Below are 52,414 nucleotides of genomic sequence, written 5' to 3'. Positions count from 1 at the left end.
TGTACCTTTGCAACTTCTGTTTAGGCAGGCTTGAGCGCGGTGCCAACCGCGTATCAAGCCTGTAAAAGGTGTAAACGATGTCCCCGGTCTAATGTGTAAAGGATGTACCGGTCTCTACAGTGAGGGCAGCAATCGCAAGCCGAACCCAAATCCCGAATCCCCCGCTGAAAAAGCTTTTTGACAGCATCACATTTCAACAGGTTAGAATCGCTGGCACGCAGACTGCATGGTCAGTTTGTGCCCGTCTTTCCGCTTCTGGAGTACTGCCTTTGAATGCGACGACCATCAACAGCCTGTTCTTGATCGGCGCGTTGCTGGTAGGCGCAAGCATTCTTGTCAGCTCCCTGTCTTCCCGTCTCGGCATCCCGATTCTGGTGATCATCCTCGCGGTCGGCATGACTGCCGGGGTCGATGGCGGCGGCATCATTTTCGATAACTACCCGACGGCCTATCTGGTCGGCAACCTCGCGCTGGCGGTGATCCTGCTCGACGGCGGCTTGCGCACCCGGGTGTCCAGTTTCCGCGTGGCCCTATGGCCGGCTTTGTCGCTGGCGACGGTCGGGGTACTCATCACCACCGGCCTCACCGGCATGGCCGCCGCGTGGTTGTTCGATCTCAACCTTATTCAAGGCCTGCTGATCGGCGCAATCGTCGGTTCCACGGATGCCGCGGCGGTGTTCTCGCTGCTTGGCGGCAAGGGCCTGAACGAACGGGTGACCGCCAGCCTGGAAATCGAATCCGGCAGTAACGACCCGATGGCAGTGTTCCTCACCGTGACCCTGATCGACATGCTCGCCAGCGGCCAGACCGGCCTGCACTGGAGCCTGCTGACCCACCTGATCCGCGAGTTCGGCATTGGCGGTGTGATCGGTCTGGGCGGTGGCTGGCTGATGCTGCAACTGGTCAACCGGATCAATCTGGCGGCCGGTCTGTATCCGATTCTGGTGATCGCCGGCGGTCTGGTGGTGTTCGCCCTGACCAACGCCCTGCACGGCAGCGGCTTCCTCGCCGTGTACCTGTGCGGTCTGGTGATCGGCAACCGGCCGGTGCGCAGCCGTCACGGCATTCTGCACATGCTCGACGGCATGGCGTGGCTGGCGCAGATCGGCATGTTCCTGGTGCTGGGGCTGCTGGTCACTCCGCATGATCTGCTGCCGATCGCCTTGCCGGCGCTGGGTCTGGCGCTGTGGATGATTCTGTTCGCGCGGCCGCTGTCGGTGCTGGTCGGGCTGCTGCCGTTCAAGGCCTTCCATGGCCGCGAAAAGGCGTTCATTTCCTGGGTCGGTCTGCGCGGCGCGGTACCGATCATTCTGGCGGTATTCCCGCTGATGGCCGGGCTGCCAAATGCGCAGCTGTACTTCAACCTCGCGTTCTTTATCGTGCTGGTGTCGCTGCTGGTGCAGGGCACGAGCCTGCCGTGGGTGGCCAAGCTGCTCAAGGTGACGGTACCGCCGGAGCCGGCGCCGATTTCGCGGGCAGCGCTCGAAGTCCACGTCACCAGCGAGTGGGAGCTATTCGTCTACAAGCTCGGCGCGGAAAAATGGTGCATCGGTTCACCGCTGCGTGAGCTGAAAATGCCCGAAGGCACGCGTATCGCCGCCCTGTTTCGTGGTCAGCAACTGCTCCATCCGTCGGGTAGTACGGTGCTGGAAGTCGATGATTTACTGTGTGTTATCGGCCATGAACACAACCTTCCGGCCCTCGGAAAACTGTTCAGCCAGGCACCGCAACGCGGCCTCGATCTGCGCTTCTTCGGCGACTTCGTACTCGAAGGAGACGCCCAGCTCAAAGCGGTTGCCGCCCTGTACGGCCTGCCCGCCGAAGGCATCGATCCGGACATGACCCTGGGCCACTTCATTGCCCAGAAAGTCGGCGGTGCACCGATCGTTGGCGACCAGGTGGAATGGAACAACACCCACTGGACGGTTGCGGTCATGGACGGGAACAAGATCGCCAAAGTGGGCGTCAGATTCCCCGAAGGAAGTCGCCCGGGCCCCGGGCTCTTCCTCTAAACTGCGTTCACTCTCACTTGCTTGACCGGTCTCTATGCCTACCCTGCGCTCCTTTTTCCTCGCGGCCCTGCTGGGCCTGAGTCTTACTGTCGGCCCGCTGCAGGCCGCAGAACCGCCGTCCAGCGACGCCGTGCAGGCCAGCCTGGACAAGCTCACCGACAGCAAACTGCCCGAGGCCGACAAGAAGGCCCTGCAAACGGTCCTGCAAAACACGCTGAATCAGCTCAACAACCGGCGTGACTATGAACAGAAGCTGATTGACCTCAAGCAGCAACTGGCCACTGCGCCGAAGCAGACCATCGAGAATTCGCGCGAACTGACCCGCCTCAAGGCCAGCGCCGTGGTGCCGGTGGCGCAGCGCTTCCCGAAGGAAAACATCCAGCAGCTGGAGCAGATGCTCACCGAGCGCTCGACCCAGCAAAGCGATCTGCAAAAGGCCCTGGCCGACGCCAACAGCCTGATCATCACCGCCCAGACCCGCCCCGAGCGTGCCCAGGCCGAGATTTCCAGCAGCCAGACGCGCATCCAGCAGATCAATAACATCCTCAAGACCGGCAAGGACGCCGGCAAAACCGTCAGCGCCGAGCAGCGCGACCTGCTCAACGCCGAGCTGGCCGCCCTGAACGCGCTGATCCCGCTGCGCCGTCAGGAACTGGCCGGCAACAACCAATTGCAGGATCTGGGCAACAGCCAGCATGACCTGCTTTCGGAAAAGTCCGACCGTCTGGACCGCGAGATCCAGGAACTGCAAACCCTGATCAACCAGAAACGTCTGACCCTGTCGCAGGAAACCGTGACGCAGCAGTCGATCGAGGCCCAGAAGTCCGGCAGCAGCGCCCTGCTCGCCACGGAAAGCGCGGCCAACCTCAAGCTCTCCGACTACCTGCTCAAAAGCACCGACCGCCTCAACGAACTGACCCAACAGAACCTGCAGACCAAGCAGCAGCTGGACAGCGTGACCCAGAGCGATTCGGCCCTCGACGAGCAGATCAACGTGCTCAAGGGCAGCCTTCTGCTGTCGAAGATTCTCTATAAACAGAAACAGGCGCTGCCGCGCCTCAAGGTCGACCGCGACCTGGCGGACCAGATCGCCGACATTCGCCTGTACCAGTTCGAAATCAACCAGCAGCGCGAACAGCTGAGCAATCCGGCGACCTACGTCGACAACCTGCTGTCCACCCAGCCGCCGGAGCAAGTCACGCCGCAACTGCGCAAAAGTCTGCTGGAGCTGGCCAACACTCGCGTCGATCTGCTGGAACGGCTGAGTCGCGAGTTGAGCGCGATGCTCAACGAATCGATCACCCTGCAACTGAACCAGAAACAATTGCTGAGCACTGCGCAAAGCCTGCGCGCGACCCTCGACGAGCAGATGTTCTGGATTCCGAGCAACAAGCCGCTGGACACCGAATGGATGCGCGGCGTGCCGGAGCGCCTGAAGCGTCAGATCGACACGTTGCCGCTGGCCTCGAGCTTCAGCGAACTGACCGACGGCCTGACCCAGCGACCGCTGTTGTTCCTGCCGCTGGCACTGCTGATCGGCGCGCTGCTGTGGCGCCGCAAGCAACTGTATTCGCGCCTGAACAAGGTTCACCAGGATATCGGCCACTTCAAGCGTGACAGCCAGTGGCATACGCCACAGGCGATCCTGATCAATATTCTGCTGGCGATGCCAGTCGCGCTGGGCTTGGCCCTGTGCGGGCTGGCGTTGCAGATCGACGCCCGTGGGCAGAACGCCAACATGGGCGCGGCGCTGCTGCAAATGGCCCAGGCGTGGCTGGTGTTCTACACCGCTTACCGGATCCTCGCGCCGGGTGGCGTGGCCGAATTGCACTTCCGCTGGGAAAAGCCGCAGGTCGAATTCCTGCAAGGCTGGGTCCGTCGCCTCGGACTGGTGGTCATGGCATTGGTGGCCGTGGTGGCGGTTGCCGAACTGCAACCGGCGGCGCTGGCCGACGATGTACTGGGCATGCCGGTGGTGCTGACCTGCTACGCCCTGATGGCGTGGCTGCTCAGCCGTCTGCTGATCAGCAGCCCGACCCACGAAAACGCCTCGCTGTTCCGCAAGGCCGTGGGCGTGATGTTCACCCTGCTGCCTATCGCGCTGTTCGTCGCCGTGTGCTTCGGCTACTACTACACCGCGCTGAAGCTCAGCGACCGCTTGATCAACACGTTGTACCTGCTGATGTTCTGGCTGGTGATCGAAGCCACGTTCGTCCGTGGCCTCGCGGTTGCGGCACGCCGTCTGGCCTACCAGCGCGCCCTGGCCAAACGTCAGGCCGCGAAAGAAGCCGGCGACGGCGAAGCAGTGATCGAAGAGCCGACCCTGGACATCGAAAAGGTCAACGAACAGTCTCTGCGCCTGATCCGTCTGGCACTGCTCGGCGGCTTCATCGCCGCGCTGTACTGGGTCTGGGCCGACCTGATCACGGTGTTTTCGTACCTCGACAACATCACCCTCTACGAATACACCAGCGGCACCGGCGCCAATATGAGCATGGTGCCGATCAGCATCGGCGACATGCTCGGCGCGCTGATCATCATCGGCATCACCTTTGCCCTCGCCCGCAACTTGCCGGGCCTGCTTGAAGTGTTCGTACTGTCGAAACTCAATCTGGCCCAGGGCAGTGCGTACGCGACCACGACGCTGTTGTCCTACGTGATCGCCGGGGTCGGTTTCGTCTCGACCCTGTCGACCCTCGGCGTGAGCTGGGACAAGTTGCAATGGCTGGTGGCGGCGCTGTCGGTCGGCCTCGGTTTCGGCATGCAGGAGATTTTCGCGAACTTCATCTCCGGCATCATGATCCTGTTCGAGCGCCCGGTGCGGATCGGCGACACCATCACCATCGGCAACCTGTCGGGCACGGTGAGCAAGATCCGCATCCGCGCCACGACCATCACCGACTTCGACCGCAAGGACATCATTGTCCCGAACAAGACGTTCATTACCGGGCAACTGATCAACTGGTCGCTGACCGACACCATCACCCGGGTGACCCTGAAACTGGGCGTCGATTACGGTTCGGATCTGGATCTGGTCAAGGAACTGCTGCTCAAGGCCGCCCGGGAAAACCCGCGCGTGCTCAAGGAACCCGAGCCGCATGTGTACTTCCTCAATTTCGGCGAAAGCACCCTCGACCACGAACTGCGCATGCATGTGCGCGATCTCGGCGACCGCAACCCGGTACTCGATGAGGTCAACCGCTTCATCAACCGCGAGTTCAAGAAGCAGCACATCAACATTTCGTTCCGCCAGATGGAGGTTTACCTGAAGAACCTCCACGGTCAGGAATACAAGATGGTGCCGATCGAGCCGGAAACCAAAACCATCGTGCCTGTCAGCGACGACCAGAAACCGTTGCAGGAACCGCCGCCGGCCAAACTCGACTAACCCGGCCATTCCCAGCAGAATGCTCGGACATTCTGCTGGAGCCGGCCCTTGAAAGCCCTCGACGAACTGACCTTCGACAACCGCTTCGCCCGCCTGGGCGATGCGTTCTCGGCCCACGTGCTGCCCGAACCGATCGACAATCCGCGACTGGTCGTGGCCAGCCCTGCGGCCCTGGCGCTGCTGGATCTGGACCCGGCAGTGGCCGACACCCAGGAATTTGCCGAACTGTTCGGCGGCCACAAGCTGTGGGCCGACGCCGAGCCGCGGGCGATGGTCTATTCCGGACATCAGTTCGGCGGCTACACCCCGCAATTGGGCGATGGGCGCGGATTGTTGCTGGGCGAGGTCTACAACGCCGCCGGTGAGCACTGGGACCTGCATCTGAAGGGCGCCGGGCAGACGCCGTTCTCGCGCATGGGCGACGGCCGCGCGGTGCTGCGCTCGTCGATCCGCGAGTTTCTCGCTTCCGAAGCGCTGCACGCGCTGAACATCCCGTCTTCACGCGCCGCCTGCGTGATCGGCTCCGACACCCCGGTCTGGCGTGAGAAACAGGAACGCGCCGCGATGGTGCTGCGCCTGGCGCCGAGCCACATCCGTTTCGGCCATTTCGAATATTTCTATTACACCAAACGTCCCGAGCAGCAGAAGCTGCTCGGCGAACACGTGTTGGCGATGCACTACCCCGAATGCCTGGAACAGCCGGAGCCGTATCTGGCGATGTTCCGCGAGATCGTCGAGCGCAACGCCGAACTGATCGCCAAATGGCAGGCCTACGGTTTCTGCCACGGCGTGATGAACACCGACAACATGTCGATCCTCGGCATCACCTTCGACTTCGGCCCGTTCGCCTTCCTCGACGATTTCGATGCGAACTTCATCTGCAACCACTCCGACGACCAGGGCCGCTACTCCTTCAGCAATCAGGTGCCGGTCGGCCAGTGGAATCTCAGCGCCCTGGCCCAGGCCCTGACGCCGTTCATCAGCGTTGAAGCCCTGCGCGAAACCCTCGGTTTGTACCTGCCGCTGTTCCAGGCGCACTACCTCGACCTGATGCGCCGCCGCTTCGGCTTCACCACCGCCGAGGACGACGACCAGCAACTGCTGGAACAACTGCTGCAACTGATGCAGAACAGCGGCGTCGATTACACGCTGTTCTTCCGCCGCCTGGGCGAAGAGTCAGCCGAACAGGCCGTCGCTCGCCTGCGCGATGACTTCGTCGATATCAAGGGTTTCGATGCCTGGGGCGAGCGCTATGTCGCCCGCGTCGCACGCGATGGCGCGACCGATCAGGAACAGCGCCGTGCGCGCATGCATGCGGTGAATCCGCTGTACATCCTGCGCAACTATCTGGCGCAGAAGGCGATTGATGCTGCCGAGCAGGGTGACTATTCCGAAGTGCGCCGATTGCACGCGGTGTTGAGCAATCCATTCGAGGAACAACCTGGAATGGAGAGTTACGCGGAACGGCCGCCGGAGTGGGGCAAGCATTTGGAGATCAGTTGTTCCTCATGAAGCGCACGGTCTCCTGTCTTGGAGCCGTGCACCCTCCCGTCAGGCAACCTGCTAGATGACAGCGCCGGCTGAAAAAGCCGCGCGACATGCTCAGAGTGCAAAGGCCACGACTCTGAACACACTGGTTTCCTTTCAGATAAACACGTCCACAGGTAGCTTGAAGTGCTCGGCCAGCCAGCGGACCTGCCGCAGATTCAACTGGCGCTTTCCACTGAGGATTTCCGAAACAACAGACTGAGTGCCCACACCCGGCAAATCGCTCTGGGTCAAACCATGCTCACGCATCAAATATCCCAAAACTTCAAAACCGGGCGGTTTAGGCGTCGGGTGATGCACGCGATCCCATTCTTCAATCCAGTCACCGATGATATCCACCAGACTCATTAAAGGATGAGACTCATCATCACCCGTCATTTCGAGCAGCTCGTCAAGGGCTTGAACGAGCCTGTCGTAGTCGTCTTCGCTTTTCGGCTTGCGCAACAAGGGCGAAACGAACTCCCAGTGCTCAGCGGCTTTTTTGATCAGAACACTCATGCCTTAGCCTCCTTCCATTTACCGCGGTCATATTCGCGATGATCCAACACATGTCTGATGTACAACTTTTGAGGTCGAAATCTGACATAGGCGATCAACCTGAGCTTGTTACCGCCAATATCGAAAACATGAAAATCACCCACTTTGTCGACAGCTGGAAACAAGGCCTTCAGCGCCGCAAAATCTGGCGATTTGCTCCCTTTCGCCACTTCCAGCCAGTGGTCCAGTGCTGTAGCTGCGTTAGGCCATTTGGCCTTCGCTTCTCGTATTCGTTTTCCGGTGATGACATGCATGCAACATCCTTATCGCATTCTGCTATGGGGAGTTAATCACAGATCAAAATTATCGCAAGTTGCGATACAGCCGAGCAGACCAACGGACTCAGCCGGTTCATCTCAGCCTAGGCTCACAGCCAAACACTGCACGATTGAAAATATGAGCAAACGTCTCCAACTAGGAGTTATCAGCTCTCCACCGGATTCCGATCATGACCGACCCACTCCTCATCCCCTGCCCCTCCTGCAACGGCCTCAACCGCATCCCCGCCGAGCGCCTCAACGATCACCCGAAGTGCGGGCGCTGCAAGTCCGAGGTGCTGTTGAACAAGCCGTTCGAGCTCAAGCAAGGCGATTACGCCAGTCAGATCAAGGGGGATCTGCCGTTGCTGGTGGACGTGTGGGCGGACTGGTGCGGGCCGTGCAAGTCGTTTGCGCCGGTGTTCGAGCAGGCGGCTGCGCAGTTGGCGGGCAAGTGCCGGCTGGCCAAGCTGGACAGCGAGGCCAATCAGCAGTTGTCGGCGCAGCTGGGGATTCGTTCGATTCCGAGCCTGATTCTGTTCCGCAACGGCCGGGAAGTCGCCCGTCAGAGTGGGGCCTTCCCGTTGTCGCAGTTGATGGCCTGGCTGCGCAGCCAGGGCATCTGACAAGGCTTCAGGCGTCTTCGAGCAGGTTATGCAGTTCGACGAACTGTTGCGTCAGCTTGTGCCGTGGGTCGAGGTGGATCAGCGGCGTGTTGGCTTGATGCGATTCGCGCATGCGCACTGAACTGGCGAGGTAGACCGGCAGCACCGGCAGGCCCTCGGCGATCAGTTCGTCGAGGATCTGCTGCGGCAGGCTGGCCCGGGCCTGGAACTGGTTGACCACAATGCCTTCGACTTCCAGGCCTTCGTTGTGGTCTTCCTTCAACTCGTCGATCTCGGCGATCAGACCGTACAGGGCCTGACGCGAGAAGCTGTCGCAGTCAAAGGGAATCAAAACCCGATCGGCGGCAATCAGTGCCGAGACCGCGTAGAAATTCAGCGCCGGTGGCGTATCCAGATAGATCCGGTCGTAATCTTCCGACAACTCGTCGAGCAGCTTTCGCAGCTTGTTGATCTTGTGCTTGGCCTCAAGCTTGGGCTGCAGGTCAGCCAGTTCGGCAGTGGCGGTGATGATGTGCAGGTTGTCGAAGGGCGTTTCGTAGATATCCGCCTGATTCTTTTTCGAGAACGGCCCGGAAGACAGGGTCTGCTTGAAGAAATCGGCAATGCCCATCGGAATGTCATCACCCGTGAGCCCGGTCAGATACTGAGTGGAATTGGCCTGGGCATCGAGGTCGACCAACAGCGTGCGATAACCCTCGCTGGCGCTTACCGCCGCCAGATTGCAGGCAATGCTGGATTTGCCCACGCCACCTTTCTGATTGAACACCACGCGCCGCATGACAAAACCTCCGTGTATCAAAGAATGACCGAGTGTAGTGGTGCCCGGTGCCGGTTCGCTACCTCGATGGGCACGGACTACAGAGTCGGGCGCCAATATCCCAATGAATACGGCGCAAAAACACCCGATGATCGCCGATTCGCCTGACAGACAGACACCCGACAATCTGGATAATGGCCAAGTGATAGCTCTTGCCGCGTACCATTCGGTTCATTTCGTCGTTCAAAATGTAACCAGCATTTGCTACACACTCGTCGCACCGGGATAATGCGCGCCACCCGGCGCCACGCGCCATGCCATTTCAGGCTAAATCAGCTCAGCGGCGACGTTGGCGAAACCGCGTCAACTCAGCCCGCAGGGGCGGGATAAATGTCCGTGATCAACTTCAACATCGCCCAATGGCGCGCCTGGGCTCCCGGGCTCGACAGTGTGGAAGCCTGGCAAGCCTGGAGCCGACAACCGGTCGTGCTCGAAAGCAGCGATGCCGCACCCGATGTTTCGTTTCTGCCGGCCATGCAGCGCCGTCGTCTCAGCCGTCTGGCGCGGATGGCGTTCAGTGTCGGCTGGCCGCTGGCCGACGGTCGGGAAAACCTGCCGCTGGTGTTCGTCTCCCGGCACGGCGAAACCCCGCGCACCTTTGAAATCCTCAGCGATCTGGCCAACGAACAGCCGCTGTCGCCGACCCAGTTCAGCCTGTCGGTGCACAACGCGATCATCGGCCTGTGGTCGATCATGCGCGACGAGACCAGCGAAATGACCGCGCTCGCTGCGGCTGGCGACGGCCTCGAACACGGCATGCTCGAAGCGGCCACGTTGCTGAACGAAGGCGCCCCGGCGGTGCTGCTGGTGATCACCGAGGAACAGCCGCCCGAAGCCTATTCGACGTGGATCGACGACGTACCGTTTCCCTACGCGGTCGGGCTGTTGCTCACCCCCGGTACCGACTGGCGGCTGACCCTGAACAGCGCCCCCGAAGCACGGTCAAAAACGCAGTGGCCCCACGCACTGAATCTGCTGCGAACCCTGCTCGGTCAGCAACCCCATTGCCAACATGCCTGGAAGACTCGTCTATGGACCTGGCAACGCAACCCGTGATCGGAAAAAACCGCGACGCCTATTACTGGCGTCTGCTGGCCACTGCCACCAGCTTCGCCCTGTTCGGGCTCGGTGGTCTGTGCCTGCGCCTGCTGGTATTTCCATTGCTCGGTTGTCTGCCAGGCGATGCCATTACGCATCGCGAACGGGCACGCCAGACCGTCAGCCGGCTGTTCTGGTTTTTTGTCCGGTTCATGGCCCGTACCGGCGTGCTGACCTATGACATTCAGGGCGCCGAACGCCTCGGCCGTCCGGGGCAGATGATTATCGCCAACCACCCTTCACTGATCGACGTAGTGTTTCTCATCGGTCTGGTGCGCGGTGCCAACTGCGTGGTGAAGAAAAGCCTGTGGGAAAACCCCTTCACTCGCGGCCCGCTGCGCAGCACCGAATACATCAGCAACGACGGCAGCATGGACATGCTCGACGCCGCCGCCGGTGCCTTGCAGAGCGGGCAGACCCTGATCATTTTTCCCGAAGGCACCCGCACCCAGCCAGGTCAGGCGCCAGCCTTTCATCGGGGCGCGGCGGCCATCGCGCTGCGCGGTGCGAAAATCCTCACCCCGGTGGTCATCAAGGTCAGTCCGACCACCCTGACCAAGGCCGAGCCCTGGTATCGCATTCCGAGTCGCCGCGTGCACTTCAGTTTTCACGTCGGGGCCGATATAGACCCACAGACTTTCGCCGCGCAGGGGCCAGCGCCCCAGGCTTCGCGCAAGCTCAACGACTATTTGCACCAATTCTTTATCAAGGAGCTCGCCGAAGATGAGCGATCTAAACCGTGACATCAAAGAGCTGATCATCGACGCCCTGGGCCTCGAAGACATCAGCGCAGAGGACATCGGCGACGACCAGACGCTGTTCGGCGAAGGCCTGGGCCTGGATTCCGTCGACGCCCTGGAGCTCGGCCTGGCGATCCAGAAAAAGTACGGCATCAAGATCGACGCCGACGCCAAGGACACCCGTAACCATTTCTCCAACGTGGCGAGCCTTGCGGCGTTCGTCACGGCAAAACAGGCAGCTTGAGACCGGACCATGCAAACTCGTGACGACATCTTCAACACCCTGCGCGATGCCCTGGTCGAGCTGTTCGAACTGGACCCGGCTCGCGTGAGCCTGGAATCCAACCTGTATCAGGATCTGGAAATCGACAGCATCGACGCCGTCGACCTGATCGATCACATCAAACGCCAGACCGGCAAGAAAATCGCCGCCGAGGAATTCAAGTCGGTGCGCACCGTCAGCGACGTGGTCGAGGCGGTCTACCGTCTGGTTCAACCGGCCGCATGAGCCGACTGATCGGCCTCGGCCTGCTGCTGGCAGGCCTGCTGTATCCCTTTGCGGTGTATTTCGGCATGGAGCATTTCGCGCCATGGCAGTTCGGCCTGCTGCTGGGCGGCCTGTGGCTGGCCCGGGCGCTGACCGGCGAACGCAAGCCCGGCAGTTTGTGGATGGCCGGCGTGGCGATCGTGTTCTGCCTGCTGCTGGCGGTGTTCGACAGCCCTTTGCTGTTGCGCTGGTACCCGGTGCTGATCAGCGGCTTCATGCTGGTGCTGTTCAGCCTGAGCCTGAAATACGGCCCGCCGATGGTCGAGCGTCTGGCTCGCCTGCGTGAACCGCAACTGCCGCCCAAGGCGATTCGTTACACCCGCCAGGTCACCGTGGCCTGGAGCGTGTTTTTCTTTTGCAACGGTTTGTGCGCCGCCCTGCTGACACTGTGGGCGCCGCTGAACTGGTGGATGTTGTACACCGGCCTGATCTCCTACGGATTGATCGGCCTGATGTTTGCCATTGAATGGCTGATACGACAACGGGTAAGAGGTCGCCCATGAACTGGATAAAACTTGAGCAGCTGTTGCTCAAGGCCCTGCCGGCGCGCACGGTAACGAGCGCACCGGCATTCGATCATGCACAGCTGTGCGAACAGGCCCTGAGCCTGGCGGCAGGTCTGCAAGCGCGCGGCGTGCAACGTCTGGCGGTACATCTGGAAGATGCCGCCGACCTGGCCGTCGCCCTGCTCGGCGCCTGGCGTGCCGGCGTCAGCGTGTTGCTGCCGTCTGATCTGCAAGCGCAGACCCGCCAGCGCTGGTCGAACGACGTCGATCTGTGGCTGACCGATCAGGCCTATGACGCTCGTCTGAGCGATTTGCTGCAACCTCCCCTGCCCGCTGCCGAACTGGATCTCGACCAGTGCCGCCTGAGCCTGTGCACCTCCGGCTCCAGCGGCGAGCCCAAGCGCATCGACAAATCCCTGCGCCAACTGGCCAACGAAGTCGAAGCCCTTGAGCAACTATGGGGCGCGGACCTGGGTGAAGCCTGCATCCTCGGCAGCGTCGCCACCCAGCACATCTACGGCTTGCTGTTTCGTGTGCTGTGGCCGCTGTGCGCCGGGCGTCCATTCCTGCGCAAGCAACTGGCCTTCCCGGAAGACCTGCAACGCGCCAGCCGCGAGCACCCGGCCTTCGTCTGGGTCGCCAGTCCGGCGCTGCTCAAACGCATGGGCGACAACCTCGATTGGCCAGCCCTGAGCGTCGTTCGCCGGGTGTTTTCGTCCGGTGGCGCACTGCCGGCTGACGCCGCACAAAGCCTGCATCAACGCTTGGGACAGTGGCCGACGGAAATCCTCGGCAGCTCGGAAACCGGCGGCATCGCCTGGCGACAGGGTGAATCGTTGTGGCAGCCATTTGCCGGCGTCGAGTTGAGCCAGGACAGCGACGGCGCCCTGCTGATCGCTTCGCCCTACCTGCCCGCCGGGCATGTCGAACACACCGCCGATGCGGCGCGTATCGCTGACGACGGCCGCTTTGAATTGCTCGGGCGGCTCGACCGGATCGTCAAACTCGAAGAAAAACGTATTTCCCTGCCGATGCTTGAACAGGCGCTGATGGCCCATGACTGGGTCGCCGAAGCGCGTCTGGGCGTGGTGCAGGAAAACCGCGCGTCCCTCGGCGCCCTGCTGGTGCTCAGCGAATCCGGCCTGTTTGCCTTGCGCGAACATGGTCGACGCAGCCTGACCGAAACCTTGCGCCGTCATCTCGGCGACCATTGCGAAGCCCTGGCCCTGCCCCGCCGCTGGCGTCTGCTACGACAACTGCCGCTGACCTCACAGGGCAAATTGCCTCAAGCCGACGTCGAAGCCTTGCTGTTGGCGCCACGGCCAAAAGCACCGGAAATCCTGGAGCAGGCCGAAACCGAGGGCGAATGGAACCTGCAATTGAGCGTTCCGCCGGATCTGGCCTACTTCAGCGGCCACTTCCCCAAGGCCCCGGTACTGCCGGGCGTGGTGCAGGTCGAATGGGCGCTGAACCTGGGTCGGCAACTGCTGAACCTGCCCGGCGCGTTCGCCGGCATGGAAGTGCTGAAATTCCAGCAACTGGTGCGCCCCGGCGATGAAATCCAGTTGCACCTGCGCTTCGACCCGGAGCGCGGCAAGTTGTATTTCGCCTATCGCAACGACACCGCCACCTGCTCCAGCGGGCGGATTCTGCTGGGGACTGGCGATGCATAATCCTTGCGCAGTGATCCCGGTCTACAACCACGAAACCGCCATCGGCACGGTGGTCGACGCCCTGCTCGCCGAGGATCTGCCGTGCATTCTGGTGGACGACGCCAGCAGCAAATCCTGCGCGGCGGTGCTGGACGCGCTGGCCGAGCGCGAGCGGGTTCATCTGGTGCGCCTCACTGCCAATCAGGGCAAGGGCGGCGCGGTGATGACCGGTCTGCGTGAAGCCGCGCGGCTCGGCTTCAGCCATGCCTTGCAGGTCGACGCCGACGGTCAGCATGACTTGCAGGATGTCGCGCGTTTCATCGAAGAATCCCGCGCTCACCCCAAGTCGCTGATCTGCGGTTATCCGCTGTACGACGCCAGCGTGCCCAAGGGCCGTTTGTATGCGCGCTACCTGACCCACGTGATGGTGTGGATCAACACCCTGTCGCTGCAGATTCGCGACTCGATGTGCGGCTTCCGCGTATATCCGCTGGAACCGACGCTGGGCGTGATCGACTCGGCGCGGATCGGCAAGCGCATGGATTTCGACTCGGACATTCTGGTGCGCCTGGCATGGCGCAATCAGCCGATGCGCTGGTTGCAGACCAGCGTGCATTACCCGCTGGACGGCGTGTCGCACTTTCGCCTGTTCCACGACAACGTGCTGATCTCGAGCATGCACACGCGCCTGTTCTTCGGCATGTTGCTGCGCTTGCCTGTGATCCTCTGGCGACGGTGGCGCGCATGACGGTCGAGACCGACAAGAAGCACTGGGCCGACCGCGAAGAGCGCGGCAGTTTCCTGCTGATGAAATTCACCGCGTTCGCCGCCAAGGTCCTTGGCCGACGCCTGCTGAGCCCGTTGCTGTACGGCATCGTCCTGTACTTTTTCCTGTTCGGCCGCACTGCGCGGCGCAGTGCCTGGCAGTATCAGCAGCGCCTCGCCGACTGGAGCGGTCGCCACGAACTGCGCCCGACCCGATGGCGGGTGTTCCGCCAGTTCATGGCATTCGCCGATTCGCTGCTCGACAAGCTCGACGTGTGGAACGGCAAGCTGAAGATCGAGCAGATCGAAATCATCGACCCGGCGCTGTTGCGCAATCAGTTGCGCGGCAGTCGCGGGCAACTGCTGGTGGGCGCGCATCTGGGCAACCTCGAAGTGTGCCGGGCGCTGGCGGAACTGGGCGAGAAAGTCACGATGAACGTGCTGGTACACACCAAGCACGCCGAGCAATTCAATCGCCTGCTGGGCGAGGCTGGGGCGACCAACTTGCGGCTGATCCAGGTCAGCGAGCTGGACCCGGTGATCATGCTGCAACTGCACGAACGGCTGGAGCGCGGCGAGTGGCTGGCGATTGCCGGCGACCGCGTGCCGCTGCACGGCGGGCGCAGCGTGACTGTGGACTTTCTCGGCCATCCCGCGCCGTTCCCGCAAGGGCCGTGGCTGCTGGCCGGCCTGCTGAAATGTCCGGTCAACCTGCTGATGTGCCTGAAACAGCCCGACGGCCACTATCGCCTGACTCTCGAGCCGTTCGCCGACGCCGTGGTGTGGTCACGCCGCGAGCGCGAACAGGTCATTCATCAGTGGGCCACCCGCTATGCGCAACGCCTGAGTCACTATTGCCTCGAAGCACCGTGCCAATGGTTCAACTTTTACCCATTCTGGAAAACCGATGACAACGCCAACTCCTGAGCCGGTCACCTTCGGCGAACGCCCTTTGCGCATCGAAGACGTGCTGGCCCTGGCCAACCGTCAGGCGCCCGTGCAGTTGCAGAGCGACGCGCCTTATCGCGAACGCATCGCCAAGGGCGCGCGGTTCCTCGATTCGCTGCTGGACAAGGAAGGCGTGATCTACGGAGTGACCACCGGTTACGGCGACTCCTGCGTGGTTGCGGTGCCGTTGCATCACGTCGAGGCGCTGCCGCGTCATCTCTACACGTTCCATGGTTGCGGGCTGGGCAAACTGCTCGACGCCCAGGCCACCCGCGCGGTGCTGGCGGCGCGTCTGCAGTCGCTGTGCCACGGCGTGTCCGGGGTGCGCATCGAGTTGCTGGAGCGCCTGCATGCGTTTCTTGAACACGACATTTTGCCGCTGATTCCTGAAGAGGGTTCGGTGGGCGCCAGCGGCGACCTGACGCCGCTGTCCTACGTCGCCGCAACCCTGTCCGGCGAGCGTGAAGTGATGTTCCGTGGCGAACGCCGCCAGGCTGCCGATGTGCATCGCGAACTGGGCTGGACACCATTGGTGCTGCGTCCGAAAGAAGCGCTGGCGCTGATGAACGGCACCGCCGTGATGACCGGTCTGGCGTGCCTGGCTTACGCCCGCGCCGATTACCTGCTGCAACTGGCCACCCGCATCACCGCGCTGAACGTGGTGGCGCTGCAAGGCAATCCTGAACACTTCGACGAGCGCCTGTTCGCCGCCAAGCCGCATCCGGGTCAGATGCAGGTGGCCGCGTGGCTGCGCAAGGATCTGGCGATCGACGCACCGACCGCGCCGCTGCACCGCTTGCAGGATCGCTACTCGCTGCGCTGCGCACCACACGTGCTTGGCGTGCTGGCCGACAGCCTGAACTGGCTGCGTTCGTTCATCGAAACCGAACTCAACAGCGCCAACGACAACCCGATCATCGACGCCGAAGCCGAGCGCGTGCTACACGGCGGGCACTTCTACGGCGGACATATCGCATTCGCCATGGACAGCCTGAAAAACCTCGTGGCCAACGTCGCCGACCTGCTCGACCGACAACTCGCGCTACTGGTGGACGAGCGTTACAACCACGGTTTGCCGAGCAACCTGTCGGGCGCCAGCGCCGACCGCGCGATGCTCAACCACGGCTTCAAGGCCGTGCAGATCGGCGCCAGTGCCTGGACCGCCGAAGCGTTGAAAAACACCATGCCGGCCAGCGTGTTCTCGCGCTCCACCGAGTGCCACAACCAGGACAAGGTGAGCATGGGCACCATCGCCGCCCGCGACGCCATTCGTGTGCTGGAGCTGACCGAACAGGTCGCCGCCGCCACGTTGCTGGCGGCCAATCAAGGCGTATGGCTGCGCGGTCGCGATGCAGACGCGCGTCCGCTGCCGCCATCGCTGGCCGCCATGCACGAGCAACTGGCCCGGGACTTCCCGCCGGTGACCGAAGACCGTGCCCTGGAAGGTGAATTGCGCCTGTGCCTGCAACGCATCGCCGAGCAACACTGGAGGCTGCATGCGTAGTGCCGGAGTGCTTCACGCCGATACGGAAATCCTCGTGCCGTTCTTTGACGTCGACACCATGCACGTCGTCTGGCACGGCCATTACGTGAAATACCTGGAAGTGGCGCGCTGTGCACTGCTCGACAAGATCGGCCACAACTACAACCAGATGGTCGACTCGGGCTATGCCTGGCCGGTGATCGACCTGCAACTGCGCTACGTGCGCGGCGCGGTGTTCGGTCAGCGGCTGAACGTGCGCGCCAGTCTGGTGGAGTGGGAAAACCGCCTGAAGATTCACTACCTGATCACCGATGCCGAGACCGGTGAACGCCTGACCCGCGCCAGCTCGGTGCAGGTGGCGGTCGAGATGAGCAGCCGCGAGATGCAACTGGCCTCGCCGAAAGTCTTCACCGATGCCGTGGAAAGGATGCTGCGATGAATGTGTTGTTGAAATCCCTGGGGGCCCTGGCGCTGCTGACGCTGTCGTCGCTGGCCAACGCCTTCGACCTGCAACAGTTGAGCGAGCAACTGGCGAAGCCGGACGTGATCCACGGCCAGTTCACTCAGGAAAAGCACCTGCGCGCCCTGCCCCAGCCGCTGATCAGCAGGGGCAGCTTCGTGCTGGCGAAAAACCATGGTTTGCTGTGGCTGCTGAAAACCCCGCTGCAGCAGGATTACCGGATCAGCGCCAAGGGCATTGCACGGCGTGATGCCACCGGCTGGCAACTGCTGCCGAACAAGAGCGCCGGGGCCGAACAGAACCGTTTGTTCCTCGCGGTGCTGCAAGGCGACAGCAGCGGTCTGCAAAGGGATTTCGAACTGGCCCTGAGCGGCGATGCGCAGAAATGGCAACTGACCCTGACCCCGCGTTCGGTGCTGCTCAAGCAGGTGTTCAATCAGATCAATATCAGCGGCGGCGCGTTGGTGAACACCATCGAACTGCTGGAAACCCAGGGCGACAGCACCGTGCTGCGCATGCAGGACAGCACCGCCGGCCAACCTCTGAGCGACGCGGAGCAACATGACTTTGCCGAGTGAACGCAGGCTGCCCTGGCTGTTCCTGATCCTGCTGCTGGCGGTTGTCGCACTGGGCGCCTGGCAGTGGCGCGACGGTGCGCCGCTGTCGGCCAACCTGATGGAACTGGTGCCCGGCACCCACCCGGACGCCCTCGAACTGCGCGCCGAACAACGCATGCAGGAGCCGCTCAACCGCGACATGCTGGTGCTGGTCGGTCACGCCGATCGCCAGCAAGCGGTCGCCATGGCCCAGACCCTGGGCGAGCAATGGCAGGCCAGCGGGCTGTTCGAAAAGGTCCAGTGGAACCTGCAAGCCGACCTGCCGGCCCTGCGCACGCAGTTGCTGCAAGGTCGGCTGGCGATGCTCTCGGCGGATGACCGGCAACTTTTGACCGAACATCCCGACGCCTTCATCCAGCAACGGGTGCAGGCGCTGTTCGACCCGTTCACCGGGTTCAGCCTGGTGCCGAGCCAGGACGACTGGCTGGGCCTGACCGGGCGCATCCAGAACAGCCAGCCGCAACATGGCGCGGTGCAACTGGACATCGGCAGCGGCGCGTTGATCGCCGACGCCGACGGCAAAAGCTGGGTGCTGCTGCGCGCACGCACCACCGGCAGCGCCTTCGACATGAATCAACCGCTGCAAGTCGCCGCACTGCTGCAACACAGCCGTGAACAAGCGGCGAGTGCCAACGTGCAATTGCTGGCCGCCAGCGGCCTGCTGTACGCCGCCAACGGTCAGCAGCAGGCGACCCGGGAAATGACCTGGGTCGGCGGCGGCGCCACCATCGGCATTCTGCTGCTGTTGCTGCTCGCCTTCCGCCGCTGGCGGGTGCTGCTGGCGTTCATTCCGGTGCTGGTCGGCATGCTGTTCGGTGCGGTGGCCTGCGTGGCGCTGTTCGGGCACATGCACGTGATGACGCTGGTGCTCGGTTCCAGTCTGATCGGCGTGGCGGTGGATTACCCGCTGCACTACCTGTCCAAGAGCTGGAGTCTCAAACCTTGGCACAGCTGGCCGGCGTTGCGCCTGACCCTGTCCGGGCTGACGTTGAGCCTGATCACCAGCGCCATCGGTTACCTGGCGCTGGCCTGGACACCTTTCCCGGCCCTGACCCAGATCGCGGTGTTCTCCGCCGCCGGTTTGCTCGGCGCCTACCTGTCGGCGGTGTGCCTGCTGCCGGCGCTGCTGAAAAACGTCGAACTGCGCCCGGCGCAATGGCCGCTGCAACTGGCCGAGCGTCTGGTGCGACTGCGGGAAACCCTGCTCGATCACGTCAGGACGCCGGTGTTGCTGGCCCTGCTGATCGCCTTCTGCGTCGGCGGCCTGCTGCAACTGGAGAGCAGGAACGACATTCGCCAGTGGGTCGGCGCGCCGCAACGTCTGACTGATGAGGCGCAGACTATTGCGCGGATTACCGGCTACCAGCCGACCAGCCAGTTCTTCCTGGTGCGCGCCGCCGATCAGCAGCAATTGCTGGAACGGCAAGCGGCCCTGAGCGAGCGGCTGGATCAACTGGTCAACCTCGACAAGTTGCAGGGTTATCTGGCGCTCAATCAACTGGTCAGCCCGCCGGCTCAGCAACAACAAGTGCGTGAAGCGCTGAGCAAGTTGCCGCAGTTCTGGCAGCCGTTGCTGGAAGTCGGCGTGCCGCTGGCGGCGCTGCAAACTGAACTGCAACAGTTGCAGGCCCTGCCCGCCGAGGACATCGATGCAGCACTGGCCGGCCCCCTCGGCGAGCCGTACCGCACGCTGTGGCTGGGGCCGACCGAGGACGGCGTGGCAGCGATGGTCAGCCTGCAAGGCCTGAACAATCCGTCGCTGCTGCGGGTGCAGGCGCTGGACCTGCCCGGCGTGATGCTGGTGGACCGGCTCGGCGATCTGAACAAGGTGTTCGCCCAGACCCAGATCAGCGCCGCTGAGCTGAAACTCGCGTCCTGCGTGTTGATCGTGCTGGTGCTGATGCTGCCGTTCGGTCTTGGTGGCGCCCTGCGAATCGTCGCCCTGCCGCTGCTCGCTGCGCTGTGCAGCCTCGCCAGCCTGGGCTGGCTCGGTCAGCCGCTGACCCTGTTCAGCCTGTTCGGCCTGTTGCTGGTGACGGCGATCAGCGTCGACTACGCGATCCTCATGCGCGAGCAGGTCGGCGGCGCGGCCGTCAGCCTGCTCGGCACCTTGCTGGCGGCCGCCACCACCTGGCTGTCGTTCGGCCTGCTGGCGGTGTCGAGCACCCCGGCGGTGAGCAACTTCGGCCTGTCGGTGAGCCTCGGTCTGGCGTTCAGCTTCATGCTCGCGCCGTGGGCCGGGCGTCAGGCCCACGCGGTTTCCGTCACGGAGCCTTCAGCATGATGGTGGTGATTTTCTGGCTGATGGCCCTGGCGCTGTTTTTCGTCGCCACCCGGGTCGGCCGGCATTTCGGGCTGATCCCGATCGTCAGTCAATTGCTGCTGGCCAGCTTCGGCCTGCCGCTGCTGATGTACTTCTGGATCGAACCGGGCTGGCAACTCAACGGCGCCGAACTGATCGCGCCGGGCTGGCTGAAAAACCTCTACAGCCTGAGCTTTGCCCTGTTGCTGGGGCACATCCTCAGCGACGTGATCGACCTGCGCCTGGACCGGCAGAGCGTGAAGATCGCCCTGCCGAGTTTCGCCGTGCCCTTCACCTGCGGCCTCGCGACGGCGTACTGGCTGTTGCCGACGCAGCCGTGGATCAACTCGTTGGCGATCGGTTTGGTGTTCGCCATCACCGCGATCCCGGTGTTGTACCTGTACCTGCGCCACATCGACTACCCGCCCGCCGCCACCCGACGTCTGGTGCAGACCGCGATCCTGATCGACCTGACCTGCTGGACCCTGTTCGGCCTCGCTCAGGGCAGCCTGCACCTGAGCAGTCTGTTGCTGCCGCTGGGGATGGCCTGCGTGCCGGTGCTGCTGCGGGTGTTCGGGATCCGCCGGCCATTGACCTACAGCCTCGGTTTTTTTGCGCTGCTGGTGCTGGCCGAACACTACAAACTCAACGCGCTGATTTTCGGCATCGGCTATCTGCTATGCATGGCCGCGCTCAAGGTGCCACTGGTGTTGCCGCTGCCGGCGCACTGGATGAACCGTTTGCAGACCTGGGTCGCGATTCCGCTGATCCTCACTTTCGGCATCGTCCAGATCGACGTGCACAGCGCCCTCGCCAGCCTCGGCGCCGTGCAATGGGCGGCGCTGCTGCTGTTGCCGATCGCCAGCAAAATCCTGGGCAACTGGCTCGGTCTCGGCTGGGCCGGCGCGTCGTTCGCAGGCGCCAGCCGCTGGCGCGAAAGCGTGCTGCTGAACATTCGCGGCTTGAGCGAAATCGTTTTTCTCAACTTGCTGTTGCAACAACAGCTCATCAGTCCGGCGCTGTACTTTGCGCTGATGCTGATGGGTCTGATCGCGACGCTGTTGCCGGCCTTCATCGGCCTGCACCGGGCGTCACTGAACCCTATTGCCGTACCCAGGAGCTCGCGTGCCAATCGTTGAAATGGAATCCCGTCAGGTCGTGATCATCGGCGCCGGCCCCTCCGGCGCCATCGCCGCCGCATTGCTCAAGCGCAAGGGGCACGACGTGCTGGTGATCGAGCGCCAGCATTTCCCGAGGTTCTCCATCGGTGAAAGCCTGCTCTGCCATTGCCTGGATTTCGTCGAAGAAGCCGGCATGCTCGAGGCGGTGAATGCCGCCGGGTTCCAGCGCAAGAACGGCGCGGCATTCGCCTGGGGCGAGCGCTACAGCGCCTTCGATTTTGCTGACACCTTCACTGCCGGCAAGCCCACGACCCTGCAGGTGCAACGCGCCGACTTCGACAAATTGCTGGCCGATCAGGCGGCGTTGCAGGGTGCGGAAATCCGATATGGCGATGCGATTGTCAGCGTCGATTTCGAACGCCCGCGACCGCAGCTGAATGTGCGCCGCGAAGACGGCAGCGAATACCGCGTCGAAGCCGACTTTGTCCTCGATGCCAGCGGTTACGGCCGCGTGTTGTCACGTTTGCTCGACCTGGAAGCACCATCGAATTTCCCGGTTCGACAGGCCGTCTTCACTCACGTTGAAGACCACATTGATCATCCCGGTTTCGACCGCGAGAAGATCCTTATCACCACCCACCCGCAGCACCGCGATATCTGGTTCTGGTCGATCCCGTTCAGCAACGGTCGCTGCTCGATGGGCGTGGTGGCTGCCGCTGAACATTTCGCAGGTCGCGACACCGACCTCGACGCCTGCCTGCGCGGGTTCATCGCCGAAACCCCGAGCCTGGCCAAGGTGCTGAACAACGCCGTGTGGGACACCCCGGCGCGCACCCTCGGCGGCTATGCGGCGAACGTCAAAACCCTGCACGGCCCGGGCTTCGCGCTGCTGGGCAACGCGGCGGAATTTCTCGACCCGGTGTTCTCCTCGGGCGTGACCATTGCCATGCGTTCGGCGAGCATGGCCGCCGCTGTGCTGCACCGACAGTTGCAGGGCGAAACGGTGGACTGGCAGCGGGAGTTCGCCGAGCCGCTGAAACGCGGGGTCGACACGTTCCGCTGCTACGTCGAAGGCTGGTACGCCGGCACCTTTCAGGACGTGATTTTCCACGAGCAAGGCTCCCCGGAAATCCGCCGCATGATCTGCTCGATCCTCGCCGGTTACGCCTGGGACGAACGCAACCCGTTCGTCAGTGAAGCGCGCCGTCGTTTGAAGACGATCTCCGAACTCTGTGCAAGGGACGACACATGAATTACCTGAGCGACAACTACGTCGAGGAAACCCGCTTCGGCTTCTGGTTCCTGCGCAGCCACACCTGGCAGCACCATGTGCTGCGCGTGGCGATCAACGATCTGCGCGGGCTGTTCAGCGAATCGTTGCCAGCCAGTCCGGTGCTGCTGGATGCCGGTTGCGGCCAGGGCAAATCGTTCGGCCACCTGCGCCAGACGTTCGCGCCACAGCGCCTGATCGGCGTCGATGCCGATCCGCACAGCCTGGAATTGAGCGCCGCCGAGGCCGCGCGTCAGGGCTTCGACGTTGAGCTGATCGGCAGCGACTGCGCGACGCTGAATGTGCCGGACGCCAGTGTCGACCTGCTGTTCTGTCACCAGACCTTCCATCACCTGGTGGAGCAGGAAAAAGCCCTGGCCGAGTTCTATCGGGTGCTCAAGCCGGGCGGTTATCTGCTGTTCGCCGAGTCCACCGAGGCTTACATTGATACGTGGGTGATTCGCTGGCTGTTCCGTCATCCGATGCATGTGCAAAAGAGCGCGGCGCAGTACCTGGAGATGATTCGCCAGCAGGGTTTCGAGTTCGGCGAACAGAACGTTTCGTACCCGTATCTGTGGTGGAGCCGGTCGAAGGATTTCGGTCTGCTCGAGCGTTTTGGATTGCACAAACCAAAACCATTCGGCCAGCGGGAAGAAACCCTGGTCAACGTGGTGGCCCGCAAACCCTTGAACGAGGCTGTCTGATGTTGCGTGTTCTGCTGCTCGCCTGCGTCTTGCTGCTCGGTGCCTGCGCCAGTCAGGCGCCGCTGCCGGCCGGCAACCCGAGCCTGCCGCTGCCGATGCAATTGCATATCGAACGTCACCTGGCCGGGCAACAGCAAGACTGGTTGCTGGTGATCCAGCGCGAAGGGCCCGGCATCCGCTGGTCGATGATGGATCCGCTGGGCATTCCCCAGGCCCGTCAGCAATTGATCGACGGACACTGGCAGGCCGACGGCCTGCTGCCGCCCAACCCGGAAGCCCGGGAGCTGTTCGCCGCGCTGCTGTTCGCCCTGACCCCGGCGAGCGAGCTGTCGCGCAACTACCCCGAGGCGCAACAACAGGGCGGCCAACGTTCCCTGCCGGCGCGCTGGGACATCCGTTACACCCAACCCTTGAGCTTCGAATTGAACCTGCCACAAGGCCCGCACTATCGCGTAACGCCACTCGGTGAACCGACGTCATGACCGCCTACCTCAATGCCCTCGGCGTGATCTGCGCCCTGGGGCGCGACAAGCAAGCCGTGGCACGCAACCTGTTTGCCGGCGACTGCTCGGGCATGCGCCGCGAGTCCGGCTGGGTGCCGGAGCGTGAACTGCCGGTGGCCGCCGTGCACGGCGATCTGGCGCCGATTCCCGAAGCGCTGGCCGACCAGCGCAGCCGCAACAATCAACTGTTGCTGGAAGCCGCGTTGCAGATTCGCGATGACATCGAGCACGCGATCCAGACTTACGGCCGCGAGCGCATCGGCGTGGTGCTCGGCACCAGCACTTCGGGCATCGACGAGGCCAGCCGAGGCCTCGCGCACTACATTCGCGACCAGCAGTTCCCGGCCGATTACGACTACCGGCAACAGGAGCTCGGCGCCCCGGCGAATTTCCTCGCCGACTGGCTGCAACTGAGCGGCCCGACCTATGTGATTTCCACCGCCTGCACTTCCAGCGCACGCGCGCTGATGAGCGCCCGACGCCTGCTCGATCTGGGCCTGTGCGACGCGGTGCTGTGCGGCGGTGTCGACAGCCTGTGCAAACTGACCCTCAACGGTTTCAGTGCGCTGGAAGCGGTGTCGGACCAGCGCTGCAATCCGTTTTCCGCCAACCGCAACGGCATCAACATCGGCGAAGCGGCGGTGCTGTTCGTGATGAGCAAAGAGCGCGGTGCAGGGCCGGGCATTGCCCTGCTCGGCGCGGGCGCCAGCTCCGACGCGCACCACATTTCCGCACCGGAGCCGACCGGCCGTGGCGCCCTGCAATCGATGCAGAAGGCGCTCGACCAAGCCCATCTGCAAGCCGGTGACATCAGCTACCTGAACCTGCACGGCACCGCGACCCAGCACAACGACGCGATGGAAAGTCTGGCCGTCGCCGCGCTGTTTCCCGAAGGCGTACCGTGTTCCTCGACCAAACCGATGACCGGCCACACCCTCGGCGCCGCCGGCGCACTGGAAGCGGCGTTCTGCTGGTTGAGCCTGAGTGCCGACAACCCCGACCACGCCTTGCCGCCGCACGTCTGGGATGGCCAGCCGGATCCGGACCTTCCACCACTCAAGTGGGTGACCGCAAGCGAACGCCTGGCGTCCATTGCACCCCGCTACCTGATGAGCAACTCGTTTGCCTTCGGTGGCAATAACGTCAGCCTGATTATCGGAGACGCCCCATGAGCCACTGGCCGCTCGCCGAACTGCTGCCCCACGCTGGCGACATGATCCTGATCGACCGGATCCTGAGCTTTGACGACGAACAGATCCACACCACCCTCACCGTCCGGCCCGGCGGCCTGTTCAGCCTGCCCGACGGCAGCCTGCCGGCGTGGGTCGGCGTCGAGCTGATGGCGCAAAGCGTCGCCGCGTTCGCCGGCTGCCATGCGCGGCAGAAAGGCAACCCGGTGGAGCTGGGCTTTCTGCTCGGCACACGCAAGTTCGAATGCAATGTCGCGGCCTTTCCGGTTGGCAGCGAACTGACCATCCATGGCCTGCGCTCGCTGGAAGACGACAACGGCATGGGCGTATTCGAATGCCATATCAACGCGCCCGGCATCGAGGCCAGCGCCCGGCTGAACGTGTTCCGCCCGCCCCAGGCAGCGGACTATCTAGAGCAATCCAAGGAGTCGAACGATGACTGAATCAATACTGGTCACCGGCTCCAGCCGTGGCATCGGCCGCGCCATTGCCCTGCGCCTGGCCAGTGCCGGCCACGATATCGTCCTGCATTGCCGCAGCGGCGTAGCGGAAGCGCAAGCAGTGAAAGCCGAAGTCGAAGCGCTCGGCCGCACCGCGCGCATCCTGCAATTCGACGTGGCGGATCGCGAAACCTGCAAAGCCATCCTCGAAGCCGACGTTGAAGCCCACGGCGCCTACTACGGCGTGGTGCTCAATGCCGGCCTGACCCGCGACGGCGCCTTTCCGGCACTGAGCGACGACGACTGGGACGTGGTGCTGCGCACCAACCTCGACGGTTTCTACAACGTCCTGCACCCGGTGATGATGCCGATGATCCGCCGCCGCGCCGCGGGTCGCATCGTTTGCATCACCTCAGTCTCGGGGCTGATCGGCAACCGTGGCCAGGTCAATTACAGCGCGTCGAAAGCGGGCGTGATCGGCGCCGCGAAAGCCTTGGCGATCGAACTGGCCAAGCGCAAGATCACGGTGAATTGCGTTGCGCCGGGCCTGATCGACACGGCGATGCTGGATGAAAACGTGCCGGTGGAAGAACTGATGAAAATGATCCCCGCACAACGCATGGGCACGCCTGAAGAGGTGGCCGGTGCGGTGAATTTCCTGATGTCGGCGGAAGCGTCGTACATCACCCGCCAGGTGCTGGCGGTCAACGGAGGCTTGTGCTGATGAAGCGCGTTGTCGTCACCGGCATGGCCGGCATTACCTCGCTGGGCAGCGACTGGGACACCATCGCCGGCAATTTCGCCGCCAACCGCAGCGGCATTCGCCGGATGGACGAGTGGGATCGCTTCAGCGAACTCAACACACGCCTGGCCGGGCCCATCGATGATTTCCAGGTGCCGGCGCACTGGACCCGCAAACAGCTGCGCAGCATGGGCCGTGTTTCGCGGCTGGCCGTCGGCGCGGCGGAAAAAGCGCTGGCCGATGCCGGCCTGCTCGGCGACGAGTCGATCAAGGACGGGCGCATGGGCGTGGCCTGCGGATCGTCCACCGGCAGCACCGACGAGATCAAGGCATTCGGCAACATGCTGCTCAACTCGGTGGCCGAGGGCCTCAACGCCAACTCCTACGTGCGGATGATGCCGCACACCACGGCAGCGAACATCAGCATCTTCTTCGGCCTCACTGGCCGCTTGATCCCGACCTCCAGCGCCTGCACCAGCGGCAGCCAGGGCATCGGTTATGCCTACGAGGCGATCAAGTTCGGACGCCTGCCGCTGATGCTCGCCGGTGGCGCCGAAGAACTGTGCCCGACCGAAGCCATGGTGTTCGACGCGCTGTACGCCACCAGCCTGAAAAACGATGCACCGCACACCTCGCCACGCCCGTACGACAAGGGCCGCGACGGTCTGGTGATCGGTGAGGGCGGCGGCATGCTGGTGCTTGAAGAACTGGAACACGCCTTGGCGCGCGGTGCGCACATTCACGCCGAAATCGTCGGTTTCGGCAGCAACGCCGACGGCCAGCACACCACCCGCCCCGAACAAGTCACCATGCGCCGGGCAATGGAGCTGGCGCTGGAAGATGCAGGCCTGGCGCCGGACGTCATCGGCTACGTCAACGGCCACGGCACCGCCACCGAACAGGGCGATGTCGCCGAAACTCTGGCCACCAGTGCGCTGTTCGGCGAACGCATGCCGATCAGTTCGCAAAAGAGCTTCCTGGGCCACACCCTCGGCGCCTGCGGTGCGCTGGAGTCGTGGTTCAGCATCGAGATGCTCAACCGCGACCTGTACGTGCACACGCTCAACCTCGACGAGGTCGATCCGCACTGCGGCAAGCTCGACTACCTGCGCGGCGAGTTCCGCCAGATGAGCCACGAATACGTGATGAACAACAATTTCGCTTTCGGCGGGGTCAACACCTCGCTGATTTTCCGTCGCTGGCCACAACCGAATTAATCCAGGTCAAGGAGACCTCCATGCACTTCAAGAAACTCGCTGCCACCCTGCTCATCTGCGCCATGCCGGCTGTCAGCCAGGCCCGTGACACGGCGGTGTACCTGCCGTTCGACAAAGCGGTCGCAGAGGCGACCCGCACCGGCAAGATCGACGGCAGCGTGAAGTTCTATCTGGCGGGCAACGCCCCGGCCGGCAAGGTCACTGTCGTCAGCCCCGGCGCCGTGACCAACAAGAAGACCAACGCCTTCAACAAGACCGACCAGGAAGCCTGCGAGTGGGTCGTGCAATCGGCGATCATCAGCCTGCACCAGGCCGCAAAAAACGCCGGCGCCAACGCCGTGACCAACATCGTCAGCTTCTACAAGAGCAACGAGCGCAAGGATGCGAAAACCTACGAATGCCACGCGGGCGCCATCATGGCGGGCGTAGCGTTGAAGGGCGATCTGGCGACGGTTCAGTAACGGCCGGAAACGACAAAGGGCGCCTTTCGGCGCCCTTTCACAAACAGGTTGGCTTGTCATCGCCTCTCACCTGTCTGGCTCTGCGATGGCTGGTTGCCCAGGATCCTCAGAGTCTCACAAGCCCCTTTCGGGAACGCCGGCAGTATTGCCTGAAACCTCATGCCGAGCAACGGCTGGCATTTGGCTTCGATGCGCCACTTCCGTTGCCATCACAGTCCCAACGCCCGTCTGACCGCAGTTTTAATGGCGTGAAACTCGTCTGTTGCAAGATGTGAGATCAGGTAAATGCGCTTGCCTTGCCGATCCCGGCTTTTGATCCGATCAAGCCGCGAGAGACTGACCGTGGCAATCATGTCGCACTTTGCCCAACAGGTCGGGCTGGCTCCCTGAAGGTGACTTGCAAGTTCGAGATGGTGCCCGAGCATGCAATCAGAGGCGGTAGTACTTAGCGGCACCACTGTTACCAACAGGCTGTTGGTTCGATGTTTACGTATCACAACAACAGGTCTGACTTTGACCATCTCGGGGATTTCATAACCCCTGAAATCGCAAATCAAAACGCTGCCCTCCTTAGGCTGATATCGAAGTGGCATCCGTGACGCTCGTTTGAAAAAGAACTGATTTTGCGCAACAACGGCCATATTCTCTACGACAGTTCCGTTACTCGAAATGTACGGAGTCGAGCCAACCAAACCTGTTCACCACAACTACACTCGCTCAAACAGGCCAATACACAGTGCCTGCCGGAACGGCGAGCCCGGTCGGTCAAGTACTCGCGGTTCTCTTTCACCGTCAAGGAGACGACCATGCAAGCGAAAGCCCTGATCACCGCCGCCCTTCTCGGCCTGCTCCCCAGTGCCAGCCACGCCACCAATCTGATGTACATGCCGTTCGAAACAGTCGTGTCGGATGCAATGCGCGCCGGGCGGCTGGATGGCAGTGTGAAGTTTTATCTGGTCGGCAACGGGCCTCAGGGCACTCAGCGGTTGTTGCGGCGCGGGGTGGTCAGCGATTTGAAGACCAACGGCTTCAACAAGAGCGATCACGACTCCTGCGAGTGGGTGTTGCAGTCGAATCTGATTGCGCTGCAGGCCGAGGCCAAGCGTGTCGGGGCGAATGCGGTGACCAACATCGTCAGCTACTACGACCAGCATGTGCGCAAGGATCTGAACACTTACGAATGTCGGGCCGGAGTGTTTGTGACGCGAGTGGCGTTGAAGGGTGATCTGGTGCGGCTGCCCTGATCAACCGGCTTCAAGCTTGCGCGTGAGCAGTTCGACAAACGCCTTGGCCATCGGTGATTTCTGGTCTTTGCGCTGCACGAGCCACACCGCCGTCACGGCTTCGGGATCGAGCAGCGGTCGGTAGACCACGCCGTCGATGCGCATCCGCTGATACGACGCCGGCATGACCGACACGCCCAGACCCGCTGCCACCAGGCCGATGATGGTCATGGCTTCACCGGCCTCCTGGGCGAAGTGCGGGCTGAACCCGGCATCGCGGGCCAGACTGATCAACTGCGAATACAGACCACTGCCGTAGCTGCGCGGGAAGAACACGAACGGCTCGAGGGCCAGCGCCGAGAGGAACAGCCCCTCTTCAGAGCCCTGCGCCAACGGATGTTTGGAGCTGAGCACGGCCACCAGCGGCTCGCGCATCAGTTCGACCACGCTGAGCGAATCCGGCAGGCCCAGCGGGCGCATGATGCCGACCTCGATCGATTCGTCCACCAACGCATCGGCCACCATGGTGCTGCTCATCTCGCGCAGGTTCAGGTGCACGGCCGGGAAACGCTGGCGGAAGGAAAAAATTGCCTGGGGAATGGTCGAGTTGAACGGCGCCGAAGAGGTGAAACCGATCTTCAACTCTCCCAGCTCGCCGAGCTGTGCACGGCGGGCCACGTCGGCCGCTTTATCGACTTGTGCGAGCACCAGCCGTGCTTCCTCCAGAAACAACCGCCCGGCCTCGCTGAGCTCGACCCGACGATTGGTACGCTCGAACAGTCGCGCGCCGACTTCCTGTTCCAGTGCCTGGATCTGCTGGCTCAGCGGTGGCTGGGAGATGCCCAGTACCTGCGCGGCGCGGCCGAAGTGCAGTTCTTCGGCGACGGCGATGAAGTAGCGCAGATGACGCAATTCCATGAACACCCCATTAGGTCGTGAAAGCTATCAAACAGGTCGAACAATATATTGGATAGAAACATTAGCCAGCTATATGATTTTTTCATTGCCTGCCTGCCCGCGCCCTCCGAGGTCTGATGTGAAAACCGCCGTCGCTCCACTGGCCCATGAAGTCCCGCCCGCTTCGGCGGACGATGTGCTGACCGAACTGCAAGAGATCTACATCGAGAAAGGCACGCCCGCGTTCATGCGCACGGTGCTTGCGCTGTTCAGTGGCGGCTTCGCCACCTTCGCCCTGCTGTACTGCGTGCAGCCGATGATGCCGCTGCTGTCCCACGAGTATTCGATCAACGCTGCGCAGAGCAGCCTGATCCTGTCGGTGGCCACCGGCATGCTGGCGTTCGGTCTGCTGATCACCGGCCCGATTTCCGATCGGGTCGGGCGCAAACCGGTGATGGTCGCCGCGCTGTTTGCTGCTGCGCTATGCACCATCGCCAGTTCGATGATGCCGAGCTGGCACGGCGTGCTGATCATGCGTGCGCTGATCGGGCTGTCATTGAGTGGCCTGGCGGCGGTGGCGATGACGTACCTGAGCGAGGAAATCCATCCGCAGCACATCGGGCTGGCGATGGGTTTGTACATCGGCGGCAACGCGATTGGCGGCATGAGCGGGCGGTTGATCACCGGTGTGCTGATCGACTTCGTCAGCTGGCACACAGCGATGATGGTGATCGGCGGCCTGGCGCTGATTGCGGCGGCGGTCTTCTGGAAAATCCTGCCGGAATCGCGCAACTTCCGCTCCCGCTCGCTGCATCCGCGCAGCCTGCTCGACGGCTTCACCATGCACTTTCGCGATGCCGGCCTGCCGTTGCTGTTCCTTGAGGCGTTTGTGCTGATGGGCGCGTTCGTCACGTTGTTCAACTACATCGGTTATCGCCTGCTGGCCGAGCCGTACCACATGGATCAAGTGTTTGTAGGGCTGCTGTCGGTGGTGTACCTGTCGGGTATCTACAGCTCGGCGAAAATCGGTTCGCTGGCCGACAAACTGGGTCGCCGCAAAGTACTGTGGGCGACCATCGCGCTGATGTTCGCCGGCCTCGCCCTGACGATGTTCACACCGCTGCCGCTGGTGATCATCGGCATGCTGATCTTCACCTTCGGCTTCTTCGCCGCGCACTCGGTGGCCAGCAGCTGGATCGGCCGCCGGGCGCTCAAGGCCAAGGGCCAGGCGTCGTCGTTGTACCTGTTCAGCTATTACGCCGGGTCGAGCATCGCGGGGACGGCCGGCGGAGTGTTCTGGCACCTGGCCGGGTGGAACGGGATCGGCCTGTTCATCGGCGCGCTGTTGCTGGTGGCGCTGTTGGTGGCGTTGAAGCTGGCGAAGCTGCCGCCGCTGGGTGGTGGCGAAAAGGTTTAGCGACAACTGCGCCCTAGCGGTAATCACGGGCCAAGGTACACTGACGGCATTCGCCTGCTTTGGTAAAGGAAGCCAGAATGCGCCTGGACCGTCTCCACATTCAGAATTTTCGTTGCTACGAAGATGTCACGTTCGACTTTCAGCCGGGATTCAATCTGGTGGTGGGGGTTAATGGGAGCGGGAAGAGTTCGTTGTTGCAGGCGGTTGCCGTTTCGTTCATCGAACTCGGCAATGCCATGAAGCCAAGTCAGACCTCTATAAAAAATGAAGACATTCGCTTTGTCATAGATCGTTTTGAAAACAGAAGCCGCTTTGAGCGCAAGTTCCCATTACTGGTACATGGCATAGGCAGTTTCTTCGGAACTACAGACTGGGTCCTGAAACGAGATGCAGAAGACTTGCCCCATCTTGTAGATTCAGTATTCGACGCCGAGATAGACAAACTAAAACAGAAAATCAACCTGGCCATTCCAGTCGATTTGCCTGTGCTTGCTTTCTATCGCTCCAATCGCCGCTGGCAAGGGGTAGGAGTATCTGCTGAGTTCGCCGCGAAACAACGCGTCTCGCGCTTCGATGCCTACGTTAATTGGTTCGATGCAGTTGCGGATCTCAGAGAATTTGAAAGTTGGTTAATCGGTAGAACGCTCGAACGGATGCAGAACCTCCTTGATTCCAACACCCAGTCACTTGAGTTCGACGACGAACTTTACTGGGTAAACACTGCGATCGAGCGCGCTATTCCCCACGCACAAAATTTTCGCTATGACCTCCGGCTGCAAAGCTTGTTGATCGACCTGGATGGAAAGACCACTCCTTTCAATGAGCTTAGCGATGGTCAGCGCGGGATGGTTGCGTTGTTCGCCGATATCGCTCGCCGCATGTGCATCCTCAACCCCCACATGGGTAAGGACGTTCTGAAAAACACCTCCGGCGTGGTGATCATCGATGAACTGGATATCCATCTGCATCCAGCCTGGCAACGCAGCATCGCCCCGGCATTGAGACAGACATTCCCCAAAGTCCAGTTCATCGCCGCAAGCCATTCCCCACAAATCATCGGCAGCCTGAAGCCTGAGGAAGTCATCGTGTTGCACAACGGGGATCCTACTCATCCGCGGGTCACCTACGGTCTGGATTCCAGCAGCGTGCTTGAAGAGGTAATGGGCGTTACGCAGCGCGAACCAGAGATCGAAGATCTGCTGTCCGAGCTTTTTTCCACGTTGGAAGACAACGACCTCGAAAAGGCAAAATCACAACTTGAGGCGCTGAAAAAGAAAGCCCCCGACCTACCGGAATTCGCCGGCGCCGAAGCACTGATCAGGCGCAAGGAGATTCTCGGCAAATGAAGCGAGTGCTCAAAGGAACTGAACCCGCTTCATTTACAGATTGGAAAAGCTCGGCGAACGACGAGTGGAGCCCAACTTACCCAACGCTACAAAACCCGCAAAAACGCGATTTGCATAATGCCCTGCTTAAGGAGCAAGGCTTTTTCTGCTGTTATTGCGGCCGGGAAATAGATGCCTCGACCAGCCATATCGAGCACTTCAGACCTCAAGAGCATTTCGAAGAGCTGGCGTTGGAGTTTCACAACCTTCATGCCTCCTGCCTGCGAGAAACCAAGCCCGGCAATCCGTTGCACTGCGGCCATAAGAAGGGCAACTGGTTCGACGAAAACCAACACATTTCTCCCACTGACGAGAACTGTGAACAGCGCTTCCGATATCTGCGAACCGGCGAAATCCAGCCGAAGGACTCTGACGACCTTCCCGCCACAAAGATGATCGAGGTATTGGCGCTACACATCCCCTACCTCAAAAATCGACGGCAGGACACAATCCGCCGCCTCTTCGATGATGAGTTCGTCATGCAAATCAGCGAGGAAGAGCTTGAGCGGTTGGTGACGGCGATCAGAAATACCGCGATTCCCAATCAAAAACCCTTCGACCACATCATCGCCCGCTACGCCGAACAACTCCTCGGACGCTAAACCCATCGCAAACAAAAACGCCCGGCATAAGCCGGGCGTTTTTGTTTTCTACCTTTAGCGCTGAGCGCCGATTACTCGTGATACTGCGCCGACAACTCATGCACCGCACGCAGGAACGCGCCGGCGTGTTCCGGGTCGACTTCCGGGGTGATGCCGTGGCCGAGGTTGAACACGTGGCCGCTGCCTTTACCGTAGCTGGCGAGGATGCGCCCGACTTCGGTGCGGATCGCTTCCGGCTTGGCGTACAGCACGGTCGGGTCCATGTTGCCTTGCAGCGCGACCTTGTCGCCGACGCGGGCGCGGGCGTTGCCGATGTCGCAGGTCCAGTCCAGACCCAGTGCGTCGGCGCCGGCGTCGGCGATGCTTTCCAGCCACAGGCCGCCGTTCTTGGTGAAGAGGATCACCGGCACCTTGCGACCGTCGTGCTCGCGGATCAGGCCGCTGACGATTTTCTTCATGTAGGCCAGGGAGAATTCCTGATACGCCGCCGCCGACAGGTTGCCGCCCCAGGTATCGAAGATCTGCACCGCTTGCGCGCCGGCCTGGATCTGGCCGTTCAAGTAAGAAGTCACCGACTGCGCCAGCTTGTCCAGCAGCAGGTGCATGGCTTGCGGGTTGTCGTAGAGCATCGCCTTGGTCTTGCGGAAGTCTTTCGACGAGCCGCCTTCGACCATGTACGTGGCGAGGGTCCACGGGCTCCCGGAGAAACCGATCAGCGGTACACGGCCGTTCAGCTCGCGGCGGATGGTGCTGACCGCGTCCATCACATAACCGAGATCTTTGTGCGGATCCGGGATCGGCAGGGCTTCGATGTCGGCCAGGGTGCTGACGACTTTCTTGAAGCGCGGACCTTCACCGGTCTCGAAGTACAGGCCCTGGCCCATGGCATCGGGAATGGTGAGGATGTCGGAGAACAGGATCGCCGCGTCCAGTTGCGGATAGCGGTCCAGCGGTTGCAGCGTGACTTCGCAGGCGAATTCCGGATTCATGCACAGGCTCATGAAATCACCGGCCTGGGCGCGGCTGGCGCGGTATTCCGGCAGGTAGCGGCCGGCCTGGCGCATCATCCACACAGGGGTGACGTCTACGGGTTGCTTGAGCAGGGCGCGGAGGAAACGGTCGTTCTTCAGGGCAGTCATGTCGGCATCCGGAAAAAAAGTGCGGGCATTTTCTCAGAGCGCGACGCAAAAGGCACGGATGCAGGTCAGCCTTTTGTCTATCGGGTCAATTTGTCGCAATAAATACGGGGCATCAGCAACAGCGAGAAACAACTGTGGGAGCGAGCCTGCTCGCGATAGCGGATTGTCAGCCAATACGTCTGGTGACTGATTCACCGCCATCGCGAGCAGGCTCGCTCCCACAGGCTTATTGCTTTTGGCTCAGGATCCGGGTTTAGACGCCCAGGTAATCCAGAATCCCTTCAGCTGCATTGCGGCCTTCGAAGATCGCCGTCACCACCAGGTCGGAACCGCGCACCATATCGCCACCGGCGAAGATTTTCGGGTTGCTGGTCTGGTGCTTGTACTGTCCCTGCTCGGGCGCAACGACACGGCCCTGGCTGTCGGTCTGGATCTCGAACTGCTCGAACCACGGCGCCGGGCTCGGACGGAAACCGAAAGCGATGACCACGGCGTCGGCCGGGATGATCTCTTCGGAGCCCGGGATCGGCTCGGGACTGCGACGGCCACGGGCGTCCGGCTCGCCGAGACGGGTCTCGACCACTTTCACGCCTTCGACCTTGTCCTCGCCAACGATGGCGATCGGCTGGCGGTTGTAGAGGAATTTCACGCCTTCTTCCTTGGCGTTCTTCACCTCTTTGCGCGAGCCGGGCATGTTCGCTTCGTCACGACGATAAGCGCAGGTCACCGACTTGGCGCCCTGGCGGATCGACGTGCGGTTGCAGTCCATCGCCGTGTCGCCACCGCCCAGCACCACTACCTTCTTGCCTTTCATGTCGACGAAATCTTCCGGCGACTTTTCAAAGCCCAGGTTGCGGTTGACGTTGGCGATCAGGAAGTCCAGCGCGTCATAAACGCCCGGCAGATCTTCACCGGCAAAACCGCCTTTCATGTAGGTGTAGGTGCCCATGCCCATGAACACGGCATCGTATTCGGCGAGCAGTTGCTCCATGGTCACGTCCTTGCCGACCTCGGTGTTGAGGCGGAACTCGATGCCCATGCCGGTGAAGACTTCGCGGCGATTGCTCAGCACGGTCTTCTCGAGCTTGAACTCGGGGATGCCGAAGGTCAGCAGACCGCCGATTTCCGGGTTCTTGTCGAACACCACCGGGGTCACGCCACCACGCACCAGCACGTCGGCACAACCGAGGCCCGCCGGGCCTGCACCGATGATCGCGACACGCTTGCCGGTCGGTTTGACCTTGGACATGTCCGGGCGCCAGCCCATGGCGAACGCGGTGTCGGTGATGTACTTCTCGACCGAACCGATGGTCACCGCACCGAAACCGTCGTTGAGGGTGCAGGCACCCTCGCACAGACGATCCTGCGGGCACACCCGGCCACAGACTTCCGGCAGAGTGTTGGTCTGGTGCGACAGCTCGGCGGCCTGGAGGATGTTGCCCTCGGCCACCAGCTTCAGCCAGTTCGGAATGAAGTTGTGCACCGGGCACTTCCATTCGCAATACGGGTTGCCGCAACCCAGGCAGCGGTGGGCCTGGTCGGCCGACTGCTGGGGTTTGAACGGTTCGTAGATTTCCACGAACTCTTTCTTGCGTTGACGCAACAGTTTCTTCTTCGGATCCTTGCGCCCGACATCGATGAACTGGAAGTCGTTATTCAGACGTTCAGCCATTGTTAAAACCTCATCAAACTCTTCAGGCGCATATCACTGCGGGTTGGCACGAGTGCTGGAAAGCAACGACTTCAGGTTGGCAGCCTTCGGCTTGACCAGCCAGAAACGACGCAGGTAGTCATCGAGGTTCTCGGCGAGCTCACGACCCCACTCGCTGTCGGTTTCCGCGACGTACTCGTTCAGCACGTTCTGCAGGTGGCTGCGATAGGCTTCCATCGCCTCGCCGCTGATCCGCTGGATTTCCACCAGTTCGTGGTTGACCCGGTCAACGAAGGTGTTGTCCTGATCGAGCACGTAGGCGAAACCGCCGGTCATGCCAGAGCCGAAGTTGTAACCGGTCTTGCCCAGAACGCAGACAAAACCACCGGTCATGTACTCACAGCAGTGATCGCCAGTGCCTTCCACGACCGTGTGGGCACCGGAGTTGCGCACGGCGAAACGCTCGCCTGCGGTGCCGGCGGCGAACAGCTTGCCGCCCGTGGCGCCGTACAGGCAGGTGTTGCCGATGATGGCGCTTTCCTGAGTCTTATAAACGCTGCCCTTCGGCGGCACGATGGTCAGCTTGCCACCGGTCATGCCTTTGCCGACGTAGTCGTTGGCGTCGCCTTCAAGGTACATGTTCAGACCGCCGGCGTTCCACACGCCGAAGCTCTGACCGGCAGTGCCCTTGAAGCGGAAGGTGATCGGCGCTTTCGCCATGCCCTGGTTGCCGTGCTTGCGCGCGATTTCGCCGGAGATCCGTGCGCCGATCGAACGGTCGCAGTTGCAGATGTCCAGATCGAACTCGGCGCCGCTGAGGTCGTTGATCGCCGACGTCGCCATCTCGACCATTTTCTCGGCCAGCAGGCCCTGGTCGAAGGGCGGGTTGCGCTCGACGCCGCAGAACTGAGGCTTGTCCGCCGGGATGTGGTCGCTGCCGAGCAGCGGAGTCAGATCCAGGTGATGCTGCTTGGCGGTCTGGCCTTCGAGGATTTCCAGCAGATCGGTACGGCCGATCAGCTCTTCGAGGGAGCGCACGCCCAGCTTGGCCAGCCACTCACGGGTTTCTTCGGCGACGTAGGTGAAGAAGTTCACCACCATGTCGACGGTGCCGATGTAGTGATCCTTGCGCAACTTCTCGTTCTGAGTCGCGACGCCGGTGGCGCAGTTGTTCAGGTGGCAGATACGCAGGTATTTGCAGCCCAGCGCGATCATCGGTGCAGTACCGAAGCCGAAGCTTTCGGCGCCGAGGATGGCTGCCTTGATCACGTCGAGGCCGGTCTTCAGGCCGCCGTCGGTCTGTACCCGAACCTTGCCGCGCAGGTCGTTGCCGCGCAGGGTCTGGTGGGTTTCGGCCAGGCCGAGTTCCCACGGAGCGCCCGCGTATTTGATCGAGGTCAGCGGCGAAGCACCGGTGCCACCGTCATAGCCGGAAATGGTGATCAAGTCCGCATAGGCCTTGGCCACACCGGCGGCGATGGTGCCGACGCCCGCTTCAGCCACGAGTTTCACCGAAACCAGCGCCTTCGGGTTGACCTGTTTCAGGTCGAAGATCAGCTGCGACAAGTCTTCGATCGAATAGATGTCGTGGTGCGGCGGTGGCGAAATCAGGGTCACGCCCGGCACTGCGTAACGCAGCTTGGCGATCAGCCCGTTCACTTTACCGCCCGGCAGTTGCCCGCCCTCGCCCGGCTTGGCGCCCTGGGCGACCTTGATCTGCAGCACTTCGGCGTTGACCAGGTATTCCGGGGTCACACCGAAACGGCCGGTCGCGACCTGTTTGATTTTCGAGCTCTTGATGGTGCCGTAGCGCGCCGGGTCTTCGCCGCCTTCGCCGGAGTTGGAACGCGCACCGAGGCGGTTCATGGCTTCGGCCAGGGCTTCGTGAGCTTCCGGCGACAGGGCGCCCAGCGAGATACCGGCGGAGTCGAAGCGCTTGAGCACCGATTCCAGCGGCTCGACTTCACTGATGTCCAGCGGCGTGTCGAGGGTCTTGACCTTGAACAGGTCGCGGATCATCGACACCGGACGGTTGTCCACCAGCGAGGTGTATTCCTTGAATTTGGCGTAGTCGCCCTGCTGCACGGCGGCTTGCAGGGTGTTGACCACGTCCGGGTTGTACGCATGATATTCGCCACCGTGGACGAACTTCAGCAGACCGCCCTGCTGGATCGGCTTGCGCGGACTCCAGGCTTCGGTGGCCAGTGCTTTCTGCTCGGCTTCGATGTCGATGAAACGCGCACCTTTGATGCGGCTCGGCACGCCACGGAAGCTCAGGTCGCAGACTTCTTCGGACAGGCCGATGGCTTCGAACAGCTGAGCACCGCGATAGGACGCGATGGTCGAGATGCCCATCTTCGACAGGATCTTCAACAGACCTTTGGTGATGCCTTTGCGGTAGTTCTTGAACACCTCATAGAGGTCGCCCAGCACTTCACCGGTACGGATCAGGTCGCCCAGCACTTCGTACGCGAGGAACGGATAGACCGCCGAGGCGCCGAAACCGATCAGCACGGCGAAGTGGTGCGGATCGCGTGCGGTGGCGGTTTCAACCAGGATGTTGGAGTCGCAGCGAAGGCCTTTTTCGGTCAGGCGGTGGTGCACCGCGCCGGTGGCCAGCGAGGCGTGGATCGGCAGTTTGCCAGGAGCGATATGGCGATCGCTCAGTACGATCTGGGTACGACCGGCGCGCACGGCTTCTTCAGCCTGATCGGCGACGTTGCGGATCGCCGCTTCGAGGCCGACGCTTTCGTCGTAGTTGAGGTCGATGATCTGCCGCTCGAAACCCGGGCGGTCGAGGTTCATCAGCGAGCGCCACTTGGCCGGGGAAATGACCGGCGAGCTGAGGATCACGCGCGAAGCGTGCTCCGGCGATTCCTGGAAGATGTTGCGCTCGGCACCGAGGCAGATCTCCAGCGACATCACGATCGCTTCACGCAGCGGGTCGATCGGCGGGTTGGTCACCTGCGCGAACTGCTGGCGGAAATAGTCGTACGGCGTGCGCACGCGCTGGGACAGCACGGCCATCGGCGTGTCGTCGCCCATCGAGCCAACGGCTTCGTAGCCTTGTTCGCCAAGCGGACGCAGTACCTGATCGCGCTCTTCGAACGTGACCTGATACATCTTCATGTACTGCTTGAGCTGATCGACGTCGTAGAAAGCCGAACCGTGGTCGTTGTCTTCCATGGTCGCCTGGATGCGCAGGGCATTCTTGCGCAGCCATTGCTTGTACGGATGACGGGATTTGAGACGGTTGTCGATCGCGTCGGTGTCGAGGATCTGCCCGGTTTCGGTGTCCACGGCGAAGATCTGGCCCGGGCCGACACGGCCTTTGGCAATCACGTCCTCAGGCTTGTAGTCCCACACGCCGATTTCCGACGCGAGGGTGATGAAACCGTTGGTGGTGGTGACCCAGCGCGCCGGGCGCAGACCGTTACGGTCGAGCAGGCACACCGCGTAGCGACCGTCGGTCATTACCACGCCGGCCGGGCCGTCCCACGGCTCCATGTGCATCGAGTTGTACTCGTAGAACGCACGCAGATCCGGGTCCATGGTTTCGACGTTCTGCCACGCTGGCGGAATGATCATCCGCACGCCACGGAACAGGTCGATGCCGCCGGTGACCATCAGCTCAAGCATGTTGTCCATGCTCGAGGAGTCGGAACCGACACGGTTGACCAGCGGGCCGAGTTCTTCCAGATCCATCAGATCGTTGGTGAACTTGGTGCGACGGGCCTGGGCCCAGTTGCGGTTGCCGGTGATGGTGTTGATCTCGCCGTTATGGGCGAGGAAGCGGAATGGCTGGGCCAGCGGCCATTTCGGCAGGGTGTTGGTGGAGAAGCGCTGGTGGAACACGCAGATTGCGGTTTGCAGGCGCTCGTCACTCAGGTCCGGATAGAACGCGGCCAGGTCGGCCGGCATCATCAGGCCTTTATAGATGATGGTCTTGTGGGAAAAGCTGCAGATGTAGTGGTCGGTGTCGGCGGCGTTGGCCACCGACGAACGACGACGGGCGCTGAACAGCTTGACCGCCATGTCCTGATCGCTCAGGCCTTCGCCGCCGATGTACACCTGCTCGATCTGTGGCAGGCGCTCAAGGGCCAGGCGGCCGAGGACGCTGGTGTCGATCGGCACTTTACGCCAGCCGATCAGTTGCAGGCCTTCGGCCAGGATCTCGCGGTTCATGTTCTCGCGAGCGGCTTCGGCCTTGGCCGGATCCTGATTGAAGAAGACCATGCCCACGGCATATTGCTTGGGCAGCTCGACGCTGAAGGTTTCCTGGGCAATGGCACGCAGGAACGCGTCGGGCTTTTGAATCAGCAGACCGCAACCGTCACCGGTCTTGCCGTCGGCATTAATCCCACCGCGGTGGGTCATGCAGGTCAGGGCCTCGATGGCCGTTTGCAAAAGGGTATGACTGGGTTCGCCCTGCATATGGGCTATCAGGCCGAAACCGCAGTTATCCTTGAATTCATCTGGTTGGTACAGACCTGCTTTCATAGACACTTTCTCACCAGGCTGCCTCTTTTCGAGGCAAATTTCTTTTCAATTCAACCACTTGCATCTCGCGCCGAACGTACGCCGGCTTAGCGGGGGCAAAAGGGTGGTCATTGTACACAGCGACACAGAGGCTCACAAATTTGACGACGAAATGTCGCAAATTCATGTCGCATTTGTGAAAGGTTTAAAGCGATCTGCTGTGCTAGTCAAAACTTTTTTAATTTTGACCGCAACGACTCAAAGACTACTGTGACGCAGACACCACAAGGCACGCGGTCTGTAGAGACGGCGCGCACTTGTAGAGATTTTGAGGTGCTTGGAGAGGCGGCCTGGGTAAGGCCGCCGAATCTTCAGCGAGTTGTTGCCAGTTCCTGTTGGACGCTGGCGACAGTGCGAGGCCAAGGTTTACCAGCCTGAACCTTCGCTGGCAAGGCCTTGATGGCAGAAACGGCTGCATCACGGCTGGCGAAGTTGCCATAGGTGATCACGTAGAGAGGCTTGCCGTTGAGGACTTTCTTGAAATAACGGTACTCGCCGCCCTGCTCCTTGACGAAGTTCTGCGCGGTCGCTTCGGAGCTGGTACCAAGGATCTGCACCACGTAGTTGCTGGTCGGCTGACCGGCGTACCAGCTGCCACCGGCAGCCTTGGCGACGGTGACCGGCTTCTCGGCCGGTTTGGCGGCGGCAACAGGCTTGGCAGGCGCCGGAGCCGGTTTCGCTGCTGGAGCTGCCGGAACAGGAGCAGGCTTGGCGGTAGCGACCTGGGTCGGCGCCGGGGTCGGCTTCGGTGCCGGAACTGGAACCGGGGTCGGTGCAGGGCCGGCCTGAACGCCCGCCGGCGGCGCAGTGGTGGTCACGGTCGGCGGCGTGTTGCTGGAGCCTTCAACCGGCACACCGTCGTCGCCTTCAGTGATACCACCCGCGGCTTCAGCCAGCGGACCGCGCATTACCGGCTGCGAGTTGCCGACCAATGGCAGCGGCATCGGCTGGGTATTGCCGTTGAATTCGACGGACGGTGCGCCACCCGCTTGCGGCGTACCCTGGCCCAAGGGCAGTTGCGCCTGCTCGTTGGCCGGCGCACCGGTGGTCGGTGCCTTGTTGCGACCCGGCATCAGCCAGGCGGCAGCGACCGCGACCACAACGACGGCGGAAATCGCCAATACGTGTTTCTTCGGCATGTTGAACCCCATACTTGGACGCTTGACCGCAGAGCGGCTGGCAATCATGACTTCGATCAGAGCATCGCGAGCAACCTGGTTGATGTTGCCCGGCCAACCCTCGGAGCTTTCGTGAATATCAGAGATCTGATCCGCGGTGAAAAGTTCGACACCCCGGCCCGCGCCTTCTAGCCGCTGGTCGAGATACTCGCGGGTTTCTTCTTCGGTGTACGGCTGCAATTCGATGACGTGGAAGCGCTCTTCCTCGAGGTGCAAAGCCTCGAGCTGCGCGATCAGCGACGACTCACCGAACAGGAACACATGCGGGCGGCCTTCCGGCGCGCCGGCGCCCAGCGCCATCAAGGCTTCAAGCGCGGACTCGTCGAGCTGCTCGGCATCGTCCACCAGCAGATAGACTTCCTGACCGGTCAGCGCCAGCTGCACGACCTGATCGAGGATCGCCCCGACTTCGGCCTGGGCCACGTCCAGCGCCTGGGCGATCTGGCGCAGCACACCAGCTGCATCGCCGGCGCCACGGGCGGAAACGACGACGCTCTGCACCGATTGCTTGTTGGTGCTGGCAACCAGCGCCTGACGCAGCAGGGTCTTGCCGCTGCCCTGCGGGCCGGTGACCACCAGCAGCAACTGGCTGTAACGCGCCAGATGATGCAACTGACCCAGCACCGGCTTGCGCTGGGCCGGGAAGAATTTGAAGCCCGGCACCCGCGGCGCGAAAGGGTCGTGACTTAACTGGAAATGGCCGAGGAACGCCTCGTCGGCATGCAAACTAGTCATCGGAATCTTATTAACCTTTAAGCTGAGCCAGAGCGCGGTAATCCGCTCCCAGCGTGGCCTGTAGAACCTCTTTCGGATAATCGTCGGTCACCACCGCTTCGCCCATCCGGCGCAGCAGCACCAGGCGCAAGCGACCGTCGATCACTTTTTTGTCAATTGCCATGTGTTCAAGAAAATCGGCTTCGGTCATCTCTTCCGGCGGAACCACCGGCAGACCGGCACGCTTGAACAGGCGAATGCCGCGATCGCGCTCCTGCTCACTGATCCAGCCCAGGCGCGCGGACATTTCCAGCGCCATCACGGTGCCAGCGGCGACCGCTTCGCCATGCAACCAGACACCATAGCCCATGTGGGTTTCGATGGCGTGGCCAAAGGTGTGGCCGAGATTGAGCGTGGCCCGTACGCCGGTTTCCTTCTCGTCGGCGCCGACCACTGCAGCCTTGGCGGCGCAGGAGCGCTCGATGGCATAGGTCAGGGCCGTTTGATCCAGAGCACGCAGGGCGTCGACGTTGTCTTCGAGCCAGGTCAGGAACGGCTCGTCGCAGATCAGGCCGTACTTGATGACTTCCGCCAGACCAGCCGACAGCTCGCGCGCTGGCAGGGTTTTCAGGGACGCGGTATCGATCAGCACCACGTTCGGCTGATAGAACGCGCCGACCATGTTCTTGCCCAGCGGATGGTTGATCCCGGTCTTGCCGCCCACCGACGAATCGACCTGGGACAGCAGCGTGGTAGGAATCTGGATGAAATCGACGCCGCGCTGGTAGCAGGCGGCCGCGAAACCGGCCATGTCGCCGATCACACCGCCGCCGAGGGCGATCACCGTGGTGCGACGGTCATGACGGGCGGTCAGCAGGCCGTCGAAGATCAGTTGCAGGGTTTCCCAGTTCTTGAAGGCTTCGCCGTCGGGCAGCACCACGGAAACCACCGAGAACTGCGCCAGGCTGCGGGTCAGACGTTCGAGATAGAGCGGCGCAACGGTCTCGTTGGAGATGATTGCCACTTGCCGCCCGTGGATATGCGGGGCCAGCAGTTCAGGCTGGTCCAGTAATCCTTCGCCAATGTGAATCGGGTAGCTGCGCTCGCCTAGGTCGACCTTGAGTGTCTGCATGTGTCCCCACGATGAAGATGAAGCAGGCGTCCTGCCTGGAATTATCGAATGTTCACGGCATGTGCTGGTGTGACGCCACTCGCACGCCATCCGCCACAACCCTTGGCGGCCATTACAGGTCGCCGAGGATAGCGCATTTCGTGCGGCGCTTTAACGGGGCGGAAGTTGCTGCAGGCGGTCGAGAATATCGAGCACGACCATGCGCGGTGGCCGCTCGTCGGTTTCCACCACCAGATCGGCGATTTCCCGATAGAGCGGATCACGGATCGCCAGCAGATCGCGCAAGGTTTTTTCCGGATTGGCAGTGCGCAGCAACGGCCGGTTGCGGTCGCGAGAGGTGCGGCCGACCTGCTGCTCGACGGAGGCGTGCAGATACACGACGCGCCCGCCCTCGTGCAGGGCCTTGCGGTTGGCATCGCGCATCACGGCGCCGCCGCCGGTCGCCAGCACCACGCCATCGAACGCGCACAGCTCGGCGATCATCGCCTGCTCACGGTCACGAAAGCCGGGCTCGCCTTCCTTGTCGAAGATCCACGGGATATTGGCGCCCGTACGCAGTTCAATTTCCTTGTCGGAATCCTTGAACGGCAGGCGCAGCTCTTTGGCCAGTAATCGGCCGATGGTGCTTTTTCCAGCCCCCATCGGTCCTACAAGAATCAAATTTCGCACAGAATCAACGACTCACAGCAATCGCCTGGTTATTCATGATACGCGGAGTGAGAAATACCAGCAGCTCGGATTTTTTCTCCGAAACCACATCACGCCGGAAAAGGCGGCCAAGATACGGCACATCGCCAAGAAATGGCACCTTATCTACAACCTTGCTCTGAGTATTTGAGAAAACGCCCCCGATCACGATGGTCTCGCCGTCGTTCACCAGCACCTTGGCATTGACCTCGTTTTTCTTGATCGGCGGTACATCCTGCACTTTGTTCAGGTAGTCCGGTTCGTCCTTGGTGACCTTGACCTCCATGATGATGCGGTTGTCCGGGGTGATCTGCGGCGTCACTTCCAGCGACAGCGACGCCTCCTTGAAGGACACCGACGTGGCGCCGCTGGAGCTGGCTTCCTGATACGGAATCTCGGTGCCCTTGAGGATCTTCGCGGTTTCCTTGTCGGAGGTGACCACCTTGGGCTGCGAGACGATTTCGCCGTTGCCGGTCTTCTCCATCGCGGTCAGCTCAAGGTCGAGCAAGACGTTGTCGGTGATGAACGCGATGCCGATCCCGGACGTGTTATTGACCGTGCCCATGTCGACGAACGGCGAATTGGTGCTGGTGCTGCCCGGCGTGCCGATGGTGGTCGACGAGCCATTGCTGACCCCGGAAGTGTTCCAGTTGCCCTTGTTCTGGATCGAGCCGCCCCAACGCACACCCAGGCTCTTGTCGTAATCGACGTTGGCTTCGACGATCCGCGCCTCGATCATCACCTGACGCACCGGGATATCCAGCTGCGCCACGATCCGCCGCAGCTCGTCGAGGCGATCCTGGGTCTGGTAGGCAATGATGTTGTTGGTCCGTTCATCGACGGTGATCGAACCCCGTTCGTCGACCTTGGCCTCGGCACTGGTGACCGACTGGAACAGCTTGGCGATGTCCGCAGCCTTGGCGTAGTTCACTTGCAGCAGTTCGCGGCGCAGCGGCGCCAGTTCGGCGATCTGTTTCTGCGATTCCAGTTCCTGCCGTTCGCGGGCGGCGATTTCATCTGCCGGTGCCACCAGCAGCACATTGCCGACCTTGCGCTTGTCCAGGCCTTTGGTCTTGAGCACCAGATCCAGCGCCTGATCCCACGGCACGTTCTGCAGGCGCAAGGTAATGCCGCCCTGCACCGTATCGCTGGCCACCAGATTGAGGTTGGTGAAGTCGGCGATCAGTTGCAGCACCGAACGCACATCGATGTCCTGAAAGTTGAGAGAGAGCTTTTCGCCGTTATAGCTGTTGCGGTCGGCGTTGCGCTTTTGCAGGTCATCGACGGTCAACGGCCGGATGCTTACAGTCAGCTTGTTGTCGGTCTGGTAAGTGGAATAGTCGAAAGTACCGCTGGGTTCGACGGTGATCGTCGCCCGATCACCGCTGACACCGGCATTGACGAACTGCACCGGGGTGGCGAAATCCTTGACGTCGAGGCGCACCCGCAGCGGCTCGGGCAATTGGGTACGGGCGAAATTGAGGATGATCTTGCCGTCGTGTTCCTGAATGTCCGGGGCAATGGCCGGGTCGGACAGATCAATGACCACATTGCCCTCACCTGCCGTACCACGCTGGAAATCGACGCCGCGAATGGCCCTGGCGGTCGGCGCAAACGTGCGGACCGGCGCTGCCGCAGGTGCTGCGCGCGGCGCACGAGCCGCCGTACGCTGGGCAACGGCTTTGCTGCCTTGCCCGACCACCACGAACACCGTATTGCCTTCGACCCGGGTGTCGTACGGCGCCAGTTGCGTCAGGCTGATGATCAGCCGCGTCCGGTTATTGGCCTCGACCACCGTGGCCGTGCGGGCATTGCCACTGCCCAGATCGCGAGTCTTGCTCGCCAGCTGACTGGCGACACCCGGCAGATCGAGGGCAATCCGTGCCGGCGAGTCGGTGGTGTAGCCCTTGGGCTGCGGAGGCGGGCCGTCGAATGACAGCTTCAGCTCGACCCGGTCGCCCGGCAGTGCCGCGACGTCCAGCGCCTTCAGATTGGCTGCCTGTACCATCGGTGAAAGCAGCGCCATCCATAGCGAAAAACCGAGGGTGGAAAAAATCCTGTTCATTATTCGACTTCCACTTATGAGTGCTCTTTCAAAGGAATGGTGCGCGGCCGCTCAAGCCAGGCGCCCTGGCCATCCGGAACGATTTCCACCACCTCGACCTGTGAAGCGCTGATCGCAACGATCCGCCCGTCGTTGCGCCCCAGGTAATCGCCGACCTTTAGCCGATGAACCCCGCCCGCCCCCCGCAGCAAAGCGAAGGAACCGGAGGCGTTGGCAATCGTGCCAACCATTTCGAACTGCTCGATGTTGAAACCTTCGAGGTATTGCTTGACCCGGTTGGGATCGGGTTTCACGTCCCGCGAGCCGTGTTTCTGCCCGGCCAGATCGACCCGTAGCTGACGCGAAAACGGACTGCGCAGGTTGGCGGCGCTGTAGGTGAATGTCGGGTAGGAGCGGAAGGTCGGGGTCGGCTCGATCTTGCCCGGCGGACGCAGGCGCACTTCATTCATGTAGGCGTCGAGGTCACTGAAGTCATCGCCGCCACAGCCACCGAGCATCAATAACAATGCCGACAAGGCGATAAAACGGATCGGGCTCATTTTTGCAGCCCCTTGTCGTTGTAGCGGTAGGTCTTGGCGAGAATGCTCATGCGCAGCTTCGGCCCGCCTTCGGGATTGGCTGGCGCCAACTCGAAATCGTGCAGAGTGACGATCCGAGGCAACCCCGCCACGCCGCTGACGAAAGTCGCAAGGTCGTGATAGGCACCGGTCACAGTGATCTGGATGGGCAGCTCGATGTAGAACTGCTGGGTGACCTCCGGCAGCAGTTTGATCTCTTCGAATTCAAGACCACTGCCCAGCCCGGTGCGGGTGATGTCTTCCAGCAACCCCGGCACTTCGGTGTCACTGGGCAATTGCCGCAACAGCACACCGAACGAGTTTTCCATCTCCTTCATCTGCTGGGTGTACAGCTCCAGATTGGCCGCCATGCGCGCCTTGCTCGCGAATTGCTCCTTGAGGGTGACCTCCTCCTCACGCTTGAGCTCGAGCTGGTTCTCCAGGTCACTGATGAAAAAGTTATAGCCAAGCGCCATGACCAGCACCATCAACAGCCCGCCGGCCAGGGTTTTGACCACTGGCGGCCAGGAGCCGATGTTGCTGGTGTCCAGGTCGTTGAAATCGACATTGCGCAGGCTGTCCAGCCACTCGGACGGCTTCATTGGTCGTCCTCCTCGATCCGGGGTCGAGTCTGGCGAACGGTCAGCTGGAAGACGTTGGCCTGATCCACCTGGCCAGCGGTGGTGGCTTTCACTTCATTGAGGTTGGGCGCATCGAACCAGTCGGAGGCATCAAGGTTGCGCATCAGGTCGGACACCCGATTGTTCGACTCCGCCGCGCCGCTGATCGACAGGGTATTGCCGACCATTTTCACGTCCGTGAAATACACCCCGTCGGGCAAGGTGCGCGCCAGCTGATCGAAGATCCGCCCGCTGATCTGCCGGTTGCCCTGCAAGTCCTGGATGATGCGCATGCGCTCTACCAGTTGCTGACGATGGGCCTTGAGCTCGCTGATCTGCTTGATCCGTTCGTCGACCACGGCGATCTGCTTGCCGATGTAGTCATTGCGCGCAACCTGCCGCGCGATGGCGGCGCTGATGATCTGGTCGGCAATGAGCACCGCCCCCACCGAGCCGACCACCACGCCGGTCAAGGCCAGCAGGAAGCGTTTGCGCCGTTCTTCGCGGCGCTCCTCGCGCCAGGGTAAAAGGTTGATCCGCGCCATCAGTCGAAACTCCTGAGCGCGAGCCCGCAGGCAATCATCAGGGCCGGCGCATCGCTCGCCAGGGCCCCGGCGTTGACCTTGCTGCTCAAGGCCATGTCGGAAAACGGGTTGGCGACCTGGGTCGGGGTGTTCAGACGCTCTTCGATCAGCCGATCGAGCCCGGGCACCGACGCCGTGCCGCCGGCCAGCAGAATATGGTCGACGGCGTTGTACTGGCCGGAGGCGAAAAAGAACTGCAGGGAGCGCGACACCTGCTGCACCAGCGCCTCGCGAAACGGTTGCAGCACCTCGCTGACGTAATCGTCCGGCAGGCCGCCCTGCTTTTTGGCGAGTCCCGCCTGTTCAAGGGTCAGGCCATAACGGCGCTGAATTTCCTCGGTCAGCTGTCGACCGCCGAACAGCTGTTCGCGGGTATAGATGATCCGGCCGTTGTGCAGGACGCTGAGGGTGGTCATGGTGGCGCCGATGTCGACCACGGCCACCGTCAGCCGATCCTGTGACGCGGCCAGTTGCGTGGCCAGCAGGCCGAACGAGCGCTCCAGCGCATAAGCCTCGACATCCACCACCCGCGCCGTCAGCCCGGCCAGTGCAAGCGCCGCTTCGCGGACTTCGACGTTTTCCTTGCGACAGGCGGCCAGCAGCACGTTGACCCGCTCGGGGTTGCGCGGCGAAACGCCCTGGACTTCGAAGTCGATGGCGACCTCGTCCAGCGGATAGGGAATGTATTGATCGGCCTCGATCTTGAGCTGGTTTTCCAGTTCGTCGTCGGACAGCCCGGCGTCCATTTCGATGACCTTGGTGATCACCGCAGATCCAGCCACCGCCACCGCCACGGTTTTCAACCCGGTACGCGCCTTGACCAGCACCCGGGACAGGGCCTGGCCGACGCCCTCGAGCTCGGCGATGTTCTTTTCGACCACGGCGTTGGCCGGCAACGGCTCCACCGCGTACGCCTCGACCCGGTAGCGCTCCCCCTGACGGCTCAGCTCCAGTAGCTTCACCGACGTGGAGCTGATATCGATCCCCAGTAACGTATTGGCCTTTTTATTGAAGAGTCCTAGCACTACCAATTCCCTATGACTTTCCGTGAGTTACGGACTCTGTAATGCGCATTGCGTTCCCTCGCCCCGTCTTGACAGAAGCGCAAATGACGCCCCCAGCGGAAAAGTGCTTATAATGCCCAGCGTTTTTTTCCGCTTTTTACTGCCGGCGCGGGTCGTTCTGTGTGTTAGCCGGGACCCTGTCGCCCAATTCATTCTTTGCCGTGGATGTCCAAAAGCCTTGATTCGTCTGCTGAAATTTTTCGGTTGGTCCATCGTCGCCGTTTTCTGCGGACTGCTTTTAGGTCTCAGCGGCGCGTTTCTTTACCTTAGTCCGGGTTTGCCATCTGTGGAGGCGCTGAGAAGCATTCAGTTGCAGATTCCGCTCCGGGTCTACAGCAGCGACAACAAGTTGATCGCAGAATTTGGCGAAATGCGCCGCACACCGATCCGTTTCGCCGACATTCCCCCCAATTTCATCAATGCGTTACTAAGTGCTGAAGACGACAACTTCGCCAACCACTACGGCGTCGATCCAAGCAGCCTGATGCGCGCCGCGACCCAACTGGTCAAGAGCGGGCACATCCAGTCCGGCGGCAGCACCATCACCATGCAGGTGGCGAAGAACTTCTTCCTGACCAGCGAACGCAGCTTCTCGCGCAAGACCACGGAAATCTTGCTGGCCCTGCAGATCGAGCGGCAATTGACCAAGGACGAGATCCTTGAGCTGTACGTGAACAAGATCTATCTGGGCAACCGCGCCTACGGCATCGAGGCGGCGGCGCAGGTGTATTACGGCAAGTCGATCCGCGAGGTCAGCCTGGCGCAGATGGCGATGATCGCCGGCCTGCCGAAAGCCCCGTCGCGCTTCAACCCGCTGGCCAACCCGGCGCGCAGCAAGGAGCGTCGCGACTGGATCCTCGGGCGTATGTACAAGCTCGGCAAGATCACCGAAGCCGACTACACCGCCGCGATCAACGAGCCGCTGAACGCCAGCTATCACGTGCCGACCCCGGAAGTGAACGCGCCGTACATCGCCGAAATGGCCCGTGCCGAAATGGTCGGTCGCTACGGCAGCGACGCCTATACCGAAGGTTTCCGCGTTACCACCACGGTGCCGAGCAATCTCCAGGAAATGGCCAACACCGCGCTGCACGAAGGCCTGATGACCTACGACCAGCGTCACGGCTACCGTGGTCCTGAATCGCGCCTGCCGGGCAAGACCCGCGAAGCCTGGGCCACCGAACTGACCAAGCAACGCACCATCAGCAGCCTCGAACCGGCCATCGTCACCCAGGTCGACAAGAACGGCCTGCAAGTGCTGACCCGCACCGGCGAAGAGCACGTGGCATGGGACACCATGAAATGGGCACGCCCGTTCCTCAACACCAACAGCATGGGTGCCGCGCCGCGTCAGCCGTCGGATGTGGCACAGATCGGCGACCTGATTCGCGTGCAGCGCCAGCCGAACAATTCGCTGAAGTTCAGCCAGATTCCGCAGGCGCAAGGCGCGCTGGTGTCGCTGGATCCGCAGAACGGCGCGATCCGTTCGCTGGTCGGCGGCTTCGCCTTCGAGCAGAGCAACTACAACCGCGCGATGCAGGCCAAGCGTCAGCCGGGTTCGAGCTTCAAGCCGTTCGTCTACAGCGCCGCACTGGATAACGGCTACACCGCCGCCAGTCTGGTCAACGACGCGCCGATCGTGTTCGTCGACGAGTACCTGGACAAGGTCTGGCGTCCGAAGAACGACACCAACACCTTCCTCGGCCCGATCCGTCTGCGTGAAGCGCTGTACAAGTCGCGCAACCTGGTTTCGATCCGCCTGCTGCAGGCGATGGGCGTGGGCAAGACCATCGACTACATCACCCGTTTCGGCTTCAACAAGCAGGACCTGCCGCCAAACCTGTCCCTGGCGCTGGGCACCGCGACCCTGACGCCAATGGAGATCGCCACCGGCTGGAGCACCTTCGCCAACGGCGGCTACAAGATCACCCCGTACATCATCGACAAGATCGAAAGCCGCAATGGCGACACGCTGTTCGTCGCCAATCCGCCGACCGTACCGCAGGGCGGCGCGGCCACCGATGGCATCGCGGCACCCGCTACCGAGTCGTTTACCGTCAATGCCGCGCCGGTTCCGGGTGAAGCGCCGGGCAGCGCGGCTGTGCCGCAAGCTCCAGCAGTCGCCGAGCGCATCGTCGATGGCCGCACCACTTACATCCTCAACAGCATGTTGCAGGACGTGATCAAGCTCGGCACCGGCCGTCGCGCACTGGCCCTGGGCCGCAGCGACATCGCCGGCAAGACCGGTACCACCAACGAATCCAAGGACGCGTGGTTCTCCGGCTACAACGCCGACTACGTGACCACCGTGTGGACCGGTTTCGACCAGCCGGAAAGCCTCGGTCGCCGAGAGTTCGGCGGCACCGTGGCACTGCCGATCTGGATGAACTACATGGCCGCCGCGCTCAAGGACAAGCCGCCGCACGTCCAGCCGGAGCCGGAAGGCATCCTCAGCCTGCGGGTGGATCCGGTCAGCGGTCGTGCGGCATCGCCGAGCACACCAGGCGCGTACTTCGAGCTGTTCAAGGCTGAGGACACGCCACCGTCGGTCAATGAGATCGGCAACGGCACAGTTCCGGGCAGTCCGCTGCCGGCGGATGAACAGGCGCCGATCGATCTGTTCTGATCCTCAACTGCCAAAAAGCCCCGCCTTCGTGAGAAGTGCGGGGCTTTTTGTTTTCTGTCGTACCGAGAATGGCGTTTCACATCAAAGGCCGCCCTCACCCTAGCCCTCTCCCAGGGGGAGAGGGGACTGACCGAGGTGTCTGGCGCTGTACGTCGACCTGAATAACCGAGTCGATTATGGATTCACAGCAAGGCCTTCACGTCGGCGTAACTCATCAATATCCCCCATTCGGTCCCCTCTCCCCCTGGGAGAGGGTTAGGGTGGGTAAAGACCGGGTACATCCTTTACGTTTGAGACCGGGGACATGGTTTACAGGTATCAATCATGGTCAGGAGGTGCTGACCATGCCCTGGAATCAAGAGTCCCCGATGGATCAACGAGTG

General features: G+C 62.0%; 46 protein-coding genes. 30 read left to right on the top strand and 16 right to left on the bottom strand.

The window, feature by feature from the left end:
* The first annotated feature begins 269 nt into the window (after nucleotides 1-269).
* Genes EIY71_RS26140 through selO form a run of 3 tightly spaced genes read left to right on the top strand, consistent with a single transcriptional unit; the run spans nucleotide 270 to nucleotide 6,912 of the window.
* Nucleotides 270-2,012 carry a potassium/proton antiporter gene (locus tag EIY71_RS26140; RefSeq protein WP_085667701.1) on the top strand — a complete coding sequence of 581 codons (1,743 nt, stop codon included), beginning with the start codon at nucleotides 270-272 and terminating at the stop codon, nucleotides 2,010-2,012.
* Nucleotides 2,013-2,046: 34 nt separating this feature from the next.
* Nucleotides 2,047-5,400, top strand: coding sequence for a mechanosensitive channel MscK (mscK, locus tag EIY71_RS26135; protein WP_085746445.1), 3,354 nt, complete (start codon nucleotides 2,047-2,049; stop codon nucleotides 5,398-5,400).
* Between the two features lie 48 nt (nucleotides 5,401-5,448).
* Nucleotides 5,449-6,912, top strand: coding sequence for a protein adenylyltransferase SelO (gene selO, locus EIY71_RS26130; protein ID WP_064382865.1), 1,464 nt, complete (start codon nucleotides 5,449-5,451; stop codon nucleotides 6,910-6,912).
* Between the two features lie 132 nt (nucleotides 6,913-7,044).
* Here the strand turns inward: selO and EIY71_RS26125 are convergent, their stop codons facing one another.
* Both EIY71_RS26125 and EIY71_RS26120 read right to left on the bottom strand, forming a co-directional pair.
* The gene (locus EIY71_RS26125; protein ID WP_039766491.1) at nucleotides 7,045-7,446 is read right to left on the bottom strand and encodes a type II toxin-antitoxin system HigA family antitoxin; all 402 of its coding nucleotides are present in this window, start codon (nucleotides 7,444-7,446) and stop codon (nucleotides 7,045-7,047) included.
* Nucleotides 7,443-7,739 carry a type II toxin-antitoxin system HigB family toxin gene (locus EIY71_RS26120; protein WP_102718314.1) on the bottom strand — a complete coding sequence of 99 codons (297 nt, stop codon included), beginning with the start codon at nucleotides 7,737-7,739 and terminating at the stop codon, nucleotides 7,443-7,445. Before EIY71_RS26120 ends, EIY71_RS26125 begins: the two co-directional genes overlap by 4 nt.
* 194 nt (nucleotides 7,740-7,933) lie before the next feature.
* Here EIY71_RS26120 and trxC point away from each other — a divergent pair, with 194 nt between their 5' ends.
* A complete protein-coding gene (trxC, locus tag EIY71_RS26115; protein WP_134023656.1) occupies nucleotides 7,934-8,368 on the top strand; it encodes a thioredoxin TrxC in 435 nt (144 codons plus the stop codon).
* 7 nt (nucleotides 8,369-8,375) lie between these two features.
* On the opposite strand, the gene EIY71_RS26110 is transcribed toward trxC, so the two are convergent.
* Nucleotides 8,376-9,146: a ParA family protein gene (locus tag EIY71_RS26110; protein WP_007952339.1), complete on the bottom strand. Its 771-nt coding sequence runs from the start codon at nucleotides 9,144-9,146 to the stop codon at nucleotides 8,376-8,378.
* Nucleotides 9,147-9,515: 369 nt separating this feature from the next.
* Here EIY71_RS26110 and EIY71_RS26105 point away from each other — a divergent pair, with 369 nt between their 5' ends.
* From EIY71_RS26105 to EIY71_RS26005, 21 genes are read left to right on the top strand one after another with little or no spacing between them, the layout of a single operon-like run.
* Nucleotides 9,516-10,241, top strand: a complete 726-nt coding sequence (locus EIY71_RS26105; RefSeq protein WP_134023654.1) for a beta-ketoacyl synthase chain length factor — start codon at nucleotides 9,516-9,518, stop codon at nucleotides 10,239-10,241.
* Nucleotides 10,217-11,026: a 1-acyl-sn-glycerol-3-phosphate acyltransferase gene (locus EIY71_RS26100; protein ID WP_085746441.1), complete on the top strand. Its 810-nt coding sequence runs from the start codon at nucleotides 10,217-10,219 to the stop codon at nucleotides 11,024-11,026. The genes EIY71_RS26105 and EIY71_RS26100 overlap by 25 nt, the downstream gene beginning before the upstream one ends.
* Nucleotides 11,007-11,267, top strand: coding sequence for a phosphopantetheine-binding protein (locus tag EIY71_RS26095; RefSeq protein ID WP_007952344.1), 261 nt, complete (start codon nucleotides 11,007-11,009; stop codon nucleotides 11,265-11,267). Before EIY71_RS26100 ends, EIY71_RS26095 begins: the two co-directional genes overlap by 20 nt.
* A gap of 9 nt (nucleotides 11,268-11,276) precedes the next feature.
* On the top strand, nucleotides 11,277-11,531 hold the full coding sequence (locus EIY71_RS26090) for an acyl carrier protein (protein WP_007947135.1): 255 nt from the start codon (nucleotides 11,277-11,279) through the stop codon (nucleotides 11,529-11,531).
* Nucleotides 11,528-12,073 (top strand): hypothetical protein, encoded by a 546-nt coding sequence (locus tag EIY71_RS26085; RefSeq protein WP_085746440.1) that lies wholly within the window; start codon nucleotides 11,528-11,530, stop codon nucleotides 12,071-12,073. Before EIY71_RS26090 ends, EIY71_RS26085 begins: the two co-directional genes overlap by 4 nt.
* Complete coding sequence (locus EIY71_RS26080; protein ID WP_134023652.1) at nucleotides 12,070-13,749, top strand: acyl-CoA synthetase family protein; 1,680 nt, start codon at nucleotides 12,070-12,072, stop codon at nucleotides 13,747-13,749. Before EIY71_RS26085 ends, EIY71_RS26080 begins: the two co-directional genes overlap by 4 nt.
* A complete protein-coding gene (locus tag EIY71_RS26075) occupies nucleotides 13,742-14,476 on the top strand; it encodes a glycosyltransferase family 2 protein (RefSeq protein ID WP_007952349.1) in 735 nt (244 codons plus the stop codon). The genes EIY71_RS26080 and EIY71_RS26075 overlap by 8 nt, the downstream gene beginning before the upstream one ends.
* Nucleotides 14,473-15,420 (top strand): glycosyl transferase, encoded by a 948-nt coding sequence (locus EIY71_RS26070; protein WP_085611116.1) that lies wholly within the window; start codon nucleotides 14,473-14,475, stop codon nucleotides 15,418-15,420. The genes EIY71_RS26075 and EIY71_RS26070 overlap by 4 nt, the downstream gene beginning before the upstream one ends.
* Complete coding sequence (gene hutH / locus EIY71_RS26065; RefSeq protein ID WP_134023650.1) at nucleotides 15,401-16,945, top strand: histidine ammonia-lyase; 1,545 nt, start codon at nucleotides 15,401-15,403, stop codon at nucleotides 16,943-16,945. The genes EIY71_RS26070 and hutH overlap by 20 nt, the downstream gene beginning before the upstream one ends.
* On the top strand, nucleotides 16,938-17,363 hold the full coding sequence (locus EIY71_RS26060; protein ID WP_085746436.1) for a thioesterase family protein: 426 nt from the start codon (nucleotides 16,938-16,940) through the stop codon (nucleotides 17,361-17,363). The genes hutH and EIY71_RS26060 overlap by 8 nt, the downstream gene beginning before the upstream one ends.
* Complete coding sequence (locus EIY71_RS26055) at nucleotides 17,360-17,962, top strand: outer membrane lipoprotein carrier protein LolA (protein WP_134023649.1); 603 nt, start codon at nucleotides 17,360-17,362, stop codon at nucleotides 17,960-17,962. Before EIY71_RS26060 ends, EIY71_RS26055 begins: the two co-directional genes overlap by 4 nt.
* Complete coding sequence (locus EIY71_RS26050; RefSeq protein WP_134023647.1) at nucleotides 17,946-20,285, top strand: MMPL family transporter; 2,340 nt, start codon at nucleotides 17,946-17,948, stop codon at nucleotides 20,283-20,285. Before EIY71_RS26055 ends, EIY71_RS26050 begins: the two co-directional genes overlap by 17 nt.
* Nucleotides 20,282-21,442, top strand: a complete 1,161-nt coding sequence (locus EIY71_RS26045) for a sodium:proton antiporter (protein WP_134023645.1) — start codon at nucleotides 20,282-20,284, stop codon at nucleotides 21,440-21,442. The genes EIY71_RS26050 and EIY71_RS26045 overlap by 4 nt, the downstream gene beginning before the upstream one ends.
* A complete protein-coding gene (locus EIY71_RS26040) occupies nucleotides 21,429-22,676 on the top strand; it encodes an NAD(P)/FAD-dependent oxidoreductase (protein WP_134023643.1) in 1,248 nt (415 codons plus the stop codon). The genes EIY71_RS26045 and EIY71_RS26040 overlap by 14 nt, the downstream gene beginning before the upstream one ends.
* Nucleotides 22,673-23,398 carry a class I SAM-dependent methyltransferase gene (locus tag EIY71_RS26035; RefSeq protein WP_085746431.1) on the top strand — a complete coding sequence of 242 codons (726 nt, stop codon included), beginning with the start codon at nucleotides 22,673-22,675 and terminating at the stop codon, nucleotides 23,396-23,398. The genes EIY71_RS26040 and EIY71_RS26035 overlap by 4 nt, the downstream gene beginning before the upstream one ends.
* Nucleotides 23,398-23,880, top strand: a complete 483-nt coding sequence (locus EIY71_RS26030; RefSeq protein WP_134023641.1) for a hypothetical protein — start codon at nucleotides 23,398-23,400, stop codon at nucleotides 23,878-23,880. The genes EIY71_RS26035 and EIY71_RS26030 overlap by 1 nt, the downstream gene beginning before the upstream one ends.
* Nucleotides 23,877-25,073, top strand: coding sequence for a beta-ketoacyl-[acyl-carrier-protein] synthase family protein (locus EIY71_RS26025; protein WP_134023639.1), 1,197 nt, complete (start codon nucleotides 23,877-23,879; stop codon nucleotides 25,071-25,073). The genes EIY71_RS26030 and EIY71_RS26025 overlap by 4 nt, the downstream gene beginning before the upstream one ends.
* Nucleotides 25,070-25,534: a hotdog family protein gene (locus EIY71_RS26020; protein ID WP_085746429.1), complete on the top strand. Its 465-nt coding sequence runs from the start codon at nucleotides 25,070-25,072 to the stop codon at nucleotides 25,532-25,534. Before EIY71_RS26025 ends, EIY71_RS26020 begins: the two co-directional genes overlap by 4 nt.
* Complete coding sequence (locus EIY71_RS26015; protein ID WP_085746428.1) at nucleotides 25,527-26,255, top strand: 3-ketoacyl-ACP reductase FabG2; 729 nt, start codon at nucleotides 25,527-25,529, stop codon at nucleotides 26,253-26,255. The genes EIY71_RS26020 and EIY71_RS26015 overlap by 8 nt, the downstream gene beginning before the upstream one ends.
* On the top strand, nucleotides 26,255-27,490 hold the full coding sequence (locus EIY71_RS26010) for a beta-ketoacyl-ACP synthase (RefSeq protein WP_085611127.1): 1,236 nt from the start codon (nucleotides 26,255-26,257) through the stop codon (nucleotides 27,488-27,490). The genes EIY71_RS26015 and EIY71_RS26010 overlap by 1 nt, the downstream gene beginning before the upstream one ends.
* A gap of 20 nt (nucleotides 27,491-27,510) precedes the next feature.
* On the top strand, nucleotides 27,511-27,951 hold the full coding sequence (locus EIY71_RS26005) for a hypothetical protein (protein WP_011332090.1): 441 nt from the start codon (nucleotides 27,511-27,513) through the stop codon (nucleotides 27,949-27,951).
* Nucleotides 27,952-28,160: 209 nt separating this feature from the next.
* On the opposite strand, the gene EIY71_RS26000 is transcribed toward EIY71_RS26005, so the two are convergent.
* Complete coding sequence (locus EIY71_RS26000) at nucleotides 28,161-28,544, bottom strand: type II toxin-antitoxin system PemK/MazF family toxin (protein ID WP_102686840.1); 384 nt, start codon at nucleotides 28,542-28,544, stop codon at nucleotides 28,161-28,163.
* Nucleotides 28,545-28,757: 213 nt separating this feature from the next.
* On the opposite strand from EIY71_RS26000, the gene EIY71_RS25995 reads away from it, so the two are divergent.
* A complete protein-coding gene (locus EIY71_RS25995) occupies nucleotides 28,758-29,195 on the top strand; it encodes an excinuclease (protein WP_134023637.1) in 438 nt (145 codons plus the stop codon).
* Here the strand turns inward: EIY71_RS25995 and EIY71_RS25990 are convergent, their stop codons facing one another.
* Entirely contained in the window at nucleotides 29,196-30,092 is an 897-nt protein-coding gene (locus EIY71_RS25990; protein ID WP_085746425.1) for a LysR family transcriptional regulator, read from the bottom strand. It lies immediately after the preceding gene.
* 118 nt (nucleotides 30,093-30,210) lie between these two features.
* Here EIY71_RS25990 and EIY71_RS25985 point away from each other — a divergent pair, with 118 nt between their 5' ends.
* The 3 genes from EIY71_RS25985 to EIY71_RS25975 all read left to right on the top strand — a co-directional run bounded on the left by EIY71_RS25985 (nucleotide 30,211) and on the right by EIY71_RS25975 (nucleotide 33,475).
* Entirely contained in the window at nucleotides 30,211-31,488 is a 1,278-nt protein-coding gene (locus EIY71_RS25985) for an MFS transporter (RefSeq protein WP_134023635.1), read from the top strand.
* Nucleotides 31,489-31,565: 77 nt separating this feature from the next.
* Nucleotides 31,566-32,834, top strand: a complete 1,269-nt coding sequence (locus tag EIY71_RS25980; RefSeq protein WP_134023633.1) for an AAA family ATPase — start codon at nucleotides 31,566-31,568, stop codon at nucleotides 32,832-32,834.
* Nucleotides 32,831-33,475 (top strand): retron system putative HNH endonuclease, encoded by a 645-nt coding sequence (locus EIY71_RS25975; RefSeq protein ID WP_134023631.1) that lies wholly within the window; start codon nucleotides 32,831-32,833, stop codon nucleotides 33,473-33,475. Before EIY71_RS25980 ends, EIY71_RS25975 begins: the two co-directional genes overlap by 4 nt.
* Before the next feature lie 71 nt (nucleotides 33,476-33,546).
* On the opposite strand, the gene hemE is transcribed toward EIY71_RS25975, so the two are convergent.
* From hemE to EIY71_RS25910, 11 genes are all read right to left on the bottom strand, one after another.
* Complete coding sequence (hemE, locus tag EIY71_RS25970) at nucleotides 33,547-34,614, bottom strand: uroporphyrinogen decarboxylase (protein WP_007952372.1); 1,068 nt, start codon at nucleotides 34,612-34,614, stop codon at nucleotides 33,547-33,549.
* Nucleotides 34,615-34,867: 253 nt separating this feature from the next.
* Nucleotides 34,868-36,286, bottom strand: a complete 1,419-nt coding sequence (locus EIY71_RS25960) for an FAD-dependent oxidoreductase (RefSeq protein WP_007909438.1) — start codon at nucleotides 36,284-36,286, stop codon at nucleotides 34,868-34,870.
* 33 nt (nucleotides 36,287-36,319) lie between these two features.
* Nucleotides 36,320-40,765 carry a glutamate synthase large subunit gene (gltB, locus tag EIY71_RS25955; RefSeq protein ID WP_085746421.1) on the bottom strand — a complete coding sequence of 1,482 codons (4,446 nt, stop codon included), beginning with the start codon at nucleotides 40,763-40,765 and terminating at the stop codon, nucleotides 36,320-36,322.
* Nucleotides 40,766-41,115: 350 nt separating this feature from the next.
* Nucleotides 41,116-42,717: an AAA family ATPase gene (locus tag EIY71_RS25945; RefSeq protein WP_134023629.1), complete on the bottom strand. Its 1,602-nt coding sequence runs from the start codon at nucleotides 42,715-42,717 to the stop codon at nucleotides 41,116-41,118.
* A 10-nt stretch (nucleotides 42,718-42,727) separates the two neighbouring features.
* On the bottom strand, nucleotides 42,728-43,828 hold the full coding sequence (aroB, locus tag EIY71_RS25940) for a 3-dehydroquinate synthase (protein ID WP_102718302.1): 1,101 nt from the start codon (nucleotides 43,826-43,828) through the stop codon (nucleotides 42,728-42,730).
* A 150-nt stretch (nucleotides 43,829-43,978) separates the two neighbouring features.
* Nucleotides 43,979-44,497: a shikimate kinase AroK gene (gene aroK / locus EIY71_RS25935; protein WP_045121685.1), complete on the bottom strand. Its 519-nt coding sequence runs from the start codon at nucleotides 44,495-44,497 to the stop codon at nucleotides 43,979-43,981.
* Between the two features lie 4 nt (nucleotides 44,498-44,501).
* Entirely contained in the window at nucleotides 44,502-46,580 is a 2,079-nt protein-coding gene (gene pilQ, locus EIY71_RS25930) for a type IV pilus secretin PilQ (protein WP_102686849.1), read from the bottom strand.
* 14 nt (nucleotides 46,581-46,594) lie between these two features.
* Nucleotides 46,595-47,119, bottom strand: a complete 525-nt coding sequence (locus EIY71_RS25925; RefSeq protein ID WP_007952383.1) for a pilus assembly protein PilP — start codon at nucleotides 47,117-47,119, stop codon at nucleotides 46,595-46,597.
* Nucleotides 47,116-47,739: a type 4a pilus biogenesis protein PilO gene (pilO, locus tag EIY71_RS25920; RefSeq protein WP_134023627.1), complete on the bottom strand. Its 624-nt coding sequence runs from the start codon at nucleotides 47,737-47,739 to the stop codon at nucleotides 47,116-47,118. Before pilO ends, EIY71_RS25925 begins: the two co-directional genes overlap by 4 nt.
* The gene (locus tag EIY71_RS25915) at nucleotides 47,736-48,302 is read right to left on the bottom strand and encodes a PilN domain-containing protein (protein WP_085746417.1); all 567 of its coding nucleotides are present in this window, start codon (nucleotides 48,300-48,302) and stop codon (nucleotides 47,736-47,738) included. Before EIY71_RS25915 ends, pilO begins: the two co-directional genes overlap by 4 nt.
* Complete coding sequence (locus tag EIY71_RS25910) at nucleotides 48,302-49,366, bottom strand: pilus assembly protein PilM (RefSeq protein WP_085746416.1); 1,065 nt, start codon at nucleotides 49,364-49,366, stop codon at nucleotides 48,302-48,304. The genes EIY71_RS25915 and EIY71_RS25910 overlap by 1 nt, the downstream gene beginning before the upstream one ends.
* Before the next feature lie 220 nt (nucleotides 49,367-49,586).
* Here EIY71_RS25910 and EIY71_RS25905 point away from each other — a divergent pair, with 220 nt between their 5' ends.
* On the top strand, nucleotides 49,587-52,031 hold the full coding sequence (locus EIY71_RS25905; protein WP_372239306.1) for a penicillin-binding protein 1A: 2,445 nt from the start codon (nucleotides 49,587-49,589) through the stop codon (nucleotides 52,029-52,031).
* The last annotated feature ends 383 nt before the right edge of the window (nucleotides 52,032-52,414 follow it).

The organism is Pseudomonas sp. CH235 (assembly GCF_004368175.1).
GTDB lineage: Bacteria > Pseudomonadota > Gammaproteobacteria > Pseudomonadales > Pseudomonadaceae > Aquipseudomonas > Aquipseudomonas paraglycinae.
This window is presented reverse-complemented; position numbering and strand designations above follow the sequence as displayed.

What these genes read in the sequence shown, in the direction of transcription:
- mscK (WP_085746445.1), top strand. Translation starts at nt 2,047, where the DNA reads ATGCCTACCCTGCGCTCCTTTTTCCTCGCGGCCCTGCTGGGCCTGAGT.
- EIY71_RS26125 (WP_039766491.1), bottom strand. Translation starts at nt 7,446, where the DNA reads ATGAGTGTTCTGATCAAAAAAGCCGCTGAGCACTGGGAGTTCGTTTCG.
- EIY71_RS26120 (WP_102718314.1), bottom strand. Translation starts at nt 7,739, where the DNA reads ATGCATGTCATCACCGGAAAACGAATACGAGAAGCGAAGGCCAAATGG.
- trxC (WP_134023656.1), top strand. Translation starts at nt 7,934, where the DNA reads ATGACCGACCCACTCCTCATCCCCTGCCCCTCCTGCAACGGCCTCAAC.
- EIY71_RS26110 (WP_007952339.1), bottom strand. Translation starts at nt 9,146, where the DNA reads ATGCGGCGCGTGGTGTTCAATCAGAAAGGTGGCGTGGGCAAATCCAGC.
- EIY71_RS26105 (WP_134023654.1), top strand. Translation starts at nt 9,516, where the DNA reads ATGTCCGTGATCAACTTCAACATCGCCCAATGGCGCGCCTGGGCTCCC.
- EIY71_RS26100 (WP_085746441.1), top strand. Translation starts at nt 10,217, where the DNA reads ATGGACCTGGCAACGCAACCCGTGATCGGAAAAAACCGCGACGCCTAT.
- EIY71_RS26095 (WP_007952344.1), top strand. Translation starts at nt 11,007, where the DNA reads ATGAGCGATCTAAACCGTGACATCAAAGAGCTGATCATCGACGCCCTG.
- EIY71_RS26090 (WP_007947135.1), top strand. Translation starts at nt 11,277, where the DNA reads ATGCAAACTCGTGACGACATCTTCAACACCCTGCGCGATGCCCTGGTC.
- EIY71_RS26085 (WP_085746440.1), top strand. Translation starts at nt 11,528, where the DNA reads ATGAGCCGACTGATCGGCCTCGGCCTGCTGCTGGCAGGCCTGCTGTAT.
- EIY71_RS26080 (WP_134023652.1), top strand. Translation starts at nt 12,070, where the DNA reads ATGAACTGGATAAAACTTGAGCAGCTGTTGCTCAAGGCCCTGCCGGCG.
- EIY71_RS26075 (WP_007952349.1), top strand. Translation starts at nt 13,742, where the DNA reads ATGCATAATCCTTGCGCAGTGATCCCGGTCTACAACCACGAAACCGCC.
- EIY71_RS26070 (WP_085611116.1), top strand. Translation starts at nt 14,473, where the DNA reads ATGACGGTCGAGACCGACAAGAAGCACTGGGCCGACCGCGAAGAGCGC.
- hutH (WP_134023650.1), top strand. Translation starts at nt 15,401, where the DNA reads ATGACAACGCCAACTCCTGAGCCGGTCACCTTCGGCGAACGCCCTTTG.
- EIY71_RS26060 (WP_085746436.1), top strand. Translation starts at nt 16,938, where the DNA reads ATGCGTAGTGCCGGAGTGCTTCACGCCGATACGGAAATCCTCGTGCCG.
- EIY71_RS26055 (WP_134023649.1), top strand. Translation starts at nt 17,360, where the DNA reads ATGAATGTGTTGTTGAAATCCCTGGGGGCCCTGGCGCTGCTGACGCTG.
- EIY71_RS26050 (WP_134023647.1), top strand. Translation starts at nt 17,946, where the DNA reads ATGACTTTGCCGAGTGAACGCAGGCTGCCCTGGCTGTTCCTGATCCTG.
- EIY71_RS26045 (WP_134023645.1), top strand. Translation starts at nt 20,282, where the DNA reads ATGATGGTGGTGATTTTCTGGCTGATGGCCCTGGCGCTGTTTTTCGTC.
- EIY71_RS26035 (WP_085746431.1), top strand. Translation starts at nt 22,673, where the DNA reads ATGAATTACCTGAGCGACAACTACGTCGAGGAAACCCGCTTCGGCTTC.
- EIY71_RS26030 (WP_134023641.1), top strand. Translation starts at nt 23,398, where the DNA reads ATGTTGCGTGTTCTGCTGCTCGCCTGCGTCTTGCTGCTCGGTGCCTGC.
- EIY71_RS26025 (WP_134023639.1), top strand. Translation starts at nt 23,877, where the DNA reads ATGACCGCCTACCTCAATGCCCTCGGCGTGATCTGCGCCCTGGGGCGC.
- EIY71_RS26020 (WP_085746429.1), top strand. Translation starts at nt 25,070, where the DNA reads ATGAGCCACTGGCCGCTCGCCGAACTGCTGCCCCACGCTGGCGACATG.
- EIY71_RS26015 (WP_085746428.1), top strand. Translation starts at nt 25,527, where the DNA reads ATGACTGAATCAATACTGGTCACCGGCTCCAGCCGTGGCATCGGCCGC.
- EIY71_RS26010 (WP_085611127.1), top strand. Translation starts at nt 26,255, where the DNA reads ATGAAGCGCGTTGTCGTCACCGGCATGGCCGGCATTACCTCGCTGGGC.
- EIY71_RS26005 (WP_011332090.1), top strand. Translation starts at nt 27,511, where the DNA reads ATGCACTTCAAGAAACTCGCTGCCACCCTGCTCATCTGCGCCATGCCG.
- EIY71_RS26000 (WP_102686840.1), bottom strand. Translation starts at nt 28,544, where the DNA reads ATGCCACTTCGATATCAGCCTAAGGAGGGCAGCGTTTTGATTTGCGAT.
- EIY71_RS25995 (WP_134023637.1), top strand. Translation starts at nt 28,758, where the DNA reads ATGCAAGCGAAAGCCCTGATCACCGCCGCCCTTCTCGGCCTGCTCCCC.
- EIY71_RS25990 (WP_085746425.1), bottom strand. Translation starts at nt 30,092, where the DNA reads ATGGAATTGCGTCATCTGCGCTACTTCATCGCCGTCGCCGAAGAACTG.
- EIY71_RS25980 (WP_134023633.1), top strand. Translation starts at nt 31,566, where the DNA reads ATGCGCCTGGACCGTCTCCACATTCAGAATTTTCGTTGCTACGAAGAT.
- EIY71_RS25975 (WP_134023631.1), top strand. Translation starts at nt 32,831, where the DNA reads ATGAAGCGAGTGCTCAAAGGAACTGAACCCGCTTCATTTACAGATTGG.
- hemE (WP_007952372.1), bottom strand. Translation starts at nt 34,614, where the DNA reads ATGACTGCCCTGAAGAACGACCGTTTCCTCCGCGCCCTGCTCAAGCAA.
- EIY71_RS25960 (WP_007909438.1), bottom strand. Translation starts at nt 36,286, where the DNA reads ATGGCTGAACGTCTGAATAACGACTTCCAGTTCATCGATGTCGGGCGC.
- gltB (WP_085746421.1), bottom strand. Translation starts at nt 40,765, where the DNA reads ATGAAAGCAGGTCTGTACCAACCAGATGAATTCAAGGATAACTGCGGT.
- EIY71_RS25945 (WP_134023629.1), bottom strand. Translation starts at nt 42,717, where the DNA reads ATGACTAGTTTGCATGCCGACGAGGCGTTCCTCGGCCATTTCCAGTTA.
- aroB (WP_102718302.1), bottom strand. Translation starts at nt 43,828, where the DNA reads ATGCAGACACTCAAGGTCGACCTAGGCGAGCGCAGCTACCCGATTCAC.
- pilQ (WP_102686849.1), bottom strand. Translation starts at nt 46,580, where the DNA reads ATGAACAGGATTTTTTCCACCCTCGGTTTTTCGCTATGGATGGCGCTG.
- EIY71_RS25925 (WP_007952383.1), bottom strand. Translation starts at nt 47,119, where the DNA reads ATGAGCCCGATCCGTTTTATCGCCTTGTCGGCATTGTTATTGATGCTC.
- pilO (WP_134023627.1), bottom strand. Translation starts at nt 47,739, where the DNA reads ATGAAGCCGTCCGAGTGGCTGGACAGCCTGCGCAATGTCGATTTCAAC.
- EIY71_RS25915 (WP_085746417.1), bottom strand. Translation starts at nt 48,302, where the DNA reads ATGGCGCGGATCAACCTTTTACCCTGGCGCGAGGAGCGCCGCGAAGAA.